This is a genomic window from Neorhizobium huautlense (assembly GCF_002968575.1).
In the GTDB taxonomy this organism is placed as follows: Bacteria; Pseudomonadota; Alphaproteobacteria; order Rhizobiales; family Rhizobiaceae; genus Neorhizobium; species Neorhizobium huautlense.
This window is the reverse complement of the sequence record NZ_PVBM01000022.1, coordinates 55,583-103,296: the sequence shown is the minus strand read 5'-3', so window position 1 is coordinate 103,296 and position 47,714 is coordinate 55,583. Positions and strand designations below refer to the sequence as shown.

Here is a 47,714-nt window from a genome sequence, read left to right as displayed (position 1 = left end):
CCCCCGCCGCTCATCAAGGAAAATCCGGAGGAGCTGAAAGCCTGCCTTGCCGAACTCTCCGCGCTTGGCACGAAATTCGAACCCGCCCCCCCTATCGACGACGGCAAGGGTTGCGGCATCGAACAACCGATCAAGGTCGCGGAAGTCTTGCCGGGCGTCGAGCTCGGCGGTGCGATCATGCGCTGCAAGACAGCGGTCACCATGGCGCACTGGCTGAAGGATACCGTCCAGCCGGCGCTGAACATCGCCATGCCGGGCCGGAGGATCACCGGCATCGTACCCGGCTCCACCTATGCCTGCCGGCTGAGAAACGGCGCCTCGACCGGCAAGATCTCCGAACACGCCCGCGGCAACGGCATCGACGTCGCCGCCTTCAGGCTCGACAACGGCGAGATGATGGAAATGAAGCCGCGCGAAGAGGATTCGACGCTCGAAGGCGCCTTCCAGCGCACCGCCACCGCCGGCGCCTGCCTACATTTCACCACCGTCCTGTCGCCAGGCAGTGACGCCGCCCACCAGAACCACCTGCATCTCGACGTGATGGAGCGGGAGAACGGGTATCGGTATTGCAGATGAAGAAATCCGGTTTTACATCTTGCCCCTCGCCCGCCTGCCGGCACCCTAACCCTCCCCGCTGCGGAGAGGGTTAGGGTGAGGCGCAAACCAAAGCAGACCCATCAGAACAGCCCCTCCACAAATCCGGACTCATTGAGGAAGATCCGCTCTGCCGAAGGGATCTTCGGGAGCCCCGGCATGGTCATGATTTCGCCTGTTATTGCCACCACGAAGCCGGCACCGGCCGACAGGCGCACCTCGCGCACGTCCACCACATGTCCTTCCGGCGCGCCGCGCAGGTTGGGATCGGTCGAGAAGGAATATTGCGTCTTCGCCATGCAGATCGGTAGGTTGCCATAACCCTGCCCCTCCCATGCCTTGAGCTGGTCGCGCACGCCCTTGTCGGCGGTCACCTCCCCGGCGTGATAGATCTTCGACGCGATGATCTCTATCTTCTCCATCAGCGGCAGGTTGTCGGGATAAAGCGGCTGAAATTTCGCCTGGCCGCCTTCGGCAAGCTCCACCACCTTCTGAGCCAGCTCCTCGATACCTGCAGACCCCTCCGCCCAATGCCGGCAGAGGATTGCGTCCGCCCCGTGCCGCGCCACATAGTCCTTCACCGCCGCCACCTCGGCATCCGTATCCGAGGTGAAGTGATTGATCGCAACCACGACCGGCACGCCGAACTTGCGCACATTGGCGATGTGACGCCCGAGATTGGAACAACCGCGCTTCAGCGCCTCGACGTCTTCACGCCCGAGGTCGTCCTTGCGCACGCCGCCGTTCATCTTGAGCGCCCGGACGGTGGCGACGATCACCGCGGCATCCGGCGTGAGCCCGGCCTTGCGGCATTTGATGTCGAAGAATTTTTCGGCGCCGAGATCGGCCCCGAAGCCCGCTTCGGTCACCACATAGTCGCCGAGCTTCAGCGCCGTCCTGGTGGCAATCACCGAATTGCAGCCATGGGCGATGTTGGCGAAAGGCCCGCCATGCACGAAGGCCGGATTGTTTTCGAGCGTCTGAACCAGGTTCGGCTGCATGGCGTCCTTGAGGAGCACCGTCATCGCCTTGTCCGCCTTGAGGTCGCGGGCAAAAACCGGCGACCGGTCGAAGCGATAACCGATCACGATGTTGCCGAGGCGCTTTTCGAGATCCTCGAGGTCGGCGGCAAGGCAAAGGATCGCCATCACCTCCGAGGCGACGGTAATGTCGAACCCGCTCTCGCGGGGAAAACCGTTGGCGACGCCGCCGAGCGAGGCGACCACCTGCCGCAAAGCCCGGTCGTTCATGTCCATCACCCGCCGCCAGGTGATCCGGCGCACGTCGATATTCTCCGCATTTCCCCAGTAGATATGATTGTCGATCATCGCCGAGAGGAGGTTATGGGCCGAGGTGATCGCATGAAAATCGCCCGTAAAATGGAGGTTGATGTCCTCCATCGGCACCACCTGCGCATAACCGCCACCGGCGGCCCCGCCCTTGGTGCCGAAGCAGGGCCCGAGCGACGGCTCGCGAACGCAGATCACGGCTTTTTTGCCGATCCGGTTGAGACCGTCCCCAAGACCGACCGTGGTAGTGGTCTTGCCTTCGCCGGCCGGCGTCGGATTGATCGCAGTCACGAGAATGAGCTTGCCATCCGGGCGCTCCGATAGGGAACCGATGAAGTCGGCACTCACCTTGGCCTTGTCGATGCCATAGGGCGCCAAGGCATCGGCCGGGATCGCCAGCCCCGTTCCGATCTCCGCAATAGGTTTCTTCCTCGCGGCACGCGCAATTTTTATGTCCGACTTGACGGCTGTCATACCACTCTCCCCGTTCCCCGTTCCCCGCGGCTCGCACCGTCCGCTCCCTTATAAATAGCCAAGGAAAGGTAGTGAGGGAATGGGAGCAATGGCCTGTGTCGAGGTGAGAAAAGGGAGCGGTACGAGTGCTCGCACCGCCCCCCGAGGCGCCCCCGCCCTGTGTTGCGGTCAGAACCGCTGCGTCAGCGAGATCTTAAACGTCCGGCCGGGCTCGGAATAGAATTCGCGGGCTTGGGCGGAGCCGTTCTGCCTTACGGTTGAATAGTCGTAGTACGTCCGATCAAATACGTTATAAATTCCGGCGTTTATCCTCAGCCCCTTGACCTGCTCGGGCTCCCACCACGCGGTCAGATCCGCGATGGCATAGCCCGGCGTCCTGAAATACGTTCCGCCTTTGCCATCATCGGCGCGCGACGATTGAACACCGATCACATCGACCCCGACACCCCATGCTTCGGTATCGTAGCCGACGCTTGCGACGGCCTTCAAAGGCGGAACCGAACGCAGGAACGTATGATTTTCGAGATCGTTTCCGCGAGCCGCCGCAAGGCCGCCGCCAATTCTGAACCCATTGTCGAAATACTTATGGAAGCTCGCCTCGATCCCGAATATCTCGGCGGTGGCAATGTTTTGATAACCTGTAACGCCGAACGGGAAGTCAGCTGGGTTATAGCCTGCTGCAATCGTTTCAGCCGCAGTGAAGCTGCGTGTGTCGATGAAGTTCCTGTAACGGTTGTAGAAGAGGTTGATGCGACCGCCCAACCTTTCGTCGCCCAGATTTGCGCCGACTTCGAACCCGTGACTGGTTTCCGATTCCAGATTTGGATTGCCGAGGCGCAAGTAGGTCCCAGGTCCCCCGAACACGCTATAGAGCTCTCCGGCCGTCGGAGCGCGAAAGCCCATCGCCCACTGCGCGAAGAGTTCGACATCCTTGTTCACCTCGTAGCCGAGGCGCAGCTTCGGAGACAGCGCCCAGTCCTCGAAGCCGTCCGGCAGTGCGGGGTTGCTGGCGTTGTTGTCATACGCGGAAGTCATCTTCGGCGCATGGCGAACCCAGTCGAAGCGTATCCCGGGTGTCAGGGTGAAGGCGGAATTTTCAAAACCGATCTCGTCGTCGAGATAGAAGCCGATACGGCTCGTCTCGACCTTCGGTGTGTCGGCCTGGTTGGTGTGCAGGTTGGCGCAGGCAGAGAAGCCCGGCGGATAAACTCCGGGAGATATCTCCGGCGGGCAATTGTCGTAACCGGAGGAATATTGTTCCGAGGTGATGCGCGCCAGATCGAAACCGAAGGTGAGCCGATGGCTGAGAGCACCCGCATCGATATTCTTTTCCAGCGCGCCGACCAGGCCGAAGCTATCTTGTTCATAGTCATTGCGTCGGCCGATCGGTCCGGTCACCGAGGTTGAGCGGATTCCGTCATAGCCGTCGACGGTCTTCTGGTTCATGTAATAGAGGGAGGCCCAGGCTCTGTCGATCGGACTGTCGTCGCTCTGGGACTCGTACTTGTAGTCGAGCGAAATGCGGTCGCGGTCCGCGTCCTTGATCGTCGTGTAATTGCCCGCCCGGTAGTTCCCCGTTGCCGTCTGCATGGTGCGCTGGTCGGTCTCGCGGTCCCGGCGGAAGCGCTCTGCGGTCAGCCCGAAGGTATGCCCTCCGTCCAATTCGTGTCGCAGTTTGAAGAGCAGGTTATATTGATCATAGTCCGACGGATTGGCTTCCGTGCGTGCCGTGCTTAACGCATCGACATCGCCATTCGTCTTCCGCTCCTGTCCCTTCTTATATCCGCCCTGGAAAAGGATTGAGCTGTTTTCGATTTTCTTCGCGACGCCGAGCGAGCCGAAGCCGCTACTGTCGGCGCTGTCATAGCCGGTGCGTGCGATACCGCCCCAATCTCGCCCCTCGCTGATGAGGTCTTCCGGCTCCAGCGTCCTGAGGCCAAGGACACCGCCAAGCGCGCCCGGACCAGCTCGGCTGGAATCGGCGCCGCGGACGACATCGACCCCCGAAAGCGAACCGAAATCGAAAGCATCGACGCCGCCGGTCGCATTACGCGTCACGTCGTCGATGAACGGCGTCGGAATGCCGTCCACCGTCGTCAGAACGCGGTTTCCCTCGAGACCGCGGATGTTGATGGCGCCAGTCGTGCGATTGAAATTCACCCCCGGCTCCGCCACACGGCCAAGATCCTCCATATTGGTGATCTGCTTGTTTTCGATCTGCTCCCGCGTGGTTTGGGTCGCCAGAGGCGTGTCCGCCACGCCCCCCGGTTGCGCAACTCTTTTGCCCTTGAGTGTAATCGGCCGCAGCGTGGTGTCCGACCGCGCGGCCTCTTGCGCCGCAGCGCTCGGCCCGAGGGAAAACACAGCAAGTGCGGTGCAAGTAAGCAGGATCGATTGCGTCTGCCGGCGTGTCATGACAGTCCTTTCACACGGGCGCATCGACCCTCGGCGCGCGACAGCACACCGGTTGCGGTGACCCATTTTCAAATCTGGCTAAAATGTGGCGGGAGGCAGAATATTGCCTTAATCATGCCATTAGAAAACATGAGTAACTTTGTCAATTATTAAAATATGACTAGATCAATCATATTTTTGGAGGCATCAGCAAGTTGCAGAAAAGCAACAATACCCCCGCGGCCTCGCGAGCGGTCATCGTCGGCACCGAAATGGGGCGCGGCGTCAAGAACGCCCCATCAGTACAGCCCATTCACCAAGCCTTCATTGTTCCCTGCAGCGACGCTCGGTTAGGCGCGCATCACGTCGAAGGCCCAGGTCGACAAGGGGAAGGAAAAGATCTAGCCATCCACGGTAAGGAACCCGGGTTCCCGGGGTCCTTTAATCAATCGAAGCCGGCAAGCGGTTTTGCCTCACCCTTCGCCGATTGCGATCAGGCTCGCGTTCCCGCCAGCCGCCGCAGTGTTGACCGAAATCACCTGCTCCTCCGCAAACCGCATCAGATAGGCGGGGCCACCCGCCTTGAAGCCGGTGCCGGAAAGGCCCGAGCCGCCGAACGGCTGGGTACCGACCACCGCGCCGATCATGTTGCGGTTGACATAGACATTGCCGACGTCCAGCGCTTCGGTCACCTTGCGGATCGTCGCCTCGATGCGGCTGTGCACGCCAAGGGTGAGGCCGTAACCGGTAGCATCGATCGCCGCCAGTACCTTGTCCAGATCCTTGGCCTTCCAGCGCACCACATGCAGGACCGGCCCGAATACCTCCCTGGTGAGCGCGGCGGCGCTATCGAGTTCGATGATATGGGGCGCAAAGAAATTGCCGGTTGCCGGCGCCTTGCCCGCATAGCGCACCTTCTGCTTCGCCTTCATGGCGGTCACATGATCAACCAGCATCTGCCGCTGGCTCTCGTCGATGATCGGGCCGACATCCGTATTCACCTTGATGGGATCGCCGATGTTGAGTTCGGCCGCCGCCCCTCCGATCATCTTCAGCATGCCGTCGGCGACATCCTCCTGCAGGAAAAGCAGCCTGAGCGCCGAGCAGCGCTGCCCGGCGGACCGGAAGGCCGACATCACCACGTCGTCCGCCACCTGTTCGGAGAGCGCGGTCGCATCGACGATCATCGCATTGATGCCGCCGGTCTCTGCAATCAGCGGTACGATCGGCCCGTCCTTGGCGGCGAGCGCCCGGTTGATCGCATGAGCCGTTTTGGTGGAGCCGGTGAAGGCGATGCCGGCGAGTTTTGGATGCGCGGTGATCGCGGAACCGACATCCGGTCCGCCCGGCACCAGCGCCAGCGCTTCTGCCGGCACGCCGGCCTGATGCAACAGCTTCACCGCCTCATGAGCGATCAGCGGCGTCTGCGGCGCAGGTTTTGCGACCACCGTATTGCCGGCAACAAGCGCTGCCGAAATCTGTCCGAGGAAGATCGCCAGCGGGAAATTCCAGGGCGAGATGCAGCCGAAAACCCCGCGGCCGCGCCAGAGGTGGCGGTTGTCCTCGCCGGTCGGTCCCGGCATCGGCGTCGGCATGGCGAAGAGTTCCCGGCCCTTGTCGGCATAATAGCGGCAGAAATCCACAGCCTCGCGGATTTCCGCCATCCCGTCGTCCAGCGTCTTGCCGGCCTCGGCGGCAAGCAGTGCCAGCAGCCGGTCGCGGTTCTCTTCCAGGAGGCCAGCTGCACGTTCCAGGCAGGCGGCGCGGATTTCCACCGGCTGCCGCGACCAGGCCCGGAACGCCTTGCCGGCAGCCGCGAAGGCGGCATCCACATCGGCTGGCGTCGCATCCTTGACGGTGCCGACGATCTTCGCACGGTCGGAAGGCGAGCGCACCGGCTTCTCCTCGGCCTTGGAGGTGACGCCTGCGACCAGCGGCGCGGCTTTCACCTCGCCCCACGGTCTGGAAACGCTCGCCATCAGCCGCTCGAGATTCTCCCGATGGCCGAATTCGAGACCGGCGCTGTTCTTGCGCCGGCCGTAGATATCGGATGGCAGCGGGATCTGCTTGTGGCGCGCGCTGATGCCGTTGTCGAGGCCGAGCCGCACCGCCGGGCGCTCCAGGAGCTTTTCGACCGGCACCTGCTTGTCGCCGGCCACCGCCACGAAGGAGGAATTGGCGCCGTTCTCCAGAAGCCGGCGGACGAGATAGGCAAGCAGGTCCCGGTAACCGCCGACCGGCGCATAGATGCGGCAGGCGATCCGGTCATTGCTTTCCAGGAGGTCGTCGTAGAGCGCCTCACCCATGCCGTGCAGCCGCTGGAATTCGAAACCGGAGCGTTCCGGCCCCGCAAGCTCCAGAATAGTCGAGACGGTCAGCGCATTATGGGTCGCAAACTGCGGGAAAATCCGCGCCCGCTTGGAAAGCAGTTGCTGCGCGCAGGCGAGATAGGCAAGGTCCGTCGCCGGTTTGCGTGTCCAGACCGGATAGTCCTCGAGCCCCCGCTCCTGTGCGCGTTTCACCTCGGTATCCCAATAGGCGCCCTTGACGAGCCGCACCATCATCCGGCGGTTATGTGTCGTGCAGAGCTGGTCGATATAGTCGATCACCGCCGGAGCCCGTTTCTGGTAGGCCTGGATCGCCAGCCCGAACCCGTCCCAGCCGGCAAGCGAGGAATCGGAGAAGACCGCGGCGATCACGTCGAGCGAAAGTTCCAGCCGGTCGGCTTCCTCCGCATCCACCGTAAAGTTGAGCTGGTGCTGCTTGGCCATGCGCGCCAGGTCGAGGAGATCAGGAACGAGTTCCTTCATCACCCGATCGCGATGGGTCGCAAGATAGCGCGGATGCAGCGCCGAAAGCTTGACCGAAATTCCCATCCGGTCGGGAAGTTGCTTGGCCTTGCCGTGCCTGGCCATATGGGCGCCGATCGACTGGATCGCGTCGGCATAGGAGCGGAAATAGCGTTTCGCATCCTCCGCCGTTCGGGCACCTTCGCCCAGCATATCGAAGGAGTGCCTATATCCCTTTTCCTCGCTCTTGGCGGCGCGAGACAGTGCGTCCTTCATCGTCTCCCCGAGCACGAAGTGATGGCCGAGGAACCGCATCGCCTGTTTCGTGGCACTGCGCACCGTCGGCAGCCCGACGCGCTTCACGAGACCGCGTAAGATTCCTTCCGGCGTCTCGCCGGGCCCGATCACGCGCGCCGAGACGGCAAGCGCCCAGGCGGAAGCGGAGACGAACCAGCTTTCGCCGGAAGCCTCATGGGTGCTCCAGCCGCCCTCGCGCAGCTTGTCCTCGATCAGCCGGTCCTGGGTCAGGGCATCGGGCACCCGCAGCAGCGCTTCGGCAAGCACCATCAGCGCCAACCCTTCCCGCGTCGAAAGCCCGTATTCGCGCAAAAAATCCTCGACGCCTCCGACCTTGCCCGATCCGTCGCGGATCGCGTTGATCATGCGGCGAGCCCGTTGATCGATCGCCGCATCCTGTGCGGGCGTGAAGGTCGTGCGGGCAGCGAATTGCCGGACCAGCCGGTCGTCGTCCCCGGCATAGGGCGCGGTAAAGGGAATGAAGGGTTCGGCGAGGATCTGCTGGTTCATGGAATATCTCCGTTTCATTCTCCACATAGCCGGAATTCTCTGGTGATTTCCGCGGATTTTTGAAATAGTGACGGCATGTTCAACCGCATTTCACTGGATTAGTAGCGAAACATGAGGGAACTCGATCGCCTCGACCGCAAAATCCTCCGCGCACTTCAGAAAGAGGGGCGTCTGAGCAACATAGAACTTGCCGATCGCGTCAGCCTTTCGCCGACCGCAACGGCCGAACGCGTCAAGCGGCTCACCCGCGAAGGTTATATCCTCGGATATAGCGCGCAATTGTCTCCGGAAAAGCTCGGCCGCAATCTGCTGGTCTTCGTGCAGGTCAAGCTCGACCGGACGACGCCCGACGTTTTCGACGCCTTCGCAGCCGCCGTCAAACGCAGTGACGACGTCATGGAGTGCCACATGGTGGCCGGCGGCTTCGACTATCTGGTGAAGGCCCGCGTCGCCGGAATGGAAGCCTATCGGCAGTTTTTATCGGAGGTGATTCTGCCTTTGCCCGGGGTGCGGGAGACCCACACCTATGCGGTCATGGAGGAAATTAAGAGCGCCGGTCACCTGCCGGTTTGAAAAAACCTTCCTCTTTCAGTTTGGAAATGACAAAGAAACTGATTGACTATCGCAAATATCGGGAATAACTGCCCGGACTATGAATTTTCACTAGCTATTCAAGTCACTTCGTATATCTCTTACCGATAACATAAATCCTTATCAGCTTTGCCCAGCATGATCACCCTTCAACGGCAGTCAATCTTGAACAGCGAGATTTCCGCTGCCGATTCGCAGGGTGAAATTTTTGCGGCGTTGAAGCGAACCGCCCGGGAATTCGGTTTTCTGCACGTCACCTTGTTTGCTGCCACCTCGCCGGATGAGGTATTGATGTCGCGGATGATCGTCGAGACGACGCTTCCCGCTGCCTATGTCCAGGAATTCGACCGCCGCCGCCTCCTGCGGCTCTGCCCCGTCGCACCGATCATCAACAACTCGGTCCTGCCGATCTGCTGGTCTCTCGACGATCCGGAGACCGTCCGGGGATTTGCAATCCCTGCAACGATGCAGGAGCTGCAGCGCCGCTACGATCTCGTCACCAGCGTCGCGATGGCGCTGAACTCAATCGATGGCGACCGGTTTATGCTGCGGTTCGACGGCGTCCGTCAGCAACTGAGTCAGGCTGAACTCAATGAGATGGGCATGGTGGTGCTGCATGCCTTTGATGTCTTCGACAAAATTCGACGCGGCATCAAGGCGGTAGCGGTCGGGCCGCTGACCACCCGGGAGTTGGAGGTCGTTCGCTGGACCGCTCAGGGCAAGACGTCGGCCGAGATCGGTCGGATCCTTTCGTTGTCCGATCACACCATCAACGCCTACATGAACAATGCCATCAAGAAACTGGATTGCGTCAACCGCACCCAGTTGGTAGCAAAGGCGTTGAGGCTAAGACTCATAGTGTAGCTCGGGAGCTGTCGCCCGGCCTCTTAGGAGGAAGAGATTGCCGTTTTGGGTTCAACACGCCGAAAAACGCGTCAATACTCAATATCAGCAGGTGGGGCTTTCGTCTGACGAGGTAGTGGAGCTTTCGGCTTCATTTCGCCTCTACGGCTTCTGGCGTATTGAACTGGACTCCGGCCTTTTTTTCGCAACCGAGGACGTTTGCCGCATCTTCGGCATGGAGCCCCAGGAAGGCCCCATCAATCTGATGGCCGTTACCGCCCGCATCCATCCCGAAGACATGCCGAGATTGATGGAAACCTTCGAGCGTGCCAGCGCCGAAAGGCTCACCTACCACAACATCTATCGGGTCAGGACAGATGCCGAGGACTACAAATATGTCCGTTCGGTCGGCAAGTTTCGCGACAAAGCCGGCAGCGCCGGAGAAGTCGTCGGCCTCACCTACGAGTTCTTCGCCCAACGTCCCGGCGTAACCTTTTTCCTCAACGACATGCCCGGCGATCAGGCCTGACGCGTATGATTGCCTATAGCTGTTTTTCGAACCAGTGATGGGCATAAGGTTCCGAGTTGAAAGCCGCGACTTCACGGTAGCCTTCGCTGCGATAGAGCGCCTGTGCTTCCACCAGAACGCGATTGGTTTCGAGGCGAAGCGCGCGAAGCCCGATCTCCAGCGCCTTGGCTTCCAGGACATGCAGGATGCGTCGTGAGATTCCGAGCCCGCGCGCATCGGGTGCCGTCCACATCCGCTTGATTTCGCCGATGGAGCGACCGGCCACTTTCAAAGCTCCGCATCCGACAGGCTCTCCATCGAGTTCCGCCAGAACGAAGTGGCCTGCAGGCGGCGTCATTTCGGCGGCCGTGGCGGAATTGCTTCTGGATGGATCAAAACCCACATCGAAGCGCCGGGACAACTCTTCGAAATAGCGCGAGAGGCAAACCTGGGCGTCGGGGCTGTCGGCCGCCCGGAAGTGAACTTCGACGGAGCCTGCCCGCAGCAGCCGTTCGACTTCCGACATGGCCGCAACAAGCCGGCCGCGCTGCCTTGTACTGAGAGGCTTCAGGAACGACTCCGCAAGCTCATCTGAAAGCATGTCGTAAGTCGCATGTTCGGCGCGTCCCTCGGGTGTCAGCACGACGCGCCGTCGCCGGCGATCGGCGGCGTTGTGACCGGTCTCGACAAGCCCCTGTCCTTCAAGCGAACGCAGAAGTCGACTGACATATCCGGAATCCAGCTTCAGGCGCTCCCGAAGTCTGCGTATGTCGATGCCGTCCGCGCCGATCTCGTGAATGAGACGCGCCTCGCCCAACGGCCGGCCACGTTTCAGATAACTGTCCTCGAGCGCGCCGACATGCTGGGTGACGGTACGATTGAAGCGGCGGACCTGCGCAATAAGCTCCTTCTCCATTCCCTGACTTTAGTCAGATATTCAGGCGCCGCAAGAGTTTCTATCGATCGAGTACCGAACGGACCTCCACGAGGTTGGACCTGACCATCAGCGTGTGGAAACCCATCACGGCGAGATGGCTCGGCATGATCAGGCCGTCTTCGCTGCCGTTCGAGACGATTGCCGGCTGGACGCGCAGGGCGGAGCGAAACCTGGCCAGCATTTCGGCCCACAGCGGGCCGAGATTGCGCTCGCGGATGACCTGGGAAAAATCGGCGCCGGCGCCTGAAAGCACTGCATAATAACCGTAGAGCTGGCCGTATGCGAACCAGAAGCGATCGTCGGCCCGCGTGTCGAACCAGCCGGCACTGTTGTTTTCCGACCGCTCGCGCAGGATCGCCGCCGTGCCGCCCAGGTCATTGGCTATGCGGTCGACGAACTGGATGAGATTGTCGGCGCGCGTGTCGAACGTGGCATTGCAGGAGGTCAGGTCGGCATTGAAGGCCCTGAGTTTTTCGGTTGCCGTGCGGTAATAGGCGGGCGACGGGGTTTTGAAGCCGAAGGGGTCGAGGCCGAAATACCACGAATACTCGTCGAACTGCAGGTTTCCGCGCGCGTCCTGCAGGTTGCTGTTGATCCCGGACGTCCCGCGGACACGGCCGAGCGTGTCGACGAGCTCCGCCGAGGTGCGCCGGACCGCCTGATGGACGCCCCGCTGGAACGACGCCTTGTTGTCGAGGAAGGGCGTATGATCCCAGTCGATGCCGAAGAAGCCGAGCCGGTAGAGCAGCATCGACGAAATCCAGGCGTTCTGGTTGACATTCATGTCGATCAGATCGGCCGAGGCGTCGACGAGGGCGGAGGACTGGCACTGCCGGGTGGCGGAGGTGGTGGCGGCGGCCGCATCGCCGGTGCTTGCCGCAGCCGGCAGTTCCTGCCCGGCCGGCACGGTGCGCTCGGACCAGCGGTAGCTCTCCACGAAATTCGGATTGAATCCGCTCCAGATCTGCGTCTGCCAGATGAAGTAGCCATAGAGGCCGACGAGGATCACCAGAAGTGCCAGAATTGGCCCCTTCACCATCCAGTGACGTCGACCATACCAGCCGTGCGCCGCCATGAAGGGCCAGACCAGCCAGGCGACCAGAAGTCCGATGCCTCTTCCGACGGCTTGGCCGATCCGTTGAAAGAAGGCGGTAATTCGGTCGAGCATCGCTGTCTCCTGTCAGGCGGGGGCGCATCCGAGTGGGCTGCCTCACACATATGTGTTCCAGACGGCGATCACAACGGGGCGCGACTTCATGACCGGGCCGGCTTGAGGCCGAAAGGAGGCCAGCGCATGCCCGCCGCCTGGCGTGTCTCGACTGCGGCCTCGGCGGCGGCTTCCGCAGGAAATCGCTCCGCAAACGCTTGATCGGCAAGGTTGCGGCGGCGGTCGAGGCCGTGGACGGTCAGCATTCCGTCCGAAAAACGCTTCATCTGACTTGCGAGATTTGGAAAGGCGTCCGGTTTCAAGTTTTCGTCGCCGTGTCGCCGGACCGCGTTGAACACGATCTGATAAAGGATGAGCAAGTCTTCCGTGTCGGCGCCAAGCTTGTGCAGCAGGACATTGCAGGCGGCGGCGGATGTGTTCAACCCGTTGACGAAAGTCTGGAAGATCTCCACGCAATGTTCGGTCCGCCGGGTTGCCTCGACGGCTGTCATTGCCTCCCCGTCCTCTCCACGAAGCTTTTCGATGATCTCCGTCCGGTGATCGACAAATGTCACCAGGTCGTTTTCGCTTTCCCTGCGCCGGGAAAGCAGCAAGTCGCGCTCGCTTTCTACCAGCCCCGCCAGCATGTCGGCTCGCCGCAGAAGTTCGCCGAGCTGGGTAAGCGGCGTCCGGCTTTCCCAGCGCCGCCGCTGGCGTTGCAGCATGGCCGACCGGGAAACAAAACCGATAGCCCTCTCCAGACGCGTCGGCAGTTCGCGACTGTCGAATTGGGCCTTGCGGATGCTGATCGCGGCCGCCTGTTTCGCCACAAGCCGCGCAAGGGCGGTCTCGGCTGCCCGGCGTTCCGACGCCTCACGCCTCAGACGGTCGGCTTCGCCTTCAAGTTCGGCGTCGTCGGGCAACCTGCCCTCCCGGGCAACCTTGTCCAGCATTGCCGCCAGAGGCTGCTGCGCCTCGCGCCAGACCGTGAAAATCTCGGCTATCCGCTCGATCTCGCCGTCGAAAACCTGCTTTGCCGCCACGCCATCTCTCCCGCCGTCTTCCGACAGAATAGCTGCGGCGGGCAAATTATGCCACTCGTTAGGCGCACCGCCGTTGCCCGCCTTTTGCTGGTCGAGATCTGCTCGGCGTTACTCGCAACGCATCTGGTTTTCCCAATGCCGCCGGCAGAGGGAAACGTATTTCTCGTTTCCTCCGACCTCCACCTGCGCGCCTTCCCGCACCAGCTTCCCTTCCTGGTCGAGCCGGACGACCATGGTTGCCTTGCGGCCGCAGAAGCAGATGGTGCGCACCTCGCGCAATTCGTCGGCGATGGCAAGAAGCTCGAGCGAGCCGGGAAAAAGCTTCCCTTGGAAATCGGTCCGCAATCCATAGGCCATCACCGGAATGCCGATCCGGTCGCAGACGCGGGCGAGCTGCCAGACCTGCTCGGCGGTCAGGAACTGCGCCTCGTCGACGAACACGCAGGCGATCGGCTCCTCGCCATGCATGGTCTCGATCACCCCGAAGAGATCGTCCAGGTCGCTGAAGGGAATCGCATCTGCGGACAGACCGATCCGCGAGGCAACCCTCCCCATCCCCGCTCGGTCGTCCAGCGCGGCGATGAAGATCGCGGTCCGCATCCCGCGTTCCCGATAATTGTAGGAGGCCTGCAAGAGCATGGTCGACTTGCCGGCATTCATCGTTGCATAGTGGAAATAGAGCTTGGCCATAACCTGCTTCTGATCGTGATCGGCCTCCATGAAAAGCGGCCAACGACGATAATCACAGGAAAACTGCGGCGCAAAGGAAGGATCTGAGTTTGCAAAAAATGTCGCAAATGCACCCTGCCTTCCGCCGCGAATGCACGCGCTTGCCTCATCTCAGGAGATATTGATAATGGCGGGAACACGAAAAACAGGGGAACAACTCATGCGCACCACCACCTCGCTGAAGACTATGTTAGCAGCTGCCGCCTCCGTGCTGGTGCTTGCGACGGGCGCCTCTGCCGCGGAACCGGAAGCCTGCAGCACGGTCCGGTTTTCCGATGTCGGCTGGACCGACATAACAGCCACCACGGCGACGGCGACCGTGCTTTTGAAGGCGCTTGGTTACGAAACGGACGTCAAGGTTCTCTCCGTGCCGGTCACCTACAGCTCGCTGAAGAACAAGGACATCGATGTTTTCCTCGGCAACTGGATGCCGACCCAGGAAGCCGACGTGCGGCCCTATCTCAACGACAAGTCGGTGGAATCCTTCGGGCCGAACCTCGTCGGCGCCAAATACACGCTTGCGACCAATGCCAAGGGCGCCGAACTCGGCATCAAGGATTTCAAGGATATCGCCAAACAGAAGGATGCGCTGGACGGGAAGATCTACGGCATCGAGCCGGGCAACGACGGCAATCGACTGATCCTCGACATGGTCGAGAAGAACACGTTCGGCCTTAAAGGTTTCGAAGTGGTGGAATCCTCCGAACAGGGCATGCTCGCCCAGGTGGCCCGCGCCGAAAAGGCCGGCGATCCGGTCGTCTTCCTCGGCTGGGAACCGCATCCGATGAACGCCAATTTCAAGCTGACTTACCTGACGGGTGGCGACGACGTCTTCGGACCGAATTTCGGCGGCGCCGAGGTCTTCACCAATGTCCGCGCCGGCTTCACCGACGAGTGCCCGAATGTCGGCGCGTTCATCAAGAACCTGAAGTTCTCGCTGCCCATGGAAAACGAGATCATGGGAAGCATCCTCAACGACGGCGACGAGCCGGAAGCCGCGGCGACCAAATGGCTGAAGGCGAACGGCGCGGCGATCGAACCCTGGCTTGCCGGCGTCACCACCAAGGACGGCAAGCCGGGCATGGCGGCAGTCAAGTCAGAGCTCGGCCTCTGACCTTTGAACGGGCCGGCCAGCCGGCCCGTCTGCCATTCATCGAAAATTTTCTCCGGATCAGGCAGGCTTCAACGTGAATTGGCTTCCCGAATGGCTCGTGGATTCCGGCGGCAAGGTGCGCCTCGGCAATTGGGCGAAGGATTTCGTCGATTGGCTCACCGCCAACGCCGATTGGTTTTTTGACTTTTTATCGGATGTGCTCTCGGCAGTCATCGATGCGATGCTGTTCGTGCTGCAATGGCCGAACGCTTATGCCTTGATCGCGCTCTTCACGGCGCTTGCCTGGTGGCTGCGCCGTTCGGTCGGCGTCACGCTTTTCACCTGTCTTGGGCTGCTCGTCATCTACAACCAGGGCTATTGGAAGGAAACGACCGAGACGCTGGCGCTGGTGCTCGCTTCGACCGCGGTCAGCATGGCGGTCGGCATACCGCTTGGCATCGCTGCCGCCCGCCGGGCCTGGGTCTATGAAGTGATGCGGCCGATCCTCGACCTGATGCAGACGATCCCGACCTTCGTCTATCTGATCCCGGCCCTGATCCTCTTCGGCCTCGGCATGGTCCCGGGTCTGATCGCCACGGTCATATTCGCCATCCCGGCACCGATCCGGCTCACCCGCCTCGGCATCGTCTCGACCCCTGATGCGCTCACCGAAGCCGCCGTCGCCTTCGGTGCGACGCCCGGCCAGGTACTGCGCAAGGTCGAGCTGCCCTTCGCAATGCCGCAGATCATGGCCGGCCTCACCCAGACGATCATGCTGTCCTTGTCGATGGTGGTGATCGCCGCATTGGTGGGCGCGAACGGCCTCGGCGTACCGGTGGTCCGCGCGCTCAATACCGTCAATATCGCCCGCGGCTTCGAAGCCGGCCTCTGCATCGTCATCCTGGCGATCATCCTCGACCGAATATTCCGCAGCTCGACGGGAGACGGCGCATGACCGAGATGACAGCCCAACCGGCAGTGCATTCCGATGCTCCGAATGACTGCGTTGTCTTCGATCGGGTCGACATCATTTTCGGCGACAACCCGGAGCGGGCGCTGACGATGGTCGACCAGGGCAAGAGCCGCGACGAAATCAGCGCTGCGACCGGCATCGTGCTCGGCGTCGCCGATGCCTCGTTGACCATCCACGAAGGCGAGATCCTCGTGCTCATGGGCCTGTCCGGCTCCGGCAAATCGACGCTGCTGCGCGCCGTCAACGGCCTCGCCCCGGTGGTGCGCGGCGGCGTGAAGGTCGCAACGCCTTCAGGCCCCGTCGATCCCTACAAGGCAAGCCCCAAGGTGCTGCGGGACTTGCGCATGCACACGGTCTCCATGGTCTTCCAGCAATTCGGCCTTCTGCCCTGGCGCACCGTCTCGGAAAATGTCGGCTTCGGCCTCGAACTGGCCGGCGTTGCGGAGGCCGAGCGCAAGAAGCAGGTCGACGAGCAGCTGGAACTAGTCAACTTGACCAAATGGGCCGACCGCAAGGTCGGCGAACTTTCCGGCGGCATGCAGCAGCGCGTCGGCCTTGCCCGCGCCTTTGCGACCGGCGCGCCGATCCTCCTGATGGACGAGCCTTTTTCCGCGCTCGATCCCCTGATCCGCACCCGCCTCCAGGACGAGCTTCTGGAATTCCAGCGGCGGCTCAAGAAGACCATCCTCTTCGTCAGCCATGATCTCGACGAGGCCTTCCGCATCGGCAACCGCATCGCCATCATGGAAGGCGGTCGCATCATCCAGTGCGGCACGCCGCAGGAAATCGTCCGCGCGCCGGCAGACCAGTATGTGGCGGACTTCGTTCAGCACATGAACCCGATCATCATGTTGACCGCGAGCGACGTGATGCGCGCAGGCGTCAACGCGGCGTCGGGCTCCGGCGGCGTTTCGGCAACGGCCCGCTCCGATACCCCGCTGATCGACATCCTTGATGCGCTTTCCCGCCAGCCGGGAACGATCGGCGTTGTCGACAATGGCACTGTCATCGGCACGATATCCGCAGACGATGTGATTGCCGGCCTCACTCGCCACCGCCGCCGGAGCGCCTGAGAGAGAAAGCGGAGATAAAAACTCCGCTTTCCTGGCCGGGCCACTGGTGGTATCTCCTGCTGGCTTCGCCGGTCTGCCCGCGAGGAGGACAAGATGGACGAAATGGCTGACAATTCCTCGGCGGAAAAACCCGCAACAGACGGCCCTGCAAGAGACCGGCCGCAGGTTCTGCGTGAAACGGACGAGGACGCTCGCCGCCTCGCGCGGACGTTGGTGCGCGGAGCACGCTTCATGGCGCTCGCCATTCTCGATCCGGAAACCGGCTTTCCGTCCGTCAGCCGGACGTTGACCGGCACCGATGTCGATGGCACGCCCGTGATTCTCGTCTCGGGCCTCTCCGGCCACACCAGGGGGCTGGTGGCCGATCCCCGTTGTTCGCTGCTCGCAGGCGAGCCCGGCAAGGGCGACCCCCTCGCCCATCCGCGGATCACGCTGCAATGCCTCGCCGAAAGCGTTGCCCGCGACACGCCTGACCACACCCGCATCCGAAGCCGTTTTCTCGACCGGCATCCGAAAGCGGCCCTCTATGCGGATTTTCCCGATTTCCGCTTTTTTCGAATCACGCCGCAGGCCGCCTCGCTCAATGGCGGCTTCGGCCGTGCATACATGCTGCCGGGATTCGATTTGCTGATTCCCTCGCCGGGAATCACGTCGGACTGGCTCGAACTCCAGAAAGATTTAGGAAACATGACGGAGACCGCCGAGAAATTTGCGGCGAATCTCGGAGCGGCAGAGAGCCACAATTGGCGCTTCGCTGGGGTGGACCGCGCCGGAATCAACCTCATTTCGAGCGATTTGCAACTCAGGCACGAATTTGAACACTTGGCAGACTCACCACAGGCAGTACTTGATTATATTTTTGCCACATCTAAAGTACAATGATCGGTTACCTGAAATTTAGGGATATACAATCCCTTTTGCTCGTTGTTAATTTTTGCCCTAGGGACGAGGGGCGATTATTTTTTGGGCGGGAAGCCGCTTTAGATCGAGGGGAATTGTAGCTGATGGATACGATGGCGCTATCTGAGCACTCCACCGCCGCGGCAGGCTTGTTGTCTGCCATGGCCAATCCGAAGCGGCTGATGATCCTGTGCTGCCTGGTCAAAGGCGAGGTCGCGGTCGGCGCGCTCGCTTCCCAGGTCGGGCTCAGCCAGTCGGCGCTGTCTCAACATCTTTCCAAGCTGCGTGCGCAGAAATTGGTGAAGACCCGCCGCGACGCGCAGACGATTTATTATTCCAGCTCGTCGGAATCGGTGATCAAGGTTCTTGAGACCCTGGAAGACATCTACTGCGTGCCGGCCCAGAAGACGTCGGCAGCCGCGTGAGCTTGACAGCGCAGACATGACGTCTCGCTGCTTGCGGCCCAGCCTGCGGCATGTATCGCCGGAGGCTGGGCTTTCCAGTCTGTGGCTTTCATCTATTCCCTTCCCGCTGCTCCGCCGAATGCGGTTGACGGCTCCGCTTGCCCTGATAATTTGACCATGCAGTCAAAACTTGGCGCTGAGCCGCCGACCGGGAATGGCCACCTGACGATCCGAATGGCCATGGAGAGCCGCATGTCCAACCGCCTGAATACCACGCCCAATGACCTCAGGGCGTTCTGGATGCCGTTTACGGCAAACCGCCAGTTCAAGAAGGAACCCCGTCTTTTCGTGAGTGCCAAGGATATGCACTACACGACCCATGACGGCCGCCAGGTGCTCGATGCGACCGCCGGCCTCTGGTGCGTCAATGCCGGCCACTGCCGCCCGAAGATCACCGAGGCGATCCGCGAACAGGCAGGTGAGCTGGACTATGCACCGGCCTTCCAGCTCGGCCATCCGAAGGCTTTCGAGCTTGCCAACCGCCTGGTCGACATTGCCCCGGAGGGCATCAATCACGTTCTCTACACGAATTCCGGTTCAGAATCGGTCGACACGGCGCTGAAGGTGGCGCTCGCCTATCATCGCGCCAAGGGCAACGGCTCGCGCTTTCGCCTGATCGGTCGCGAGCGCGGTTATCACGGCGTCAATTTCGGCGGCATTTCCGTCGGCGGTATTGTCGCCAACCGCAAGATGTTCGGCACGCTTCTGACCGGCGTCGACCACATGCCGCACACCCACCTTCCGGCCAAGAACGCTTTCACCCGCGGTGAGCCGGAGCATGGCGGCGATCTGGCGACCGAACTCGAGCGCATCGTCACGCTTCACGACGCTTCGACCATCGCGGCCGTCATCGTCGAACCTGTCGCCGGCTCCACCGGCGTGCTGATCCCGCCGAAGGGCTACCTCCAGAAACTTCGCGACATCTGCACCAAGCACGGCATCCTGCTGATCTTCGACGAGGTCATCACCGGCTTCGGCCGCATGGGCGCCCCGTTCGCGGCGCAATATTACGGCGTCACGCCCGATATCATCACCACCGCCAAAGGCCTGACCAACGGCGTCATCCCGATGGGTGCGGTGCTGGTGACGTCGGAAATCCACGACACGTTCATGAACGGCCCGGAACACCTGATCGAATTCTTCCACGGCTACACCTATTCGGGCAATCCGATCGCGTCGGCCGCAGGCCTTGCCACGCTTGAGACCTACAAGGAAGAAGGCCTGTTCGACCGCGCCCGCGATATCGCCCCCTATTGGGAAGAAGCGCTGCATTCGCTGAAGGACGTGCCGAACGTCATCGATATCCGCAATATCGGCCTGATCGGCGCGATCGAACTCGATCCGATCGCAGGCGAACCCACCAAACGCGCCTTCTCGGCCTTCCTGAAGGCCTACGAGGACGGCCTGCTGATCCGTACCACGGGCGACACCATCGCCATGTCGCCGCCGCTGATCGTCGAAAAACACCACATCGACGAAATCGTCGGCAAGCTGAGAGATATTCTGACGACCGGCGTCTGAGGTTTCGGATCGCAGTATTTCCCGGACCTTCGTCCCCGTTCCCGTGAAGGACATGCCGACCGGCGTCCGGGACCGGGGACGGAACGTCCAGATCGGCCGGACCCGGTAGACATCGCCGCCATACGGCACTATAAGCACGAAGACGACCTTTGAAGGAGGCTTAGAAGTTGAGGCAGATCGGCACTTTTCAACGCTGAATGGCGGTGCCGGATCAGGGCTGTCGTTCAGTCCGTCCTCTTCGAATTTTGAGCCTTTCGCCCCTGGAGGGGGCCTTCATGCTTAGTCGTTTCTTTTCCTATTATGCGCCTTACAAGAGGCTGTTTCTGCTCGATTTCGGCTGTGCGGTTTTTGCCGGCCTGCTCGAACTCGGCTTCCCGATCGCCGTCAAGCTCTTCGTTGACCAACTCTTGCCCGGTCGCGACTGGACACTGATCATTGCCGTCGGCGTGGGCCTACTCGCCGTCTACGCCCTGAACACCGGCCTAATGGCCGTGGTCAACTACTGGGGCCATGCGCTCGGTATCTCGATCGAATCCGACATGCGCCGGCAGGCATTCGACCATATCCAGAAGCTGTCCTTCCGGTATTTCGACAACACCCGCACCGGCCACCTGATCACCCATGTAACGAAAGACCTGGAAGAGGTCGGCGAGATTGCCCATCACGGCCCGGAAGATCTGTTCATCGCGATCATGACCTTCATCGGCGCCTTCATCCTGATGTTCACCGTGCATTGGAAGCTGGCGCTGCTGACCACCGTGATCGTGCCGTTCATGACCTGGCTGGTCAGCCGTTACGGCGCCCGCATGACGGTCAACTGGCGCACCCTGTTCGGCAAGGTGGGAGATTTCAACACGCGGGTCCAGGAAAGCGTCGGCGGCATCCGCGTCGTGAAGGCGTTTGCCAACGAGGACTACGAAAGCCAGCTTTTTGCCCGCAACAACGAGGGCTACAGGGAAACCAAGCTCAACGCTTATGCCTATATGACGGCAAGCATTGCGCTCAGCTATCTCGGCACTCGGCTGGTGCAGCTTTCGGTAATGATCGCCGGCACCTGGTTCGTCGTGGCGGGAGAGCTTTCCTACGGCGGCTTTGTCGGCTTCCTGCTGCTCGTCAACGTCTTCTTCCACCCGATCGACAAGATCACCTCGGTGCTGGAAATGTATCCGAAGGGCTTTGCGGGCTTCCGCCGCTTCACCGATCTCATCGACACCCAGCCCGATCTCGCCGACCGGCCGGATGCGATCGCCGTCAGCACGCTTGCGGGCGACATCGTCTATCGTGACGTCAGCTTCGGTTATTCCGAAACCGCCATGGTCTTTGAGCATCTCAACCTCGAAATCGCCGCAGGGGAAACGGTCGCCTTCGTCGGTCCTTCTGGTGCCGGCAAAACGACCATCTGCTCGCTGCTGCCGCGCTTCTACGATGTCCCCGCAGGCGCCATCACCATAGACGGCATCGACATCCGAGACATGACGCAGGCCTCGCTGCGGGGCCAGATCGGCATCGTCCAGCAGGACGTCTTCATGTTCGGCTCGACCATCCGCGAAAACATCGCCTATGGCCGGCTCGGCGCGAGCGACGAGGATATCATGGAGGCGCTACGCCGGGCATCGCTCGACGAATTCGTCCTGTCGCTGCCGCAGGGCCTAGACACGCCGACGGGCGAGCGGGGCGTCAAACTGTCGGGCGGCCAGAAGCAGCGGCTGGCGATCGCCCGCATCTTCCTCAAGAACCCGCCGATCCTCATCCTCGACGAGGCGACATCGGCGCTGGATTCGGCCACGGAACTGGCGATCCAGCAGGCGCTGGCGGACCTCTCCCAGGGCCGAACCACCCTGGTCGTCGCCCACCGTCTCGCCACCATCCGCAATGCCGACCGGATCGTGGTGATGGGGGCGGACGGCATCGTCGAGCAGGGTACCCACGCGGAATTGCTGAAGACGAACGGCGCCTATGCGAAACTCCACGAGGCCCAGTTCGGTGCAGTGGCGTGAGGGGCATCCTCATCCGATCTCCCCCTTGCGGGGGAGATCGGGGCAAGCGGCGGTTCAGACCTTGAAAAACGCCAGGAGGTCGGCGTTGATCACGTCGGCATGGGTGGTCGCCATACCGTGCGGAAGGCCTTCGTAGACCTTCAGCGCGCCGTTCTTCAAGAGCTTGATGGCAAGATGCGCGGAGTCGGCGATCGGCACGATCTGGTCGTCGTCGCCATGCATGACGAGAACCGGCACTTCGATCGTCTTGAGGTCTTCGGTAAAGTCGGTTTCCGAAAAGGCCTTGATGCAATCGTAATGGGCCTTGGCGCCGCCCATCATGCCCTGCCTCCACCAATTGCGGATCGCCCCTTCCGAGACCTGTGCACCCGGACGGTTGAAGCCGAAGAACGGCCCGGTCGGGATATCCAGGAAGAACTGCGCCCGGTTTGCGAGCAGCGCCGAGCGGAACCCGTCGAAGACTTCGATCGGCAGACCGCCCGGGTTCTTGTCGGACTTGACCATGACTGGCGGCACCGCGCCGATGAGAACAGCCTTGGCAACCCGGCCGCGGTCGCCATACTGGGCGACATAACGGGCGACTTCACCGCCGCCGGTCGAATGGCCGACATGGATGGCGTTCCTGAGATCGAGATGTTCGGCCAGTTCGGCGACATCGGCCGCATAGGTATCCATCTCGTTGCCGGTCGCGGTCTGGGTCGAGCGACCGTGGCCGCGGCGGTCATGGGCGATCACCCGGTAACCCTCGTTCAGGAAGAACAGCATCTGGGCGTCCCAGTCGTCGGCGCTGAGCGGCCAGCCGTGGTGGAAGACGATCGGCTGGGCGTCCTTTGGGCCCCAGTCCTTGTAGAAGATCTCGGTGCCGTCCTTTGTGGTGATGAAACTGCGGGTCATGGTCTTCTTGTCCTCGTGGGTTGATGGTGTGGATGCCTGGGCGATCTGGATGAAGGACGGAGCCGCAGCGGCTGCGCCGACAATCAGCCCGGCCTTCATGACATTTCGACGTGTCGCCCAGATGATTGTCTCGCTCATCTCTGTCTCCAGTTTATTATCGCGATAATTATTTTCGCGATAAGTTGCTTCATAGAGAACTGAACGGAGTCTGTCCAGAAGAAATAGTTATCGCGATACATTTTTTTGTGATATCGAATTTTCTGCATCTTCCGGAGGTTTTGCATGTCCGACCAGAAACCCGTCCCCCTGGACGATCAGCTGTGTTTCTCGCTCTATGCGGCGAGCATTGCGATCAACCGCCTTTACAAACCCATGCTCGACGAGATGGGCATTACCTACCCGCAATACCTCGTTCTGAGCGCGGTTGCCGAGCAGCAGGAGATGACGATCGGTGCGATCGCAGACCGCCTTTCTCTGGAATCGAGCACGGTAACCCCTCCGGTGAAGCGGCTGGAGCAGGCGGGCCTGGTGGAGCGCCAGCGCAGCAAGGCCGACGAACGGCAGGTCCTTGTTCGGCTGACGGATGCCGGCAGCGCCCTGATCCAGGAAAGCAGGTGCCTTGGAGATACGCTTGTCGAACGTTCGGGCATGACGCCTGAGCAGTTCCAGTCGTTCAACCGGCAGGTCCAGGGATTTCTCGACACGCTAGCCCGCAGCGCATAGATCTCTGAAAAATCAGAGCCCCAGCGTCGATTTCGGCGAAATCCTTCGCCGGATCAACAAAACTCCGTGCCCTTTTGTTATCTTCTTGCGAAATCTCAGCCGAATTCCTACAGAATTGTTCGCCGACCGCCGAAAGCCAAACATGGCGCGGCCCGGCATCGACCGCATCGCCTTTCGTCATTGGCGCGAAATGTCCGAAGGACCTTCGGAGACGACGGGCACGGGTGCGGCGTTGATCGAGGGCTGTTTTGAAGCCCACCCAAGGAGAACCGAAATGAACCTCAAGACGCTTCTGGGGGCAACAGCCCTCGCCTCCCTGACATTTGCACCGCTTGCCCATGCGGAGATCGTCATCGGCCTGATCGCGCCGCTGACCGGCCCCGTGGCGGCTTACGGCGATCAGGTCAAGAACGGCGCCGAGACCGCCGTCGCCGAGATCAACAAGAAGGGTGGCATCCTCGGCGAAAAGGTCGTGCTGAAGGCCGCCGACGATGCCGGCGAACCCAAGCAAGGCGTGTCAGCCGCAAACCAGCTGGTTGGCGAAGGCATCCGCTTCGTCGTCGGCCCGGTCACCTCGGGCGTTGCCATGCCGGCCTCGGATGTGCTTGCCGAAAATGGCGTGCTGATGGTCACCCCGACCGCGACCACACCGGAACTCACCAAGCGCGACCTCGCCAATGTGTTGCGCACCTGCGGCCGCGACGACCAGCAGGCCGAAGTCGCCGCCAAATACGTCCTCGACAAGTTCAAGGACAAGAAGATCGCGATCATCAACGACAAGGGCGCCTATGGCAAAGGTCTAGCCGATGCGTTCAAGGCCACCCTCAATGCGGGCGGCGTCAAGGAAGTTCTCGATGACGCAGTCACCCCCGGCGACAAGGATTTCAGCGCGCTCACCACGCGGCTCAAATCGGAAAATGTCGAAGTGATCTATTTCGGCGGCTACCATCCCGAAGGTGGTCTGCTCGCCCGCCAGCTCGCCGATCTCGGCGTCAAGGCGACGATCATCGGCGGCGACGGCCTGTCGAACAGCGAGTTCTGGAACATCGGCACGAAGGCTGCCGCCGGCACCGTCTTCACCAATGCCTCGGATGCCACGAAGAGCCCCGATTCCAAGGCCGCCGCCGAAGCTCTCGCTGCCCGCAAGATTCCTGCCGAAGCCTTCACGCTGAATGCCTATGCTGCCGTCGAGGTCATCAAGGCCGGCATCGAAAAGGCCAAAAGCGCTGAGGATACGGAAGCGGTCGCCGCCGCCATCAAGTCCGGCGAGCCAATTGCGACCGCTATCGGCAAACTCACCTACGGCGAGACGGGCGACCTTACTTCCCAGAGCTTCTCGCTCTTCAAGTGGGAAGACGGCAAGATCGTCGCCGCCGAGTAACCTCGGCAAGCACATTCCACGGGCACCCCAAGGCGCCCGTGGATCTTGCGGGAAGCCCGGAGGCGGATCTGATGCTTGTGATATTTGGCGGTCTGCCGGGAACGGGCAAAAGCACCATTGCGCGGCAGCTCGCCGAACGCCTGCGCGCCTGTTATCTGCGCATCGACACCATTGAGGAGGCCATCCGCACCTCGGGAGTACTGGCTCCGGGCGCGGAGGTAGGCCCGGCCGGCTATATCACCACCTATCGGCTGGCCGCCGACAACCTTCGCATGGGCGCCTGCGTAGTGGCGGATTCCGTCAACCCGCTGAAAATCACCCGCGACGCCTTTAGAGAAGTCGCAGAACGGGCGGGTGTCGCATTCCTGGAAGTGGAGACCATCTGTTCCGACGTCGAGGAACACCGGCGCCGCGTCGAGGAACGGAGTTCCGACACCGAAGGCCATACGCCTCCGAGCTGGGAAGCCGTTCGCACACGTCGTTACGAGGCCTGGGACAGGCCCCGTCTGCAGATCGATACCGCCACGTCCCCGATTGCCCAAAGCGTCGATCGGATAATCCAGTCCCTGCCGCGTCGGTAACGGCTCCCGCAATGCCCTACCGGTTCCTTTGACACCATTCCACTCGGCCACCGGCCCCGCTAAGATAGTCCGACGGATTCGGAGGCCAGAATGACCGCTAGACTTGAAACCCTCATCGATCAGGGCACCGGCCGGCAGCCTGCCGATATCGTGCTGAAGGGCGGAAGATTCTTCGATCTCGTCACCGGAGAGCTCGTCGCCTCCGACATCGCCCTCTCGGCCGACCGCATCGTCGGCACCTGCGGCGCCTATTCCGGTGTCACCGAGATCGACATTTCCGGCAAGATCGTCGTGCCGGGTTTCATCGATACCCATCTGCACATCGAATCCTCGCTGGTGACCCCGCACGAATTCGACCGCTGCGTGCTGCCCTATGGTGTGACGACGGCGATCTGCGATCCGCATGAAATTGCCAATGTGCTCGGCACCGAAGGCATCGAGTTCTTTCTGAATTCCTCGCTCGAAACCATCATGGACATCCGCGTCCAGCTTTCCTCCTGCGTGCCTGCGACCCATCTGGAAACGGCCGGCGCCGACCTGCCGATCGAAAAGCTCCTGCCCTTCCGCAACCACCCCAAGGTCATCGGCCTTGCCGAGTTCATGAATTTCCCGGGCGTCATCCACAAGGACCCTGTCTGTCTCGCCAAGCTCGACGCCTTCTATGGCGACCATATCGACGGCCATGCGCCGCTTTTGCGTGGGCTCGACCTGAATGGCTATCTCTCGGCCGGCATCCGCACCGAACACGAGTGCACCACCGCCGAAGAGGCGCTCGAAAAGATCCGCAAGGGCATGCATATCCTGGTACGGGAAGGATCCGTCTCCAAGGATCTCCATGCGCTGATGCCGATCATCACCGAGCGCCTGTCGCCGTTCCTGGCGCTCTGCACCGACGACCGCAATCCGCTCGACATCGCCGAACAGGGCCATCTCGACTATATGATCCGCACCGCGATTGCCGAGGGTGTCGAGCCGCTGGCGATCTACCGCGCCGCCTCGATCTCGGCTGCCCGCGCCTTTGGGCTTCGCGACCGCGGCCTCGTCGCCCCGGGCTGGCGGGCCGATCTCGTCGTCATCGACAGCCTTGAAGACTGCAAGGCGGAAATGATCTTTTCCGCCGGCCGCAGGGTCACCGACGAACTTTTCGCGACCCGCAGGCCGGTAACCCCCGTCGGCCTCGACAGCGTCAGGGCAAGGCCCGTGGAGGCCGCCCATTTCGGCGTGCCTGTCACAGAGGGCGAAACGCCCGTGATCGGTGTCATGCCCGGCAAGATCATCACCGAGCACCGCCGCTACAAGCTCCCGTCGTCCGGCAACCAGACCGTGGTCGATCTCTCCCGCGACATTATCAAGGTCGCCGTCATCGAGCGCCACGGCAAGAATGGCAACCATGCCAACGGCTTCGTCCAGGGTTTCGGCCTGAAGAAGGGCGCGATCGCCTCGACGGTCGGGCACGACAGCCACAATATCTGCGTCGTCGGTGTCGACGAGGACGACATGGCGCTCGCCGCCAACCGCCTTGGCGAGATCCACGGCGGCTTCGTCGTAGTCGAGGACGGCAAGGTCACCGGCGAGATCGCTCTTCCCGTCGCCGGCCTGATGAGCCTTGAGCCCTACGAAATCGTCCGCGATACCCTCCACCACCTGCGCCACGCCGCCTACGCGCTTGGCACGACGCTGCAGGAACCCTTTCTGCAGGTCGCTTTCCTGCCGCTCCCGGTCATCCCTCACCTGAAGATTTCGGACAAGGGCATGGTGGACGTGGACAGGTTCGCGCTGATCTGAGGAGTCCGGCCATCCTCACACCCTGGCGCAGAACACGTCCAGCGCATCGAGCTTCACCACACCCTCGACGAGCCGGGAGGAAAAGCCCGGCAAGGACACCGGTAGGCAGTCGCCGAGCCGCTTTGGCAGTGTGAAATCTTGCGCCTCGCGAGTGAGATTGAAGACGAAAAACAGCTTTTCGCCGCCCTTCTCACGCACGAAAGCCAGAAGGTCCTGGTTGGTATCGAGGAAGGTCATATCGCCGTCGACCAGCGGCGGATGAGCCTTGCGGAAGGTGAGCGCCGCCCGATAGTGGTTGAGGACCGAATCCGCCAGCTTCTCTTGGATATCGACTGCGCGGGCGGCGTGTTCGCTTGGGACCGGCAACCAGGTCTTTGGCCCTTCGGTGAACCCGGCATGCGGCACGCCAGCCTCCCAGACCATCGGGGTGCGGCATCCGTCTCGGCCCTTGAAGGCCGGCCAGAAGCGGATGCCGTAGGGATCGCGAAGGTCTTCGTAGGCGAGTTCCGCCTCCGTCAGGCCCAGTTCTTCGCCCTGATAGAGGCAGATCGAGCCGCGCAGCATCGAAAGAAGCGTGATCGACAGTTTCGCCACCCGGTCCCGCTCCCGGGCGTCCTCGCTGAAACGGGTCACGTGCCGCACCACGTCATGGTTCGAAAAGGCCCAGCAGACCCAGCCGTTGCTGACGGTGTCCGCCACCGTCGTCATTACCTTGCGGATGTAGCTCGCCTCGAAAGCCGGCCCCAGCAAATCGAAGGTGTAGCACATATGCAGCTTGTCGTTGCCGGTGGTGTAGAGCGCCAGCGTCGAGAGAGACCGCGGCCCGTCACCCACCTCGCCGACGGTCGCCCGGTTGTCATAGCTGTCGAGCAGCGCCCTCAGCCTCTTCAGGAAGCCGATATTCTCCGGCTGCGTCTTGTCATAGAGATGGTTCTGCATGGAATAGGGATTTGTGTCGGTTTCCATGCCCGCGCCATCAGTGTCATAGATCATCGGCGGATTGTCGCGGAGCTGCTTGTCGTGGAAATAGTAGTTGACCGTGTCGAGCCGGAAGCCGTCCACTCCGCGGTCAAGCCAGAACCTTACGGTGTCCAGCACCGCCTCTTGGACTTCCGGATTGTGGAAGTTGAGATCCGGCTGCGAGATCAGGAAGTTGTGCATGTAATATTGTTTGCGCACGCCGTCCCACTCCCAGGCCGGCCCGCCGAAGATCGACAGCCAGTTGGTCGGCACCGTTCCGTCGGGCTTCGGATTGGCCCAGACATACCAGTCAGCTTTCGGGTTGGTGCGGCTCGACCGGCTCTCGACGAACCACGGGTGACGGTCGGAGGTGTGGGAAATCACCTGGTCGATGATGACCTTCAAGCCGAGCCGATGCGCCTCCGCCATCATCTCGTCGAAGTCGGCCAGCGTCCCGAACATCGGATCCACATTGCAGTAGTCCGAAACGTCGTAGCCCATGTCGGCCATGGGCGACGTAAAGAAAGGCGACAGCCAGATCGCATCGACGCCGAGCGAGGCGACATGCGGCAGGCGTGCGGTGATCCCCTTGATGTCGCCAAGCCCGTCGCCGGTCGTGTCCTGGAAGGATCGCGGATAGATCTGATAGATCACCGCGCCGCGCCACCAGTTCGCCCCCTGATCGTCCGTGGCCGCCTTCGCCGTTTCCGTCGCCATGCCTCGACTCTCCTCTGTCTGTCGTCCCACGCAACCTAGAGCCGCCGACGTAAAAGACAACGCAAAAGCAAGGGCCTGACTGCTCTTGCCATGACCCCAAGTTCGGCCTATGCGATTTGTCCGAGGATACGGAGGGATGACTTTGGGCGGGCGGCTTCTTTCGATCGGCGAATGTATGGTGGAACTGTCGCAGGCAGGCGAAGGTTTGTTGCGCAAGGGTTTTGCTGGCGACACCTTCAACACGGCGTGGTATGCCCGCGCCTGCCTGACCGCCGAATGGCAGGTCGATTATTTCACCGCCGTCGGCGACGATCCGCTTTCGTCGGACATGCTGACGATGATGAAGGAAGCGGGCATCGGCACCGGCTATATCCGCCGCATAGAAGGCAAGACGCCCGGTCTCTATCTCATCACCTTGAAAAACGGGGAGCGCACCTTCAGCTACTGGCGCGATACCGCCGCCGCCAGAAAGCTCGCCGACGACGCCGACCATTTGCGAAACGCGGTCGAGGCAGCCGATATCGTTTATTTCTCCGGCATCACGCTCGGCATTCTGGCGCCCGAAGCCGTCGAGACGCTGCTTTCAGAATTGCGCCGCGCCAAGGCGGCGGGCAAGACCGTCGCATTCGACCCGAACATCCGTCCCCGCCTCTGGCCGAACAAGGATTATATGCTGAGGACAATCGAGGCCGGCGCCCGCGCCGCCACCCTCGTCCTGCCGAGCTTCGATGACGAGGCCGCCCATTTCGGCGATCAGACCATTGCCGACACCATCGCCCGCTACCGTGCGCTGGGCGTCGAAAACGTCGTGGTGAAGAATGGTGCGGAAGGGGCGACCTTGAGCTTCGGCGGCGCCGATGCTGTCCATGTGCCGGCCGTCAAGACGCCGGAAGTCGTCGATACGACGAGTGCCGGCGACAGTTTCAACGGGGCTTTCCTCTCGGCTCTGGTGCGGGGAGCCTCGCCCGCCGACGCGGCCGCCTACGGCGCGGCAGTCGCCTCCATCGTCATCGGCCACCACGGCGCACTGATCAGCCCGGCCCTGCTGCCCGGCTGATCAGTTCTCGGCGGCTCAAGAGTTCGGAAAGCCCAGCCAGGGCTCGAGCGCTTCGAAAGCCTCGTCCATTCGGTAGGCGGTGGTAAAGGGAACCGACAGGTGGCCGTACCAGAAGGACATCTGCCCCTCCGCCTTCTCCTCGCCCTGCTTGGCAACGGCCGCCAGATAGAGGGCTGAGGCAAGGCTGCTGCGGTCGGCCCCTTCGTCGCAATGGATCAGCAAGGGTTTTTCCGCCCGCCGCATCAGGGCGATCAGTTCCTGCGCTTCCGGTTGCGAAAGATCGCGGTTTTCCGACATCCGGAAATCGTAATGGGCGATCCCGAGGGATCGAGAGGCCGACACTTCGGCGTCGTACCAGGTCCGGCCGTGATTGGCCCCGCGAAGGTTGATGACCGAACGGATGCCATGTTCGCTGGCATAGCGGACCACATCTTCTCCGGTCGGCTGGGCGGATCGGTAAAGCTCCGCCGCAATGACGGGGTGGAAATTGCCGGAAATCTTGAGATAGGTGAGGAAACTGCCCGCCAGCAACGCCAGGATGCCGAGAGCGCCAATGCCATTCATCAGGCGCCGGCTGCGGGCGAGGCCGTTCATCCCGTTCAAAGCGCCGAAGAGCACGCCCGAGATCCCCTTGTAAGCGCCCACATCGGGGCGGCCGTCCTCCGTGAAGAACATCGTGCCTGCGCCGACATCGGTTAAAACCAACCTTTCCGGCTGGCCGGCCGGATTACGGCTGACCAGCAGCAATCCCGCCTCCTCCGCCTGCGTGATCAGGCTTACATCGATCGGGGTCAGGTCGTCGGCAGCAACCGGCAGGCTGCCCGCTGCGAGCTTCAGGGCCAGCACCAGGCTCGGCAGGTCGACGGTCTCGATTTTGGTGTCTCGGCTGATCATGCGGATGTTGAGCCCGGCAAAATGGTCGGAAATGTGTCGTAGAGGACTACTCTACCTGTCCAGAGTGACATGCTTCTGTTACATTTTTTTAAGATAGATGACCGAACACGCTAAGCGGCATCCGAGTCGCCGGCGAGCGGCAATCGGGTCGGCAATCGAATGACCAGAATCACTATCGTGACGGATGCCTGGTATCCTCAGGTGAATGGTGTCGTCCGCTCCATCGAGAACACCAATCGGGAACTTGCCCGCATGGATGTCGAGGTGGTGATGGTCACGCCGCAGGATTTCACCAACATCCCCTGCCCGACCTATCCCGAGATCCGGCTCTCGCTGGCGACCTATGGCCAGGTGGCGGCCGCGATCGAAGCCTCGCAGCCGACCGCCGTGCATATCGCCACGGAAGGACCGCTCGGCCTGCTCGCGCGCCGCTGGTGCCTCAAGAACCGGGTACCCTTTTCGACCAGCTACCACACCCGTTTTCCGGAATATGTGGCGGCCCGTTTCCCGGTGCCGCTCCGCTGGCTGCATGCCTTCGTGCGCTGGTTCCACAATGCCGGCAATGGCTGCATGGTGGCGACCGCCAGCCTGGAGCGGGAACTGGGCAAGCTCGGCATCAAGAACCTGCTCCGCTGGAGCCGCGGCATCGACCAGACGGTCTTTCACCCGATGGTACTTGACGAGCGCCCGTTCGACCTGCCGCGGCCTATCTTCATGACAGTCGGACGCGTCGCCGTGGAAAAGAACCTGCCGGCCTTCCTCGATCTGGACCTCCCCGGCTCCAAGGTTGTCGTCGGGGATGGCCCGGCCCGTGCCGAACTCGAAAAGCGCTACCCGAACGTCCTTTTCACCGGCATGAAGACCGGAGAGGATCTCGCCCGCGCCTATGCCCAGGCCGATGTATTCGTTTTCCCGTCCAAGACAGATACCTTCGGCAACACCATTCTCGAGGCGCTGGCGAGCGGTGTGCCGGTCGCCGCCTACCCGGTCACCGGGCCGGTCGACATCATCGAGGAAGGGTCCGGTGCCGGCGCGCTGAATGAGGACCTGCGGGAAGCATGTCTCGCCGCGCTGAAATGCTCGCGGGAGAACGCCCAGAAACTCGCCCGCAATTTCACCTGGGAGGCGGCGTCGAGGCAGTTCCTCGACAACGTATTGACGGCGCAGGGCCGCCGTCCGGCTTTGCCCGGGCCGACGAAGGGTGTCAGCACCTCGGCAGCGTGACCGGAAAATTGGTCATCTACCGCTTCTTTTTCCGGCCTTCGAACGGGTTTTCGCCCGCCTTGAAATGAATGCGGATTGGCACGCCGGGCATCTGGAAATCGTTGCGCAGCCCGTTGATCAGGTAGCGCACATAACTTTCCGGAAGCGCGTCGGGTCTGGTGCAGGACACCATGAAGGCCGGCGGGCGGGCCTTCACCTGGGTCATGTATTTGAGCCTCAGGCGGCGCCCGGAGACGGCCGGTGGCGGATGCTGGATCTGCACCCCATCCAGCCAGCGATTGAGCCTTGCGGTGGAAATCCGCTTGTTCCACACCCGGTCGGTGTCGATGATGTTCTGCATCAGCTTGTCGAGCCCGTAGCCGGTCTGGCCCGAGATCGGCACCGCACGGATACCGCGCGCCTGCGGCAACAGGCGCTCGGTCTTTTCGCGAAGATCGGCCAGCACGGCCTGCGGATCCTCCACGAGATCCCACTTGTTGAAGGCGAGCACCGCGGCGCGCCCCTCGCGGAGCACCAGATCGGCGATCTGCAGGTCCTGCTTTTCGAAGGGGATCGTCGCGTCGAAGACGATCACCACTGTCTCGGCAAAGCGGATGGCGCGCAGCGCATCGGCAACGGAGAGTTTTTCGAGCTTTTCCTGAACCCTTGCCTTGCGGCGCATGCCCGCGGTGTCGAACATCTTGATGGTGCGGCCGCGCCAATCCCATTCGACCGAGATCGAATCGCGCGTGATGCCGGCTTCCGGGCCGGTCAGCAGCCGGTCTTCGCCGAGAAAGCGGTTGATCAGCGTTGATTTGCCGGCATTCGGCCGTCCGACGATCGCCACGCGAAGCGGCTTCGTCTCGTCGTAGGCCGGTTCGATGTCCTCGTCCGCCTCGCCGTCGGCGCCGACTTCGGACTGAGAAACGTCGACATCGGTCTCGGCCTCGAAATCATCGTCGGGAAAGGCTCTGTCCTCGCCGAGCGCCTCGACGATTGCGTCGCGCAGGTCGATCATCCCCTCGCCGTGCTCGGCGGAAATCGGCACGGGTTCGCCGAGGCCCAGCGTGAAGGCGTCGTAGAAACCGGCATCCGAGCCGCGCGCTTCCGACTTGTTGGCAACCAGCACGACAGGTTTGCCGCTGCGGCGCAGGAGCTCGCCGAACGTCTTGTCGAGCGGCGTCAGGCCGGATTTGGCATCGACCACGAAGAGCGTCAGATCGGCGTCTTCGATCGCCGCCTCTGTCTGGGCGCGCATCCGGCCTTCCAGCGTCGTGGGTCCGGCCTCTTCGAGACCGGCGGTGTCGATGATCGTGAACCTGAGGTCCACGAGCTTGGCGTCGCCCGGACGGCGGTCACGGGTAACCCCCGGCGTGTCATCGACAAGCGCCAGCTTCTTGCCCACCAGCCGGTTGAAGAGCGTGGACTTTCCGACATTCGGGCGTCCGACGATGGCGACGGTGAAGCTCATCTTTTTTCCTTAGACCTCGACCGGCAGAAAGTTAGGGCGCCTTGCCGGAAGAGGCGATATTGTCGAGCATGATCTGCGCGCGATTTGCGATATTGCGCGGCGCGGCGGTGTCCTTGGTAATCTGCTGGAACCATTCCTTGGCTTTTGCCATGTCGCCGGCCTTGTAAGCGGCAAGCCCGAGCGCCTCGCGGGCGGAATTGGCGAGCGGATTGCCCGGATTGGCCGTTGCCTGCACTTCGGCGGCGACCTGATCGTAGGTACCGGTGTCGATCAGCAGCCAGGCGGCGCGCATCTTGGCAAGATCGCGGACGGCCTGCGGTGCGGCGGCTTCCTTGCCGATCTCGGAAAATTCGGCGATCGCGCCGGCCGTATCGCCCTTGGCCTGCTTGACAGAAGCGGCACGCATCCGGGCGAGGACGGGATAGGCGCCGGTGCCATCCTTTTCCAGCGCCTCGAAAGCGGAAAGCGCCTCGTCCAGCTTGTTGTCTTCGGCAAGCTTCAAGGCTGCGAGGAACTGGTCGCCGGACTTCGAAGACGTGTGGGTATCATACCATTCGTAAAGCACGCTGGCGGTCGTGCCGCCAATGATCAGCACGATAATCGCGATTACCAGCGAGCGGTAACGGCTCCAGGCATACTTCATCTGGTCGGAGCGGAGCTCCTCGTTTACCTCGCGGATAAAACTGTCGTCGTCGTGCTGCGCCATCAAAGTCTCCGGCCAAAGCGGCCTCAATCTCCATAAGAAAGCGCCTTCTAGCCTATTTTCCCTGAGATGTAAGGCCCCTCTCACGATTCTGACAAAGCTTGTTAACGGCTCTCAGGCATCAATCTCGCTTTCGTGCCGCGCCTCCCCAGCTTCGCCTTATTCGCCAACCACAACACCGGCTTCCTTTATTTCCGATTCAGGTTCGTTGATGCGTCCGTTTGCCCTTCCCCTCGCGCTTTGCCTTTCGCTCGTCCCTGCGATGTCGCACGCCGTCGAAAAGCCGAAACAGCTGGTGATGATTTCCTTCGACGGAGCCGGCGCCAACCATCTCTGGCAAAGGAGCCGCGATCTCGCGAGCCGCGTCGACGCCCATTTCACCTACTTCCTCTCCTGCACACTGGTTATCGAGCGGGCGAAGGCGAGAAGTTATCAAGGCCCGGGCCAGAAGCCCGGCAGATCCAATATAGGCTTCGCCCAGACGGCGGCGGAGGCACGCGAGCGGCTCGGTCATATCTGGCAGGCGCATCTCGAAGGTCATGAGATATCGAGTCATACCTGCGGCCACTTTGACGGCGGAGACTGGACGGCCGCCGACTGGGCGAGCGAATTCAGAAGCTTTGAGGACGTGCTGGCCGGCGCCTGGAAAATGGCTGGCGCCGAGGCCGAGGAGCCGCCTGGCTGGAAGGAATTCGTCGCAAACGGCATCGGCGGTTTTCGGGCGCCCTACTTCTCGACGGGTCCGGGCATGGTGGAAGCGGAAAAACAGGCCGGCATCCGGTATGACGCAAGCCTGGTGACCAAAGGGCCAATGTGGCCGGAGGAAAAGAACGGGCTCATCCGCTTCGGTCTGCCGCTGATCCCGGAAGGCCCGTCGAACCGGCCGATCATCGCCATGGACTACAATCTCTTCATCCGTCATTCGGGCGGCCTCGACAATCCGAGCCGAAGTGCCGAATTCGAGGAACGCGCCTATTCCGCCTTCCGGGCCGCTTTCGACAGGCAGTATGACGGAGGCCGCATTCCGCTCCAGATCGGCCTGCATTTCGTGGAAATGAATGGCGGCGCCTATTGGCAGGCCATGGAGCGGCTGGTGACGGAGGTCTGCGGAAAAGAAGACGTTGCCTGCGTGAGTTATTCGGAAGCGATCGACATGCTGAAGGATCGGGAGAGGCCGAAGGAAACGTCGGGACTGTAGAGATAAACCCTGCCGGGAGGGGACAATTTGCCCCGCTGCAAAAAATTTCCCTCCTGGTTTGAACCGCCTATCTCCCCTCACGTCCCCGTCTTATCCCCGCCTCGCGAACCCGAGCCATAATCTTCCCAGTCATCGGACGGGAAACCGGGTTCGCGAACCGACCTTCTCCTCTGGGTTCGAAACTCGGTTTCCGGTGATGGTCGTGGACGTGGCCGAAGAGGGCTGGGAAATCCTCTGAAAACCATGAAAACGGTCGGGGCAGGCGGAAAGCCTGACATCAACACCCTTGAAATACCCCGCCTGCTCCAGTCCCGAAACAAAACCGCGCCGGAGTGACGATCCGGCGCGGCCAAACGTGCTGCATCTGACTGAATTCGGCGCCTCAAGTTCAGGTGGGCTTGTCGGCTGCCAGTTCTCCACCTACCGCTTCGCGCTCCAGATAATGCTGATCGATTTCCGGCAAAGGTTCGTCATCGATCGCCGCTTCGAACGCGCGAAGACGTTTATGGACGGAGATCAGTTCCACGATGGTTGACCACGAGTTGACTAGGAACTGGAACGAGCTCGAAACCTGCCCGAACGCAGAACTGATCTGGTTGAACGCCCCGAGCGACACGCTGCCTGCGACCATCGCAGGTCCCAGGATCAAAAGCGAAAAGATGCCGTTCGCCTGGAGATAGGAATAGCGGACGACATTGAAGTAGACGTAGTGGAAATAGAGCGTGAAATAGTTGGTCCGGACACGGTTAAAAAGTTCCTGCACGGTCGCCGGCTGGGCGCGATCCGCATGGTCCTCGCCGTAGACCAGTTCCTTGCGGTAGGCGGCTTCGACCCGCTGGTTGCGGAACTGCAGCCCCGGAAGCCGATAGCCCGCGACTATGAGGCAAACCGTCCCGAAGATTGACCAGAAGATCGCGGCCGAAACGAGGGGATGGGGAATGGCGCCGACGATCGGAAGCTCGGTGACGTTCGCGGATAGTCTGACGAGCACTGGCATGAACGCGATCAGCGTCATGATGGAGTCGATTAAAGCAACGCCTAGCCCCTCCATGATCTGAGAGAAACGCATCGTATCCTCCTGGACACGCTGAGACGCGCCTTCGATGTGACGGAGCTTCTGCCAATGCTCCATGTAGTAGTCGTTCATCGCATTCCGCCACCGGAATATCCAATGGCTTACGAAAAACGCGTTCAACACGGAGACATTCATGCCTAATAGTGCAAGCCATGCAAAGCTTCCGACCTGTTCGTAGAAGTTTTCGACCGTGCTTGTCGTCTGCTTCGACATGATCCCCTGGACATAGTCCCAGAACGGGCCGTACCAGTTGTTGACCGCGACCGACACCTGGACCTGGAAGTACACGATGAAGAGGATAAGTGCGGAACCCAGGATAGACCAGCGCTGCCATGGATGCGGAGAGTAGACATTCCAGAATGCGTAGAACAGCGCCACCGCAACCGCGAAGTAAATGTAGAACCACAGGAACGGCAGCGACAGGAAGACCGAGACGCCAATAATCGGTTGAGCATCCGGCGCATCCGGTGGCAGGCCGATAAAGCCCCCGAGATTGCCGCCGCCCGCGTACCATATCGCAACTACGATCACTGCCCAGATGGCAGCGGATGTGAAAAATAACTTCGGACGGGGAAAGAACGAATGGAACACGGAGCTTTGGCTTTCCTGAGTTCGAGATCTGTGACGGTCGGGAACGACTGTAGAGCGCGAAACTAAGGCAGTTCCAAGAATGCGGCAATGGCCGCATTTGATCGTTACACAATTGTAACCATGAGATTATTAGCTCCGCTGCCGTGCAACCGGCAATGCGAGCAGGACGCAGCCGACGAGGACGGCTGCCGCAAGAATGGTCGGGAGCGTAAAGCTGCCGCTTCGCTCCGCCACCCAGCCTGCCACCAGCGGGCCGATGATCTGGCCGGTGCCGAAGGCCGCGGTCATGAAGGCGAGCGCCCGACGCGGGCTGTCCGGCGACAGCGCGCGGGCGATCTGCAGCCCGTAAGCTGTCACCACCATGAAAGTAGCGCCGAGCAGAAGTCCGCCGGCGAGCGCGCCCGCCGTCGGCGGCAGCAGGACGGAACCGAGCACCCCGATCGCCTGCAGCCCGAGCGCCGCGACATAGGTCAGCCCCAGTCCGTATCGCCGCGCGGCCGGGCGCCAGAGGAGAAGCGAAACGGCCGCAGCCGTGCCGGTCAGGAACCAGGCGAGGAATTCCACGATGGGCCCGGCCTCCCCCATACGTGCGATCGCCACGAGAAAGGTCGCGGTGATGACGTATCCAAAGCCGAACAACCCGTAGGAGGCGGTGAGAAGGACGAGCGGCAGGCGCCAGCGAAGCGGCGGCTCCACAGCCGCACCGGCCACCGATGCTGCGTGCGGCAGCAGCCGCGCGACAACGGCCGATATGACGGCAACGATCGCAGCCCCGGCGAGCCAGTTCGCCCGCCAGCCGTGCGACCCGTCACCGGCGAGCGCATTGACGGTGAGCACAAGCGCCGAGGAAAGCGCGATCCCCGCTCCGACGCCGCCGAAATGCAGGACGTTCACATTGTCCCGGCCGGCCGCATGGGGCAGCACGATCGACGAGGTGAAGATCATCGCAAGGGCGCTTGCGAGACCGGCAAGGAAGCGGATGACGGTGAAGGCGAAGACCGACGTGGTTGCGGCCATCGCCGCGAGCAGAATGGCCGTCGCCAGCAGCCCGCCAAGCGCCGCCTGCCGTTCGCGCGCCGCCGCCCAGCCATAGGCCGAGAGGATCGCGCCGGCCAGGTAACCGGCGAAATTGCCCGCCGCGATAAAACCGGCATCGGCTGCCGAAAGCGGAATTCCGCCCATCATGCCGGGCAGGATCGGCGTGTAGAAGAAACGCCCGAACCCCATCGCCGCCGCCATGGCGATGGCGCCGGCAAATCCGATCAACAGAGGATGGCTGGAATGCTCGGTGTTCTTCTGCAGCATGGTTCGCTTATCGCAGCCGCGGCCCGTCGGCACAAATCAGGAATTGTCATCCCTGCAATCAGACTGGCTGATCACGAATCATCACGCAACTGCCGCGACGATTTGATGCGCCGCAATACGACTTTCGTCTTGTTGCTGTCATGAATGCAAGGCAATCTTAGCGTGTCGTCATATTGCACGGCGGAGGATTGAACATGGACACCGACCTGACCTTATCGGAAGTGCTCGTCGACCCGCTCATCGCGCAGGTCCGCAGGGCCGACCATGTCGGCTATGCCGCCTTTGCGCAATTGCTGGAAAGCGCTGCTCGCGTTCACACCCGACAGCGTCTCGGACATCTGAACGAGGAACGTGTCGAGGCCTTCTATCGGCGCGTCGCAGCGATATCCGAACAGAGCGAACTTTCCTAAATCTTACGCCGGAAGCGTCAGGATCATTGGTCCGTTGCGGGTCACCACTACCGTATGCTCGTATTGCACTGTCGGTGCCTTCGGGTCGCTGTAGAGTGTCCAGACGTCGCCGTTGCCTCCGTCCTCGGCCCAGTTGGCGCCGAGCGAAAGGAACGGCTCGACGGTGAGGACCAGCCCCTCCTCCAGGATCCGGTCCTCGTCCGAATCCGGCCAGGTCGGCACTTCCTTCGGCTCCTCGTGGAGCGAACGGCCGATGCCGTGGCTCGATAGATTGGTGATCAGCGTGTAGCGGTTCTTCTTGGCAAACGCGCCGATGGCATTGCCGATGCCGGCGATCGGCTTGCCGGTCTTCACCTGCTGCAGACCGGTCCAGAGCGCCCGCCGTCCGTCGCGGCAGAGCTTTTCGATCTCGCGCTTCACCGGCGGCACGGCAAAGGAGGCCCCGGTATCGCCGAAAAAGCCGTCCTTCACCGCCGAGACGTCGATATTGACGAGATCGCCCGCCTTGATCACCCGGTCGCCCGGAATCCCGTGGGCCACTTCCTCGTTGACGCTGATGCAGGTGGCGGCAGGGAACTGGTAGCAGGTCTCCGGCGCCGATTGGGCGCCGGCATTTTCAAGCATCCTGCGGCCGATATCGTCCAGTTCGCGGGTGGTGATCCCCGGCTCCAGCGCCTTGCCCATCGCCTCCATCGCCTGCGCGCAAAGCTTTCCGATCTCCTTCAGCTTCGCGAGTTCGTCTTCGGTGGAAATGACCATGGGTGCCCGTCTTCGTCCTTGTCCGTCAGGCGGCGGGTTTCGCCCCATCGCCGCCGCCCGTCAATTCTTTTCTGACAGCTCCGACCTCTTTTCTGACGATCGGGGCGACTTTCGTGCCGTAAAGCTCGATGCCACGCATGATCTGGTCGTGCGGCATGGGGCCGATCGCCATCTGCAGCAGAAACCGGTCCATGCCGAACACCTGATGCGCGGCAATGATCTTTTCCGCCACCAGTTCCGGTTCGCCGACGAAAAGATTGCCGAGCGGCCCGCGCGACTGGTCGAAATGTGCCCGGCTGGTCGGTCCCCAGCCGCGCTCGCGGCCGATGCGGTTCATCACTTCCGCCTGCGGGCCATAGAACTGGTCGGCAGCCGTCTCCGTCGTATCGGCGATGAAGCCGTGCACGTTGATGCTGGTCTTGAGCTTTGCGGCATCCTGGCCGGCCCGGCGGGCAGCCTCGCGATAGAGGTTGAAGAAGGGCGCAAACCGCGGATATTCTCCGCCGATGATGGCGACGGCCAGCGGCAGGCCGAGCGCACCGGCGCGGGCGACCGACTGCGGCGTGCCGCCGACGGCAATCCAGACCGGCAGCGGATCCTGGAGCGGACGCGGATAGACGCCGCGGCCGTTGATGGCCGGCCGCAGCTGGCCCTCCGACCAGGTCACGATCTCCTCATCGCGGATCGCCAGCAACAGATCCAGCTTCTCCGTAAACAACTGGTCGTAGTCGCCGAGGTCATAGCCGAAGAGCGGGAAGGATTCGATGAACGAGCCTCGGCCCGCCATGATCTCCGCCCGGCCGTTCGAAATGAGGTCGAGCGTCGAAAACTGCTGGAAAACCCGCACCGGGTCATCCGAACTCAGCACCGAGACGGCGCTGGTCAGGCGGATGGTCTTCGTTCGCGCCGCAGCGGCGGCAAGCACCACCGCGGGCGAGGACACCACGTAGTCGGGGCGGTGATGTTCGCCAAGCCCGAAGACGTCGAGCCCCACCTGGTCGGCGAGCTCGATTTCCTCCAGAAGATCCCTGATCCGGCGGGCGCCTTCCGCGCCCTTGTCGAGTGCAGCGGCATCGACATCGCCGAAGGTGTGCAGTCCAAGTTCCATCGCGAAAAATCCGTTCGTTGATGTCGGTCAGATAGTTATCCAGCCGCCGGCGCGCAAACGCGAAACTTTCGAAGGATCTGTTCGATCGATTGGATAGGTTGCGGAGTAGCGTCAAGCGGCAGCCGGCGGCGGGGCCAGCAGTTCGACCGCCCGCCGCAGGTCATCGATCAGGAACGGCTTGGTGATGACGGGCCATTGCTGATAGCCTGGATCGATGCCGGCAGCACCATATCCCGTCGCGAAAACGAACGGAATGCCGCGGGCGGCGAGGATGTCTGCGACGGGAAAGGATTTGTGCCCGTCCAGATTGACGTCGAGTATGGCCAGATCGATGTCGAAGGTCGCCGCCATTTCCTCCGCCTGCTTCAGGCGCATGGCGAGATCGACGACCTCATGGCCGAGCTCGGTCAGCATGTCCTCGACCAGCAGCGAGATGGTCATCTCGTCCTCGACAACAAGAATTCGCAACGTCATCTCAGCGGCTCGCATAAACGGATTCGGATGCGTCGATCCTGCAGACGAAACCATCCGGCAAGAATTCCATCTTGGCCTCTCCACCCACTTCTCTTGCCAGTCCCCGCTCGATCAGTGCCGATCCGAATCCACGCTGATCCGGCGGCCGCACGCTCGGACCGCCCTCCTCGCGCCATTCGATCCGCAGACGCTTTGCGCCGTCCTTCAGATAGGTGGACCATGAGACGGATACCTTTCCCGAGGAATTCGACCAGGCGCCGTATTTGAGCGCATTGGTGGCCATTTCATGCATGGCGAGCGTCAGGGCGAGCGCGGTCTTCGCCGAAAGCGTGACGTCGTCGCCCTCGATAACGCAGCGGTCCTTCTCCGGGCAATGGGGTCGGACGGCCTGCTCGACGGCACCGCGCAGCGAGGCGCCTGCCCAGCGCTCGCCGGTCAGAAGATCGTTCGCCTGGCCGAGCGCCACTATGCGGGCGGAAAAGCGCATCTGCGCGTCCTTCAGGTCGGTGTTTTTCCGGAAGGTCTGCATGGCGATCGCCTGGATCATGGCCAGGTTGTTCTTGACGCGGTGATTGAGCTCGTGGACGACGAGCTTGAGATGCTCCTCGTTCTGTCGTCGCTGGGTGATGTCGGACGCAGCGCCAAACCATTCCACGATCCGCCCGCTTTCATCGAAGATCGGCACGGCCCGCGACGAGGTCCAGCCGACCGTACCGTCCGCGCGCCGGACGCGGTGTTCGAGCTGGAAGACGCTCTTCGTGCGGATCGCCTCGTCGATCACCGACTGTATGTATTCCCGGTCCTCGGGGAAAAGATAGAGTTCCTGCCAGGCGATGCGCGGGCTTTCCGTATTGGCGAGAAAGCCCCGCCCGTCGAGCTGGCGCATCTCCTTCCAGTCCGCACTCATGGAATAGACGACATCGGACGTGGCATTGGTAAGAGCCCTGAAGCGCCCCTCGCTCTCGCGAAGCCTGCGTTGCCCCAGGACGCTCTTGGTGGTTTCCACCACGATTGCAATGACGCCGGCGGGTTCGCCACTTTCGTCGAGGACCGGAGAATAGTCCAGGTTCATCCACACCGGCTCCGGCTCGCCGTGACGGACAAGCGTGAGCTTCTGGTTCTCGTAGGAGAGCACGCCGCCGGCCATGCAGATCTTCATCACGTTGTCGTTGAAGTCCGCGACCTCTTCCCAGCCTTCCCGGACCTTCGATCCGAGCAGTTGCGGGTGGCGCTCCCCGGCAAAAACGGAATAGGCGTCGTTATAGATCATGATGCCGTCGGCACCCCACAGAACCACAATGGGCACGGGTGACAGAAGCAGCATGCCGGTCACGGTTCTGAGACTTTGCGGCCAATCCGAAATCGGCCCGAGCGGTGTTTTCGACCAGTCGAAACGCCTGATCAGGTTTCCCATTTCCCCGGTGCCGGAAAAGGCCGGATGTTCGTCTTTCGCCGCCGGATGTGCAACCACGAAGAGCTCCAGATCATTGCGGGAACTGCCTGACGCAGGTTGAAGGCACCACCTGAAATTGTCCTGCACGTCACTATATCACCAGCCGGCCGTTCCGCCTCAAGCAATTTCGATACTGATCTTAGACCATTCACAACTTCAATGGTATCGGGCGGAACATCGTCTCGAACAGAACGGCGACGCTCTCGTGCTTTTTTCGGAACCCGTTCTGATCTGCTGGCGGGTTACAAAACCGTTGAATCGAAAATCGAGGAGATGGCGCCATCTCCCCGATTTGATTCGTTCTTTCAGAAAGTCCTAGCGATCTGGGCGAGCTGATCCGCCACGGTGCCCCAGCCTTCGTGAAAGCCCATTTCCTCATGGGCTTTTTTATCCTCTTCCGTCCAGTGCAGGGCGGTCGCGGTATAGCGGGTGCGGCCGTTGCCAAGGTCCTCGAATTCGACCACTGCCGTCATGAACGGCTTTTCCGACGGCACCCAGGCGCTCGTGTAAGCGTCGGTGAAGACCAGTTTCCTGTTCGGCACGACTTCCAGATAGACCCCGTGACTGGGGATCTTCTCGCCGTCCGGACCTTCCATGAGGATGTAACTGGATCCGCCGGGACGCAGGTCGACCCTGGCCTCGGTCACCTTCCATGGCTTCGGGCAGAACCATTCGCCCATTCTCTCCGGTGTGGTCCAGGCCTTGAAAAGCTGTTCGGCCGGCGCGTCGATCTCGCGTACGAGCTGCAGGGCGTAAGCAGCAGTATTGGCAGTCATTTTTCCATCTCCCATGGTTTGAAAGACATCCTATCAGATGTTGCCCCAAGGACGAGCGGCCCAAAGGAAATCCGACAGCACGAGCAAAGATTTCGGGTATTTTTGTCGAGGATATCAAAGACATCCTCGCGACCGTCGATTTGACGGAAATTTCACGGCCGTCCGCACGCTGGGCAGACGCTGCGATGCGATCCTCCCGCCATCGCAAAATCGACTTGCCGCGTTTTTCGGGAGATCCGTAATGACCAATACCCTGACCACCACCAACACCACCCGCCTCACTCGAGGACTGATCGATCTCCTGATCGGAGCCGCAGGCTTCTGGTTCGGCGAGAAACGCAGGCAGGCAGGCCTTGCGCGAACTCTGAAGGCCCTGCACGAACTCAGCGACGACCAGCTCCGGGACATCGGCATCGACCCGTCGCTTGTTCGCACCGGCCCGTAATTGCGCGTGGACGCGCGGCTCATGACCACCCTGCTCTCGCTTCGCTGACAAGGATGGCGGAGCCTTCCGTCATTCCACCGGCGAAGGAACTGCGCCGAGCTTGTCGATCTGCTGGCGGATATGGGCGCATTCGGCCGCAGAATTGGCGAGCGCGATCGCCCGGTCGAAGGCTTCGCGCGCCTCGGCCTTGCGATCCAGCTGCATCAGGAAGCTGCCGCGCACCCCGTGGAAGTAGAAATAGCCGTCGAGCCTTTCGGAGAGCGGAGCGATCAGCTCGAGCGCTTGTTCCGGACCCTCGAGTTTGGAGACGGCGACCGCCCGGTTGAGGGTGACGACAGGCGAGGGCCGGAGGCGTTCCAGGAGACCGTAGAGCTGGTTGATCTCCGCCCAATCTGTCTCCTCGGGCCTGGCGGCGCGCGCATGCACGGCGGAGATCGCCGCCTGCACCTGATAGGGGCCGGGCTGGCGATGGCGGATCGCCTTGTCGAGCAGCACCAGGGCCTCGTTGATCAGCTTGCGGTCCCACAGAGAGCGATTTTGGTCTTCCAGCAAAATGATCTGGCCTTGTCCATCGAAACGCGCTCCAGCGCGGGAATGCTGCAGCATCATCAGCGCGAGCAGGCCCATAATCTCGGGTTCTGACGGGAAGATGCGCAGGAGTAGCCGGGCCAGCCTGATCGCCTCCTCGCAGAAGGCGGCATTGTCGGGATTGTTGACGCCGGCGGAATATCCCTCGTTGAAGACGAGATAGATCATCGAGGACACGATGCCGAGCCGTCTCGCCCGCTCGGCCGCATCCGGCGTCTCGAAGGGGACGCCCGCTTTTGCGACGCGCGCCTTGGCCCGCGTGATGCGCTGCTCCATCGCCGCCTCGCTGACGAGGAAGGCGCGGGCGATCTGGGGCACGGTGAGCCCAGAAACGATCCGGAGCGCCAGCGCGATCTGCTGGGTATTCGGCAGGTCCGGATGACAGCAGATGAACATCAGGCGCAGGATGTCATCGCGATAGTTGGAATTGTCGAGCCGGTCGGCGATATCGTCTTCCGCGTCGGAAAGATCGGAGAAGGCTTCCTCCTCCGGCAGCGGATCGTTCTTGGCGCGTTTGCGGACCGCGTCGATGCCGCTGTTGCGGCCGACGAAGATCAGCCAGGCGGTCGGATCGCGCGGCGCACCCTTTTCCGGCCAGGTCCGGATGGCCCGCAGGCAGGCTTCCTGAAACGCCTCTTCCGCAGTGTCGAGATCGCGGAAATAGCGAAGCAGGGCGCCGAGCGCCTGCGGCCGGGCGGCCGTCAGTGCAAGTTCGATCCACGCGATATCGGTCATGTCTGGATCGCTCCCGGGTAAAAGACGTGGAAGGGCCGGATCTCGTAGGAACTCGAGCCTGGATTGACGCTCGACAGCTGCTTGGCGAAGGCGACCGCCTCGTCGAGTGTTTCAGCGTCCACGGTGTAGAAACCGAGCAGCGCCTCCTTGGTTTCCGCGAACGGGCCGTCGATCACCAGCGGCTCGTCCTTGCCCTTGCGCACGGTCGTCGCGGCGGTCGTCGGCATGAGGCGGGCCACAGGTCCGAGCTTGCCGGCCTGCATCAACGGCTGCTGGACCTCGATAAGCCTGTCCATGACGGCCGCCTCCTCCTCCTTGGACCAGGCAAAGACCGTCTCTTCATGGGCGTAACAAAGGATGGCGTATAACATCTCGGCTTCCTCTCCAGTTGAAGACGAAGGAGTAGCCGCTGATCCGACCGGCCGCAGCAAATTTTTTTGAGAAACCTAGCGCCGCCCCGAGGGGCTTGTTCCAAAACTCTCCCGGAAGCGACGGGAGAAATGCGAACGCGAGGAATAACCCGCGGCCTCAGCGGCTGCGAGACTGGATGCACCGGCGGCAAGTGCATTGTGCCCTGCCCGGAGACGCTCGCGACGCAGGATTGTTCGGAAGGAGGTGCCTTCGACGGAAAGACGGCGCCTCAATGTCGAGGCACCGAAACCCAATTCTCTCGCCACCTCAGCAACGCTCCACTGTTCGGAAGGAGCCGTTGCGATCAGCCAGGCGACCTCTTCCGCGACGCTCTGGCGAAACAAGGCGCGCGCTTGCGGCAGCGGCCTCAGGAGTGCAAGGACTTCGGTCATCCTCAGCCGTTTTATCGTCTCGCCAGTGGACTCGTCGGCAATCGACGTTGCCGCATGGCAGAGCGCTTCCACCAGATCTTCGCCGAGCGGCACGCCGAACGAGCCCACCGCGCGGCCTTCCAGTCTCTCCGCTGCGGAAAGCGGCGTAATCCCTTCCGGCAGGCTCGGCACGTCGAGGCGAAGCGCGACGTAAAGGCCGTTCATCTCGTCGGGAATGTTGAGGACGTCCATCGGCACCCCGGCCGGCAGCACGAAGACCGAGCCCGCCGGAAAGGATTGCGCCCGGTCGCCCAGCCACACGTCCTTCTGACCATAGAGCACGATGCAGATCATCGGACAGTCGAGTTGCAGTGCCGTCATCCGCTCGCGGTCGAAACAGCAATAGGCAAAGAGCTGCCCGCCATAGGGGTGCATCCCCCTGTCAAGCCGGCCGGAAACGACCGGGCGCAAGCGGTCGAGCAGGCGGCGGGAGAGATCGGGAAAGCGGTCGCGGATGAAAAGGTTCATGGGCGCACTATAGCGCATCGGACTATGCAAAAAATATCTCCGCTGAGCGTTTCGGGCTCAAGGTGATGAATTTCCGGCACCAGCGGACCTTCAGGAACGGGCAAAAGGCGGTGGCTTCAACACAGGAGACATTATCATGAAGACCCTTGCGTCCCTCTTCAGCCTCGGCGCCGCATTGCTGGCGCTGTCCGCCCCGGCCAGGGCAGCAGCCGATCTCGAACTTTGGCGGCTCGACTGCGGCTCCGTCGTGATCAAGGACCTGTCGAGTTTTTCCGATACCTTCAGCTACAAGGGAGAGACGCGCACCCTGACCGCCAGTTGCTACCTAATCCGCCACGGCACCGACTATATGCTCTGGGATGCCGGCCTGCCGGCAGCGTTGATCGGCAAGGCAGCTGATACAAGCCAGGCGATGGCGCCGGCGCTCGCCATCGATATACCGACCCAGCTTGCCAAAATCGGCATCAAGCGGGAGCAGATCGGCATCGTCGGCGTCAGCCACAACCACTTCGACCATATGGGCCAGGCAGCCAGCTTCCCCCAAGCGACGCTGATGATCGGTGCCGGCGACTGGAAGAGCCTGCATGCCGATCCCCTGCCCTTCGCGGTGATGTCCGCGCTGGTCCAGCCGTGGATGGACGGAAAGGCCAAGGCCGATCCGGTTACCGGCGATCGCGACGTGTTCGGCGACGGCCAGGTGATGATGCTCGCCATGCCGGGCCACACCGAAGGCGAAACGGCATTGCTGGTAAACCTGCCGCAAACGGGACCGGTGCTGCTGTCCGGCGACGTCGTGCATTTCGAAGAGCAGATCGGCAACCGGGGCGTGCCGCCGTTCAACGTCAACAGGGCCGAAAGCCTCGCCTCGATGGAGCGCATGGCTGACATTGCCGAAAAACTCGATGCAAAGCTGATCGTCCAGCACGATCCTAGCCATATCGGCCGCCTCCCG

Annotated in this window: 43 protein-coding genes (1 of these 43 cut by a window edge); 21 read left to right on the top strand and 22 right to left on the bottom strand. The window is 61.9% G+C overall.

Translation table 11 applies throughout. From position 1 onward, the window contains the following. On the top strand, positions 1 to 576 hold a 576-nt coding region (locus tag C5L12_RS21230; RefSeq protein WP_105374047.1), incomplete at its 5' end, for an extensin-like domain-containing protein. A gap of 101 nt (positions 577 to 677) precedes the next feature. Here the strand turns inward: C5L12_RS21230 and C5L12_RS21225 are convergent. The 3 genes from C5L12_RS21225 to putA form a co-directional block, all read right to left on the bottom strand. Next, complete coding sequence (locus C5L12_RS21225; protein WP_105374046.1) at positions 678 to 2,357, bottom strand: formate--tetrahydrofolate ligase; 1,680 nt, start codon at positions 2,355 to 2,357, stop codon at positions 678 to 680. 168 nt (positions 2,358 to 2,525) lie between these two features. Then, the gene (locus tag C5L12_RS21220; protein WP_105374045.1) at positions 2,526 to 4,772 is read right to left on the bottom strand and encodes a TonB-dependent hemoglobin/transferrin/lactoferrin family receptor; all 2,247 of its coding nucleotides are present in this window, start codon (positions 4,770 to 4,772) and stop codon (positions 2,526 to 2,528) included. Between the two features lie 452 nt (positions 4,773 to 5,224). After that, positions 5,225 to 8,347: a bifunctional proline dehydrogenase/L-glutamate gamma-semialdehyde dehydrogenase PutA gene (gene putA / locus C5L12_RS21215; protein WP_105374044.1), complete on the bottom strand. Its 3,123-nt coding sequence runs from the start codon at positions 8,345 to 8,347 to the stop codon at positions 5,225 to 5,227. Positions 8,348 to 8,458: 111 nt separating this feature from the next. Between putA and C5L12_RS21210 the strand changes: the two genes are divergently transcribed. The 3 genes from C5L12_RS21210 to C5L12_RS21200 all read left to right on the top strand — a co-directional run bounded on the left by C5L12_RS21210 (position 8,459) and on the right by C5L12_RS21200 (position 10,310). Continuing rightward, positions 8,459 to 8,920 carry an Lrp/AsnC ligand binding domain-containing protein gene (locus C5L12_RS21210; RefSeq protein WP_105374043.1) on the top strand — a complete coding sequence of 154 codons (462 nt, stop codon included), beginning with the start codon at positions 8,459 to 8,461 and terminating at the stop codon, positions 8,918 to 8,920. A 183-nt stretch (positions 8,921 to 9,103) separates the two neighbouring features. Next, positions 9,104 to 9,802: a helix-turn-helix transcriptional regulator gene (locus C5L12_RS21205; RefSeq protein ID WP_162712440.1), complete on the top strand. Its 699-nt coding sequence runs from the start codon at positions 9,104 to 9,106 to the stop codon at positions 9,800 to 9,802. Positions 9,803 to 9,839: 37 nt separating this feature from the next. After that, the gene (locus C5L12_RS21200; RefSeq protein WP_105374041.1) at positions 9,840 to 10,310 is read left to right on the top strand and encodes a PAS domain-containing protein; all 471 of its coding nucleotides are present in this window, start codon (positions 9,840 to 9,842) and stop codon (positions 10,308 to 10,310) included. A 13-nt stretch (positions 10,311 to 10,323) separates the two neighbouring features. Here the strand turns inward: C5L12_RS21200 and C5L12_RS21195 are convergent, their stop codons facing one another. The 4 genes from C5L12_RS21195 to C5L12_RS21180 all read right to left on the bottom strand — a co-directional run bounded on the left by C5L12_RS21195 (position 10,324) and on the right by C5L12_RS21180 (position 14,106). After that, positions 10,324 to 11,205 (bottom strand): bifunctional helix-turn-helix transcriptional regulator/GNAT family N-acetyltransferase, encoded by an 882-nt coding sequence (locus C5L12_RS21195; protein WP_105374040.1) that lies wholly within the window; start codon positions 11,203 to 11,205, stop codon positions 10,324 to 10,326. Between the two features lie 40 nt (positions 11,206 to 11,245). After that, the gene (locus C5L12_RS21190; protein WP_105374039.1) at positions 11,246 to 12,394 is read right to left on the bottom strand and encodes a DUF2333 family protein; all 1,149 of its coding nucleotides are present in this window, start codon (positions 12,392 to 12,394) and stop codon (positions 11,246 to 11,248) included. Between the two features lie 86 nt (positions 12,395 to 12,480). Continuing rightward, positions 12,481 to 13,416, bottom strand: a complete 936-nt coding sequence (locus tag C5L12_RS21185) for a hypothetical protein (protein ID WP_105374038.1) — start codon at positions 13,414 to 13,416, stop codon at positions 12,481 to 12,483. A 108-nt stretch (positions 13,417 to 13,524) separates the two neighbouring features. Continuing rightward, positions 13,525 to 14,106, bottom strand: coding sequence for a thymidine kinase (locus tag C5L12_RS21180; protein ID WP_105374065.1), 582 nt, complete (start codon positions 14,104 to 14,106; stop codon positions 13,525 to 13,527). A 199-nt stretch (positions 14,107 to 14,305) separates the two neighbouring features. On the opposite strand from C5L12_RS21180, the gene C5L12_RS21175 reads away from it, so the two are divergent. From C5L12_RS21175 to C5L12_RS21145, 7 genes are all read left to right on the top strand, one after another. After that, positions 14,306 to 15,259 (top strand): choline ABC transporter substrate-binding protein, encoded by a 954-nt coding sequence (locus tag C5L12_RS21175; protein ID WP_105374037.1) that lies wholly within the window; start codon positions 14,306 to 14,308, stop codon positions 15,257 to 15,259. A 73-nt stretch (positions 15,260 to 15,332) separates the two neighbouring features. Next, the gene (gene choW, locus C5L12_RS21170) at positions 15,333 to 16,193 is read left to right on the top strand and encodes a choline ABC transporter permease subunit (RefSeq protein ID WP_105374036.1); all 861 of its coding nucleotides are present in this window, start codon (positions 15,333 to 15,335) and stop codon (positions 16,191 to 16,193) included. Between the two features lie 5 nt (positions 16,194 to 16,198). Continuing rightward, positions 16,199 to 17,284 (top strand): choline ABC transporter ATP-binding protein, encoded by a 1,086-nt coding sequence (gene choV / locus C5L12_RS21165; protein ID WP_105374064.1) that lies wholly within the window; start codon positions 16,199 to 16,201, stop codon positions 17,282 to 17,284. 102 nt (positions 17,285 to 17,386) lie between these two features. After that, entirely contained in the window at positions 17,387 to 18,166 is a 780-nt protein-coding gene (locus tag C5L12_RS21160; protein WP_105374063.1) for a HugZ family pyridoxamine 5'-phosphate oxidase, read from the top strand. A gap of 122 nt (positions 18,167 to 18,288) precedes the next feature. Next, positions 18,289 to 18,609, top strand: a complete 321-nt coding sequence (locus C5L12_RS21155) for an ArsR/SmtB family transcription factor (protein WP_105374035.1) — start codon at positions 18,289 to 18,291, stop codon at positions 18,607 to 18,609. Positions 18,610 to 18,840: 231 nt separating this feature from the next. After that, the gene (gene aptA, locus C5L12_RS21150; RefSeq protein ID WP_105374062.1) at positions 18,841 to 20,169 is read left to right on the top strand and encodes an omega-aminotransferase AptA; all 1,329 of its coding nucleotides are present in this window, start codon (positions 18,841 to 18,843) and stop codon (positions 20,167 to 20,169) included. Between the two features lie 275 nt (positions 20,170 to 20,444). Next, positions 20,445 to 22,166, top strand: coding sequence for an ABC transporter ATP-binding protein (locus C5L12_RS21145; protein WP_105374034.1), 1,722 nt, complete (start codon positions 20,445 to 20,447; stop codon positions 22,164 to 22,166). A gap of 54 nt (positions 22,167 to 22,220) precedes the next feature. On the opposite strand, the gene C5L12_RS21140 is transcribed toward C5L12_RS21145, so the two are convergent. Beyond that, positions 22,221 to 23,060 (bottom strand): alpha/beta fold hydrolase, encoded by an 840-nt coding sequence (locus tag C5L12_RS21140; RefSeq protein ID WP_245422989.1) that lies wholly within the window; start codon positions 23,058 to 23,060, stop codon positions 22,221 to 22,223. Between the two features lie 282 nt (positions 23,061 to 23,342). On the opposite strand from C5L12_RS21140, the gene C5L12_RS21135 reads away from it, so the two are divergent. From C5L12_RS21135 to ade, 4 genes are all read left to right on the top strand, one after another. Beyond that, on the top strand, positions 23,343 to 23,783 hold the full coding sequence (locus C5L12_RS21135) for a MarR family winged helix-turn-helix transcriptional regulator (protein ID WP_105374032.1): 441 nt from the start codon (positions 23,343 to 23,345) through the stop codon (positions 23,781 to 23,783). 274 nt (positions 23,784 to 24,057) lie between these two features. Further along, positions 24,058 to 25,164 (top strand): branched-chain amino acid ABC transporter substrate-binding protein, encoded by a 1,107-nt coding sequence (locus tag C5L12_RS21130; protein ID WP_105374061.1) that lies wholly within the window; start codon positions 24,058 to 24,060, stop codon positions 25,162 to 25,164. 71 nt (positions 25,165 to 25,235) lie between these two features. Then, positions 25,236 to 25,745: a P-loop nucleotide/nucleoside kinase family protein gene (locus tag C5L12_RS21125; RefSeq protein WP_105374031.1), complete on the top strand. Its 510-nt coding sequence runs from the start codon at positions 25,236 to 25,238 to the stop codon at positions 25,743 to 25,745. A gap of 90 nt (positions 25,746 to 25,835) precedes the next feature. Beyond that, complete coding sequence (gene ade, locus C5L12_RS21120) at positions 25,836 to 27,530, top strand: adenine deaminase (RefSeq protein WP_105374030.1); 1,695 nt, start codon at positions 25,836 to 25,838, stop codon at positions 27,528 to 27,530. 15 nt (positions 27,531 to 27,545) lie between these two features. Here ade and bglA read toward each other — a convergent pair whose 3' ends face one another. Beyond that, complete coding sequence (bglA, locus tag C5L12_RS21115; protein ID WP_105374029.1) at positions 27,546 to 29,207, bottom strand: beta-galactosidase BglA; 1,662 nt, start codon at positions 29,205 to 29,207, stop codon at positions 27,546 to 27,548. Positions 29,208 to 29,349: 142 nt separating this feature from the next. Here bglA and C5L12_RS21110 point away from each other — a divergent pair, with 142 nt between their 5' ends. Next, positions 29,350 to 30,264 (top strand): sugar kinase, encoded by a 915-nt coding sequence (locus C5L12_RS21110; protein WP_105374060.1) that lies wholly within the window; start codon positions 29,350 to 29,352, stop codon positions 30,262 to 30,264. A gap of 15 nt (positions 30,265 to 30,279) precedes the next feature. On the opposite strand, the gene C5L12_RS21105 is transcribed toward C5L12_RS21110, so the two are convergent. Further along, positions 30,280 to 31,158 carry a fused DSP-PTPase phosphatase/NAD kinase-like protein gene (locus C5L12_RS21105; RefSeq protein ID WP_342588638.1) on the bottom strand — a complete coding sequence of 293 codons (879 nt, stop codon included), beginning with the start codon at positions 31,156 to 31,158 and terminating at the stop codon, positions 30,280 to 30,282. A gap of 159 nt (positions 31,159 to 31,317) precedes the next feature. Between C5L12_RS21105 and C5L12_RS21100 the strand changes: the two genes are divergently transcribed. Further along, positions 31,318 to 32,382, top strand: a complete 1,065-nt coding sequence (locus tag C5L12_RS21100) for a glycosyltransferase family 4 protein (protein ID WP_105374028.1) — start codon at positions 31,318 to 31,320, stop codon at positions 32,380 to 32,382. A 16-nt stretch (positions 32,383 to 32,398) separates the two neighbouring features. On the opposite strand, the gene der is transcribed toward C5L12_RS21100, so the two are convergent. Continuing rightward, on the bottom strand, positions 32,399 to 33,832 hold the full coding sequence (gene der, locus C5L12_RS21095) for a ribosome biogenesis GTPase Der (RefSeq protein WP_105374027.1): 1,434 nt from the start codon (positions 33,830 to 33,832) through the stop codon (positions 32,399 to 32,401). Between the two features lie 31 nt (positions 33,833 to 33,863). Further along, entirely contained in the window at positions 33,864 to 34,538 is a 675-nt protein-coding gene (locus tag C5L12_RS21090; RefSeq protein WP_105374026.1) for a tetratricopeptide repeat protein, read from the bottom strand. A gap of 208 nt (positions 34,539 to 34,746) precedes the next feature. Here C5L12_RS21090 and C5L12_RS21085 point away from each other — a divergent pair, with 208 nt between their 5' ends. Further along, positions 34,747 to 35,733 carry a polysaccharide deacetylase family protein gene (locus C5L12_RS21085; protein WP_105374025.1) on the top strand — a complete coding sequence of 329 codons (987 nt, stop codon included), beginning with the start codon at positions 34,747 to 34,749 and terminating at the stop codon, positions 35,731 to 35,733. A gap of 388 nt (positions 35,734 to 36,121) precedes the next feature. Here the strand turns inward: C5L12_RS21085 and sbmA are convergent, their stop codons facing one another. After that, complete coding sequence (gene sbmA / locus C5L12_RS21080) at positions 36,122 to 37,399, bottom strand: peptide antibiotic transporter SbmA (protein ID WP_105374024.1); 1,278 nt, start codon at positions 37,397 to 37,399, stop codon at positions 36,122 to 36,124. A gap of 129 nt (positions 37,400 to 37,528) precedes the next feature. After that, complete coding sequence (locus tag C5L12_RS21075; RefSeq protein ID WP_105374023.1) at positions 37,529 to 38,704, bottom strand: YbfB/YjiJ family MFS transporter; 1,176 nt, start codon at positions 38,702 to 38,704, stop codon at positions 37,529 to 37,531. Positions 38,705 to 38,898: 194 nt separating this feature from the next. Here C5L12_RS21075 and C5L12_RS21070 point away from each other — a divergent pair, with 194 nt between their 5' ends. Continuing rightward, positions 38,899 to 39,114 (top strand): hypothetical protein, encoded by a 216-nt coding sequence (locus tag C5L12_RS21070; protein WP_105374022.1) that lies wholly within the window; start codon positions 38,899 to 38,901, stop codon positions 39,112 to 39,114. Positions 39,115 to 39,117: 3 nt separating this feature from the next. Here the strand turns inward: C5L12_RS21070 and map are convergent, their stop codons facing one another. From map to C5L12_RS21045, 5 genes are all read right to left on the bottom strand, one after another. After that, positions 39,118 to 39,873: a type I methionyl aminopeptidase gene (map, locus tag C5L12_RS21065; RefSeq protein WP_105374021.1), complete on the bottom strand. Its 756-nt coding sequence runs from the start codon at positions 39,871 to 39,873 to the stop codon at positions 39,118 to 39,120. Between the two features lie 25 nt (positions 39,874 to 39,898). Next, positions 39,899 to 40,981 carry an LLM class flavin-dependent oxidoreductase gene (locus C5L12_RS21060; RefSeq protein WP_105374020.1) on the bottom strand — a complete coding sequence of 361 codons (1,083 nt, stop codon included), beginning with the start codon at positions 40,979 to 40,981 and terminating at the stop codon, positions 39,899 to 39,901. 111 nt (positions 40,982 to 41,092) lie between these two features. Next, positions 41,093 to 41,455, bottom strand: a complete 363-nt coding sequence (locus C5L12_RS21055; RefSeq protein ID WP_105374058.1) for a response regulator — start codon at positions 41,453 to 41,455, stop codon at positions 41,093 to 41,095. A gap of 1 nt (position 41,456) precedes the next feature. After that, positions 41,457 to 42,926: a sensor histidine kinase gene (locus tag C5L12_RS21050; RefSeq protein WP_245422988.1), complete on the bottom strand. Its 1,470-nt coding sequence runs from the start codon at positions 42,924 to 42,926 to the stop codon at positions 41,457 to 41,459. A gap of 287 nt (positions 42,927 to 43,213) precedes the next feature. Next, entirely contained in the window at positions 43,214 to 43,684 is a 471-nt protein-coding gene (locus tag C5L12_RS21045; protein WP_105374019.1) for an SRPBCC family protein, read from the bottom strand. A gap of 241 nt (positions 43,685 to 43,925) precedes the next feature. Here C5L12_RS21045 and C5L12_RS28200 point away from each other — a divergent pair, with 241 nt between their 5' ends. After that, a complete protein-coding gene (locus C5L12_RS28200; RefSeq protein ID WP_157949096.1) occupies positions 43,926 to 44,129 on the top strand; it encodes a YjiS-like domain-containing protein in 204 nt (67 codons plus the stop codon). Positions 44,130 to 44,198: 69 nt separating this feature from the next. Here the strand turns inward: C5L12_RS28200 and C5L12_RS21035 are convergent, their stop codons facing one another. From C5L12_RS21035 to C5L12_RS21025, 3 genes are all read right to left on the bottom strand, one after another. After that, positions 44,199 to 45,452: an RNA polymerase sigma factor gene (locus C5L12_RS21035; RefSeq protein ID WP_105374017.1), complete on the bottom strand. Its 1,254-nt coding sequence runs from the start codon at positions 45,450 to 45,452 to the stop codon at positions 44,199 to 44,201. Then, the gene (locus tag C5L12_RS21030; RefSeq protein WP_105374016.1) at positions 45,449 to 45,823 is read right to left on the bottom strand and encodes a YciI family protein; all 375 of its coding nucleotides are present in this window, start codon (positions 45,821 to 45,823) and stop codon (positions 45,449 to 45,451) included. Before C5L12_RS21030 ends, C5L12_RS21035 begins: the two co-directional genes overlap by 4 nt. A gap of 75 nt (positions 45,824 to 45,898) precedes the next feature. Further along, positions 45,899 to 46,762: a helix-turn-helix domain-containing protein gene (locus tag C5L12_RS21025; RefSeq protein ID WP_105374056.1), complete on the bottom strand. Its 864-nt coding sequence runs from the start codon at positions 46,760 to 46,762 to the stop codon at positions 45,899 to 45,901. Positions 46,763 to 46,898: 136 nt separating this feature from the next. On the opposite strand from C5L12_RS21025, the gene C5L12_RS21020 reads away from it, so the two are divergent. Beyond that, positions 46,899 to 47,714, top strand: partial view of an N-acyl homoserine lactonase family protein gene (locus C5L12_RS21020; RefSeq protein WP_105374015.1) — the 5' portion only. It continues 24 nt past the right edge of the window; the window shows 816 of its 840 coding nt (coding positions 1-816); its start codon is at positions 46,899 to 46,901; its stop codon lies off the right edge, out of view.

Excerpts from the sequence above, each read along its gene's own strand:
- C5L12_RS21225 (WP_105374046.1), bottom strand. The coding sequence starts at position 2,357 with ATGACAGCCGTCAAGTCGGACATAAAAATTGCGCGTGCCGCGAGGAAG.
- C5L12_RS21220 (WP_105374045.1), bottom strand. The coding sequence starts at position 4,772 with ATGACACGCCGGCAGACGCAATCGATCCTGCTTACTTGCACCGCACTT.
- putA (WP_105374044.1), bottom strand. The coding sequence starts at position 8,347 with ATGAACCAGCAGATCCTCGCCGAACCCTTCATTCCCTTTACCGCGCCC.
- C5L12_RS21210 (WP_105374043.1), top strand. The coding sequence starts at position 8,459 with ATGAGGGAACTCGATCGCCTCGACCGCAAAATCCTCCGCGCACTTCAG.
- C5L12_RS21195 (WP_105374040.1), bottom strand. The coding sequence starts at position 11,205 with ATGGAGAAGGAGCTTATTGCGCAGGTCCGCCGCTTCAATCGTACCGTC.
- C5L12_RS21190 (WP_105374039.1), bottom strand. The coding sequence starts at position 12,394 with ATGCTCGACCGAATTACCGCCTTCTTTCAACGGATCGGCCAAGCCGTC.
- C5L12_RS21180 (WP_105374065.1), bottom strand. The coding sequence starts at position 14,106 with ATGGCCAAGCTCTATTTCCACTATGCAACGATGAATGCCGGCAAGTCG.
- C5L12_RS21175 (WP_105374037.1), top strand. The coding sequence starts at position 14,306 with ATGCGCACCACCACCTCGCTGAAGACTATGTTAGCAGCTGCCGCCTCC.
- choV (WP_105374064.1), top strand. The coding sequence starts at position 16,199 with ATGACAGCCCAACCGGCAGTGCATTCCGATGCTCCGAATGACTGCGTT.
- C5L12_RS21160 (WP_105374063.1), top strand. The coding sequence starts at position 17,387 with ATGGCTGACAATTCCTCGGCGGAAAAACCCGCAACAGACGGCCCTGCA.
- C5L12_RS21155 (WP_105374035.1), top strand. The coding sequence starts at position 18,289 with ATGGATACGATGGCGCTATCTGAGCACTCCACCGCCGCGGCAGGCTTG.
- aptA (WP_105374062.1), top strand. The coding sequence starts at position 18,841 with ATGTCCAACCGCCTGAATACCACGCCCAATGACCTCAGGGCGTTCTGG.
- C5L12_RS21145 (WP_105374034.1), top strand. The coding sequence starts at position 20,445 with ATGCTTAGTCGTTTCTTTTCCTATTATGCGCCTTACAAGAGGCTGTTT.
- C5L12_RS21140 (WP_245422989.1), bottom strand. The coding sequence starts at position 23,060 with ATGACCCGCAGTTTCATCACCACAAAGGACGGCACCGAGATCTTCTAC.
- C5L12_RS21135 (WP_105374032.1), top strand. The coding sequence starts at position 23,343 with ATGTCCGACCAGAAACCCGTCCCCCTGGACGATCAGCTGTGTTTCTCG.
- C5L12_RS21130 (WP_105374061.1), top strand. The coding sequence starts at position 24,058 with ATGAACCTCAAGACGCTTCTGGGGGCAACAGCCCTCGCCTCCCTGACA.
- C5L12_RS21125 (WP_105374031.1), top strand. The coding sequence starts at position 25,236 with ATGCTTGTGATATTTGGCGGTCTGCCGGGAACGGGCAAAAGCACCATT.
- ade (WP_105374030.1), top strand. The coding sequence starts at position 25,836 with ATGACCGCTAGACTTGAAACCCTCATCGATCAGGGCACCGGCCGGCAG.
- bglA (WP_105374029.1), bottom strand. The coding sequence starts at position 29,207 with ATGGCGACGGAAACGGCGAAGGCGGCCACGGACGATCAGGGGGCGAAC.
- C5L12_RS21105 (WP_342588638.1), bottom strand. The coding sequence starts at position 31,158 with ATGATCAGCCGAGACACCAAAATCGAGACCGTCGACCTGCCGAGCCTG.
- C5L12_RS21100 (WP_105374028.1), top strand. The coding sequence starts at position 31,318 with ATGACCAGAATCACTATCGTGACGGATGCCTGGTATCCTCAGGTGAAT.
- der (WP_105374027.1), bottom strand. The coding sequence starts at position 33,832 with ATGAGCTTCACCGTCGCCATCGTCGGACGCCCGAATGTCGGAAAGTCC.
- C5L12_RS21090 (WP_105374026.1), bottom strand. The coding sequence starts at position 34,538 with ATGGCGCAGCACGACGACGACAGTTTTATCCGCGAGGTAAACGAGGAG.
- C5L12_RS21085 (WP_105374025.1), top strand. The coding sequence starts at position 34,747 with ATGCGTCCGTTTGCCCTTCCCCTCGCGCTTTGCCTTTCGCTCGTCCCT.
- C5L12_RS21075 (WP_105374023.1), bottom strand. The coding sequence starts at position 38,704 with ATGCTGCAGAAGAACACCGAGCATTCCAGCCATCCTCTGTTGATCGGA.
- C5L12_RS21070 (WP_105374022.1), top strand. The coding sequence starts at position 38,899 with ATGGACACCGACCTGACCTTATCGGAAGTGCTCGTCGACCCGCTCATC.
- map (WP_105374021.1), bottom strand. The coding sequence starts at position 39,873 with ATGGTCATTTCCACCGAAGACGAACTCGCGAAGCTGAAGGAGATCGGA.
- C5L12_RS21060 (WP_105374020.1), bottom strand. The coding sequence starts at position 40,981 with ATGGAACTTGGACTGCACACCTTCGGCGATGTCGATGCCGCTGCACTC.
- C5L12_RS21055 (WP_105374058.1), bottom strand. The coding sequence starts at position 41,455 with ATGACGTTGCGAATTCTTGTTGTCGAGGACGAGATGACCATCTCGCTG.
- C5L12_RS21045 (WP_105374019.1), bottom strand. The coding sequence starts at position 43,684 with ATGACTGCCAATACTGCTGCTTACGCCCTGCAGCTCGTACGCGAGATC.
- C5L12_RS28200 (WP_157949096.1), top strand. The coding sequence starts at position 43,926 with ATGACCAATACCCTGACCACCACCAACACCACCCGCCTCACTCGAGGA.
- C5L12_RS21035 (WP_105374017.1), bottom strand. The coding sequence starts at position 45,452 with ATGACCGATATCGCGTGGATCGAACTTGCACTGACGGCCGCCCGGCCG.
- C5L12_RS21030 (WP_105374016.1), bottom strand. The coding sequence starts at position 45,823 with ATGTTATACGCCATCCTTTGTTACGCCCATGAAGAGACGGTCTTTGCC.
- C5L12_RS21025 (WP_105374056.1), bottom strand. The coding sequence starts at position 46,762 with ATGAACCTTTTCATCCGCGACCGCTTTCCCGATCTCTCCCGCCGCCTG.